We start from the raw sequence: 57,671 nt of genomic DNA on the forward strand, positions 1-57,671 counted from the left end.
ATTACTTTTCCATCGCTCCAAACATTTAATTGAACGTCTTGCTGCTGCTGATAGGCTGTATCAATGGTTTGCTGTAACTCTTCCAGTTCCCATTCTGTCAGCTCTCTCGGTTGCGTTGTATAGACTTCTTTACATTCCCTTAGTAGGTCCAAATGCTCTGGCATCATCATAGACGCCCATTTTATATTACCTCTGTCTTTTATCATCCAATCACTCCTATGCCAAATGGCCGCCAACTAAGCGATCACGTTTGATGGCTGTCCCTGCCCCAGTAAATGAAACCGCTCGTAACAGCGCTGTTGCTCCAAACCTGTTGCGTATAGCATCCATCGTAGGTCCAATGAGCTGCCGTTGGGGCTTTCTTTCATCAAATAAATCCAACTGGATACTATGCTCCCTCTCAAGATTGGATATCCTTACCGTTAGCTGCCTTGCTGGTTCTCCCGCAAAGTACTCATCCAGCAATTCTATGCACGTTTTATACATAACAAGTGTTTCATTTGTTGGTGTATCCATCGTTTTAGATCGATGAAACCCTTTGGTCATCGCATTTCGGCTATATGAAAGACCCAGGCTGATTGTACGCCCAACAAAACCTGCATCTCTCGCTCGCTTCATGACATCTTCACACATTTCTAACAGCACTATCGATATTTCTTTTCGTGTATGATAATCTCTCATTAACATTTGACCCTTTCCAAAGCTTAATGCTCCATTAGTAATTAACGGTTCCCCTAGCTTTGATAAATCGATTCCCCATGCATGGTGATATAGCTGATTGCCCATAACACCAAATCGCTCTTCTAAGTCATTCAAATCTGCATTGGCTAATCCACCAACTGTTTGAATCCCCATCTTATTTAGGTTGGCTTCCATTTGTTTGCCAATTCCCCACATTTCAGATAAGGGTCTTACTGGCCAAAGCTTTTTGGGAATATCATCATATGTCCATTGAGCAAAACCAGTTTTCTTCGCTTCAAGGTCCAATGCCAATTTAGCCATTAACATATTTGGGCCCAGACCAACAGCACTTGGTACATTATATTGATCCAGAATCGCAGCCTGTATTTCTCGAGCTGCCTGTTCAGGTGATCCCCAAAGCTTTTCAGTACCCGTTAAATCAACAAAGCTTTCGTCTACACTATAAACATGTATGGCATCCACAGGAACATAATTAGCAATGAGCTTAGTAATGGTCATGGACATCTGTATAAAAAAGGACATTTTAGGTTCAAATAATTGGATATCTGGATGCTTCGGAATTTCGTACCGTCTACTGCCAGTCTTGATTTTATATTTTTCTTTCATTAATGGTGATGCAGCAAGGACTACACTGCCGGGTTGGTCGAAATTAGCTACTACAGCGACAGGCGTTTCTAAAATATCGATTCCATGTAGCATGGCGATACAGCTAGCATAAAAGCACTTCATATCGATACACATAATAGGTCTATTTGGCATTTCTTCATAGTTCATACAACCTCACGCTCTTTTCGGAAAACAGGAGTAACAGCGAGAATATTTTGGATGATAAAGGAACGCTTTGCTTGCCTCGTAAAACAGAATGCTTGCAATGAATCACCAACAATTTTAATGACTCTTACACGTCTTTTTGTGACGGAGCCATTTTTGGCTATATACATAATGTCCACTAATTGATTGCGTTGCATAGCTTTAATCAGTTGCTCTCTCATCGTAGTTTCCTCCACTATCTCTCAAAATTTTTAAAATTGGCTAATCACTTTAATTTAATGTAACTTTAGTTCCATTCCTACAACTGTGCGTACTGGTAACGGCTTCAGGGAACCTGACTTTATCTCATTTTACGAATAGATTTCTCTGCACTTATCCTATGTAAGAACATCTGTTTGTATACATATTAGAACAAACGTTTTCTTTTTGACAAGATTAAATTTTTGGAAACAAAAAAAAGGAAAAAATAAATAGATTCAAGTTTTCACATATACTTTAACTTGTACGACGGTACAGGATTATTAAGGTGAAAGTATTAATAAAATTGCAGAGAAATGTGGATATATAATAGAAGTTTGTCGTAGTGAGGTTACATTGGAAATAAAAAGGGAATCATATTTACTCAGTCCAAACGTGGAACATGATTTCCCCCATTTCATTAGATAATTCGATTAAGCTGATTTCCGATTAGAAATAAAAAAAGCAGAAATGCTGCTTTATCAACATTTCTACCTACTCCAGATTCATTTAGAACCAATTTTTTATATTACTCGGCGAAGTTGCCCATAGCAATCGAGATTCTATTCCAGCTGTTGATTTGGTTAATGAGAATTACTAAATCGACATATTCCTTCTCTGTATAATAATTACGAACTCGTTTATATACATCATCAGGTACACGCATTTCAGACACTAAAGTAATGTGTTCAGTTAATTCTAAAGCGACCTTTTCTTCTTCTGAATAGAATGTGCACTCTCTCCAAGCACTTATACAGTATAGACGTTGTTCAGTTTCCCCCATTTTTTTGGCATCAGCCGTGTGCATGTTAATACAGAACGCACAACCATTAATTTGTGAAGCACGAATTTTAATGAGCTCACGAAGTTTTCTATCAATACTATTCTTTTTCGTGTATTTCTCCATTTCCATCATTATCTTCATTGCATCAGGTGCAATGTCATAATAATCGATACGTTGTTTCATGTTACACTCCTCCGATTCAATTAAATTCCTTGATTTTGATGATAATTTAGTAAATTTCATGCATATTCAACCATGCCATCCTTGAGCAGGAAGAATTTGAAAACCACTTGTTTCGATTAAATTTACTCACTATACGGTCTCCCCACAAGAAATCAAGGATGACAATAATCGCCGATTAACTTAATCGTTGATTATTATTGTCTTTAATATAAGCCTGTTTTTAATTTTTGTCAAACTGATTTAATTTAGATGAAGTATTTTTAAGATATGATAATATACAAGATACATGTAAGTTTTTCTAAAGGGATTAGAAGTAGGTGATATGAATGAAATATAGCGTCATGGTAGAGTATGCATTACACAGTCTTGTCTATTTAATAGATGTGCCACCAGAGGAAAGTATCGGAATCAAGGATCTATCCGAATTTCAAGGACTATCCGAAACATATTTATCAAAAGTATTAGGTAAGCTATCTAAAGCAGGTATTGTCAGTTCAGTATCTGGTGTTAAAGGAGGATATAGGCTTAGTAAGAGGCCTGAAGATATTTCTTTTTGGGATGTTGTAAAGGCTGTAGAGGGTGAAAGTCCCATATTTCAATGTAAGAACATTAAAGCGAATTTTGCAAACAAAACTGGAAATTGTGATTCCTGTCCGTCAGCTACATCTGATTGCACCATTAATATAGTAATGTTAGAAGCTGAAGAACAGATGCGGAACTATTTACGAGGGAAAACAATTGCATGGTTAGAAGAAGAGCTTAATCGCACCTTGCCTAGTGAACGCATAGCAATGGCAAAGGAATTCTTCCACAAGAAAAATAGGTAACTCCCAAAAGTACAAATACCGAAACAAAGCACAGCCTCTTAGTGACTGTGCTTTGTTTTATTATTCATTATCGATTAAATCTTACAAGACGTTCAATTGGAAGACGTGAAGAACCATAAGCAGGTGCCGCCGCTTCACCAATTGCTAATAATAAAATAGGTATTTCATTTGCAGGTAATTCCATGTATTCCGCAAATTTAGCTTTATCAAATCCGCCCATTGGAACTGTATCATAACCCATTTCTTTCGCCAATAGCATAATTTGCATGGACACTAAGCCAGCGTCAAAGTGGACGATATTTTCTAATGTTTTAGGCGAAGCTGAACTATACATTGTGAATGCGTCCTGTGCCAGTTTTTTGGCAATCTCTTCTGGCATATAACCTAACTCCACATTTTTTGCATAGATTTCCTCAGCATTTACATACATCTCAATATCGCCAATGACAGCAATAATAGAAGAGGCAGTTTCGATTTGCTCTTGATTGAATGAAAAGAAATTAATATTTTTTTGTATTTCCTTATCATCAATAACAATAAATCGCCATGGTTGCATATTGCTTGAAGAAGGAGCTGAAGTAGCGTCTTGTAGTAGCTGCATGATTGTTTCACGAGATATTTTAGTATTCGCATTGTATTTACGAACAGATTTACGTGCCTGCATAACTTGTTTTACTGTTGTAGTTGATAACATATGATTTCCCTCTTTTTCAAAAAATTTAAACTGCTTTAATTGTTACATTGATATTGCCCATTGTCGCTTTTGAATAAGGACATACAGTATGTGTTAGCTCTAATAATTGCTGTGCCTCTTCCAACTCTACCCCTTCAATATGACCTTCGATGTCCACAGCAAGTACATAATCAAAAGTAGCTTGCTCCATTAACTTAACGGTTACTTGAATCGTTGAGGCATGTTTAAGCTTTTTTTGGCGTTTAATTAAATCTAACGCACTATTAAAGCAGGCACTATAACCCGCAGCAAATAATTGTTCTGGATTTGTCACATTGTCTAATTTTGAACCTGGGGGTGCAATTTTTAAAGATAGTGATTGATCCTCTGCATAGGATGTACCACTACGCCCACCCTCATTAATCATAGTCGTTGAGTATAATTCTTTCATCATCAAAACTCCTTTTCTATATCCCATATTTTAAATTGTAAACAATTTAATTTTTACAAATTGAATTGTACACAATTTAATTGTGTTTGACAAGTAGGAATTTTATTTTTAATATAAATGTTAATAGAAGAACATCATAAAGAGGGGATTTTTATGCCTAATCATTTAGATAATCAACTATGCTTTCTTTTGTATGCCACATCAAAGGAAATCATTAGACACTATACATCATTATTAAAGCCATATGATTTAACATATACGGGTTATATTACCATTTTAGCTTTGGAGGAAAACGAACAAATAACAGTGAAAGAATTAGGACAGCGTTTATTTTTAGATTCAGGTACATTAACACCATTACTAAAAAAATTAGAAGCAAAGGGATACATTTGTCGTGAACGTTCCAAAGATGATGAACGACAAATGCAAATCTATTTAACAGAGGAAGGTAATAAGGTTCGTCGAAAGCTACCTGAGGTATCACGTCAGGTCATGAAGCAATCTAATATTTCAGAACAGCAATTTATTCAATTGAAAAATGTTCTACAAGACATCATACACAATGATTGGGCCTTGAAAGACAAAAATTAAGCAAAGATCGTATCACCTAAAAATTTTGATTCATGCTAGTGGTAATAATTTTATACAGTCAACAGATAGAACCGTCATTGGACATTCCTTTCTTCCAACGACGGTTCTTTTCAATGGGCAATTTGTTAAACACATTCACTTATCTCCCCTCCCTTGATCCCGCAGTTCGTATCCTAGGATTTGGTCCAAACAAACTCACCAGCATATGGATGCTCTGATGAAATACTAAATTTTATTGGGTTCATGGACAAAATCAAGTACTATAATGATAATAGGACGTTTTTTAAAGGAAGTTTTAAATGAAGAATAGATTTTCAATTGGAGAAATGGCAAAGCTACATAAAACCACCATAAAAACCCTTAGATATTATGATGAAATTGATTTATTAAAGCCTATGTACACAGATAAAAACAACGGTTATAGATACTATTCAACAGAACAATTTGAGCAATTAAATACTATACATTATTTAAAGGAATTAGGTTTTTCATTAAAGGAAATTAAAGGACATTTGGATCACCGAGATATCGACGACTTTTTGCATCTCTTAGAGGAACAGAAACGATTAACCGAGGAAAAAATCCAAGAACTAGAACGAATTAAACGAAGGTTCCAAGCTCGAATTAAGGATATTAAATTAGCACGAGAGATAAAGGCATTGGGAGTCCCTTTCATCATGGAAAAACAAGAGAGAAGAATCGTACGATTAATGGAAAAAATCAGTTCTGAACCACAATTGGAAGTTTCTCTGAGACAGTTAGAGAATTTGTCCAATATGAATTCTTCTATATTTATTGGAGGCGTTGGCCTAACCGTAAGTAGTTGCCATCTATTGGATAACCAGTTTCATGAATACAACTCTATATTTATTGTAGTCGAGGAAGAGGATCGGCAAAGTCCTTTATTGACCACGCTACCCGCAGGAAAATATGCCTGTATTTATTTTAATGGCAATCATAGTCATTCTCCTGTACATTATAAATCCTTACTGAATTTTATTAAAGATCACGGTTTCCAAGTAATCGGAGATTCTATTGAAAGAACAATAATTGACCATTACATTTCAGGAAGTAAAGAAGATTACTTGACAGAAATACAAATACCAATAAAATGTTGACCCTCCCCTTACAGGAGGGTTTATTTTTTTACGTAAGAACAATTTTTAAAGGAGAATGAAAAATGTTAGGAACGATATTTAATACAATGATGATTATAGTCGGAAGCATCGTTGGAAGTATTTTTAAAAACGGGATAAAGGATGAATACCATCAAATCCTCATGCAGGCCATGGGATTAGCAGCGATGGGAATAGGTATAAATGCACTAGTTCAACATTTACCTGCCAGTAAATATCCGGTACTCTTTATTGTCAGTCTAGCTATAGGCGGATTATTAGGTCAAAAACTTAATTTAGAATCAAAATTTAATACGTTAGTAAATAAATACTCTAAGGGGAATTTAGCTGACGGATTATCGACGGCGATTTTATTATTTTGTATTGGATCATTATCTATATTAGGTCCAATAGAGGCTGCATTAAAGAAAGATTATACCTATCTGCTTACGAACGGTATATTGGATGGAATTACTTCGATTGTTTTGGCCACTACATTCGGTATTGGGATAGCTATTTCAGGTATTGTATTATTTCTATGGCAAGGCTCCATTTACTTAATAGCTAGTTTAATGGAGAATTCCATCAATACTGACCTTCTAAATGAATTGACGATTATAGGAGGTATATTGATATTAGCGTCTGGTTTAAGTATTTTAGGTATAAAAAAATGTAATACCTTAAATCTTTTGCCATCATTAATAATCCCTATTATTGTGTTTTTGTTTATACATTAAAAAGCCATCAAAAAACCTTATGTCTAATTTGCTCAGGCACAAAACAATTGCGTGCTTGGGCTTTTCCGCTTTTCTTAAGAAATCTTCATAAATATTCTCTCTAATTATTAATAATTTCCATTTACACTATAAAAGTCGACATTACTAAGAATTCTCTCACCTGAGATGTAGCATTTGAAAAATATTATTTGATAAAGGAGTATCACACCTTGGGAATTGCAGAAATCATGAGCAATATTAAAATTTTGATGTTGCCAGTCATCCTAATTATTGGCTTTGAGTTTTTACTAATTGCACTTTATTACTTTTATTATCAAAGGCGACGAACAGATCGCCATAAACAAATCCCTGTAAAGAAGCTTCTTCTTGGCGCAATGTTTATCGGATATATTGTGTTTGTTTTAGAGCTAACAGTTATTGGTCGTGGCACTTCACATTACATGCAGATGAACCTACAACCATTCAGCGGTTATATAGACGCGTGGAAAAAATACTCTTTACGTGATCTCCAAAATTGTCTATTTAATATATTAATGTTTGTGCCATTAGGAATGTTCTTGCCTTTACTTATGGCTAAATGTAAAGAGTTTAAGTGGCTACTTCTAGTAGTTGTGGGGGCAACAGCCTCTATTGAAACATATCAAACACTTTCAGGAGCAGGGATTTTTGAGCTTGATGATTTAATCAATAACTCACTTGGGGGTATTATTGGCTATCAATTATACAAACTTGCAGTTTCTATTTCCAATCACAAAAAGGTCAAGGTGAAAAGTCTGATTGGAAACCTTGCTATCCCCCTATTGATGGGCTTAATTTTTATCGTTATGAGCATTGTCTACGCCCAACAAGAGTTTGGTCATTTAGCAATAAACGCTTATACAAAATCAAAAATGTCAGATGTTCATGTATCCACTTCATTGGAATTAAGCGCAGCATCAATTGTTGCTCCTGTCTTTAAGAAAAACGTTAAAAATGATGACGTAAAAGACCTGTTACAACAGAAATTAGGATTATTAGAGGTGAATACATCTAATAACCAGGACAATGACGAGACTTTATTGGAAGATAAAAATGAGGTCCCCTATACATTGATTACAAATGATTCCGAGGGCCAATGGTGGTTAACCGAAAATAATTATACCCCAGAGCAAACTTCAGCTGTAGGGCAAGAAGATAAGGCGAAATCATTGATGGATGAACTTTCTTTACTACCTCAAGATGCAGAATTTGCTGTACAGGAGAATGGTGAATTTGAATGGACATTACCAGACCGCACCGATGTACATAAAGATTACTGGACTGGGGATATTAGTCTTGGTCTTAAACCGGATGGTCACGTGTATTCATTAACCTACAGCCTTCATGAAAATCAATTTATACGAGAGGTAAACATACTATCTCCTACAGAGGTATATGAACGGATCAAGGAAGGCGATTTTCCTCAAATAAAGTATAATGCGCTCGTTCAGGAGGAAGACCTTATTATAAAAAACGGAGACCATATAGAGATTGATTCAATTGAGCTTTCGTATATGTATGATACAAAAGGTTTCTATCAGCCCATATACAATGTTGCAGGAAAGTTCAACGGCAACGATTGGTTTACTTTAATTCAGGCAAGAAAGTAATAGCTCATTCCGAATATTTGGGTCCAATTAACGGACAACCGGGCTTTCCATTGTAATGAGCTCCGTATTTGAATGAATTATCCCCTAAAAAATAGACAGCTTCCTAAGAGTGGAGCATGTTAGGTTTGGTAGTATATTACTCAAATATTAAAAATGACAAAAGTCATCGAGAGTGAACTTCTCGATGACTTTTGTCTACAGTCTGAAAGAAAAGTTTAGGCCTTCTTTTCTTTCGGGTACCCAATGAGAATAGCTATCATACCACAAATACCAATAAGAATAGGATAGAACGCGTATGGTAAGATACTCACTGGCGATATTTTGGCAACGCTTGCGGCTACTAGGAATTGAGCTCCGTATGGGAGAAGACCTTGAACCGTACAGGAGAAAATATCTAAAATACTTGCGGACTTTTTCGGCTCAATCTCATACTGATCAGCAATATTTTTGGCAAGCGGCCCAGCAATTAAAATAGCAATTGTATTATTGGCTGTAGATAAATTAGTTAGGCCCACAAGACCAGCTATACCTAATTCAGCGCCCTTCTGCGATTTAATCCTGCGTGTTACAAGGCGGAGCAAAAAGTCAATTCCTCCATTAAATTTAATAACCTCCACCATTCCAGCTATTAATATAGCTAGAAAGGCGATTTCAAACATACCTTCCATTCCTTCGCCAATTTTTTGTATAAGGCTCATTAGGTGATAGCTGCCATCTGCTAAGCCAACTGCACCGGCGAGGACAATCCCTAATGCAAGAACGAGGAAAACATTCATTCCCGATAACGCTAAAATAATCACTAAAACATAGGGAACAATTTTTACCCAATTATAGCTTAAATGCTCTACTTGAGCTGTTCCACCGGATGTCATAAACCCTAAAATAATGCTCGTAACCATAGCTGCCGGCAATACAATCCAAAAATTGACCTTAAATTTGTCCTTCATTTGCGCTCCTTGTGAACGAACGGCAGTAATAGTAGTATCTGAAATAAAAGATAAATTATCACCAAACATTGAACCGCCTATAACCGCTGCTATCACTAAAGCAATAGATAGCTCAGTCTGATCGCTTATCCCAACTCCTATGGGCGCCAGTGCAACAATTGTCCCCACTGACGTACCCATGGATAGAGAGATAAAACAGGCAATGATGAATAAACCTACAACAAGCAAGTTTTGCGGAATAATTGATAATGCAAAGTTAACAGTGGAATCTACGGCCCCCATCCCCTTGGCTACCTCTGAAAATGCCCCTGCTAATAGAAAAATAATAACCATCAGCATGACATTTAAATTTCCAGCACCTTGGCAAAAAATATCAACCTTCCGTGAAAACGATTCTTTTCGATTCATCGCTAGAGCCACAGCTCCCGAAATGCTAATAGCTACAATAACAGGGAAGGCATAAAAATCACCCGTCATAACCCCTGAACCAATAAATAAAATTATAAAAACAACAAATGGGATTAGCGCCCATGGATTCTCTCTCCTCATTGTTTACCTCCCAAAAATTAAAAATCAGCCCTATTTTTGTTTGTTCACCATAAAAAAGGCCTCATCTTGAAATAACAAGAAGAGGCCTTATAGTTAAAACGCTCCTCTTATCTATCAAGGACATTGCTTGCTGGATTTGGCACAGTAACTTAATAGTTCCGCTGCCGAGATTTCATCGGGCCAGTCCCTCCATCTCTCTTGATAAGAAGAAAAATATTATATTATATTTTTGACACAATATTAAAATACTAAAATAAAACATCCATAATTGCAACATGTTTTTAATTAGAAAAAATTTCTTGGCACTATCTTTAAGGTCCAGAATTCAACTTTTTAGATTAATATGAAGCTTTGTATAGACACATATACCGAAAATATAAATGCGCCAACTAGAAAACAACCATATAATTTTCTCTCTCTCCCAAACTCTTTAATTCCTAATGTTAACATAAATAAACCTAGGAAAAGGATCATTAAGAAATTTAGGCGGTATTCATATGTAATAAGTCCATAAACGGAAAGCGTGATGCCTATCGTTGATAAAATAATTTGTACTGTTTTTAACAAAACGATTCCTCCCTTTTTGCTTAAACAAATACTGTCAGTTATCTAACTTTTTTTGAATAAATAAATTCTATGATAGGTGATATGACCAATGTAAACCCAACGACTAAGAACAAAGGATAATTTTTCATGTCATTTAAATTGGAGACACCCTCTGAAGCAAAAAAAATTAGACAAGCTAAAATCATTAAAACATACTATCCAATTTTAGCATTGTGTGCTTCAATATGCTTATCCAGTTCATCTTTATCTTCTTTAATACCGCTATGGTTACCCGAAGAAGAATAAGGAAATAAAGCTAATTATAATAGAACCTCCATCAATTATTCCGAAACGAATCCATCTGTAGAGGGTAAAACTAACAATGTACAAACATATACAATGACTAAAAGACCGATTAATTTTTTCGATTGATGCATCCTTTGTCTAACCTCTATAGTGACAACTATTACCATTTAAAAATTGATTTATAATTTTAAAAAATCCAACAATACCCATTTAAATAATCATTTGTAAAATTCGGTTCGTTCAAAAAATCTATCCCTTTATGGCAAAACGGGCCATGGGAATTTCAGCTCTCGCCTCTTTTTCACAACTAATGACATTCGGTTAACAAAAAATAACTTGTTGGAAGTATGGCTACGTTTGTAAGATAAGGCTAGCTTGCCTCATAAATTAATGTTCTTGAAATCTCAGATAAAAACAAAAAACCAGATGCTCCTCATAGAAGAGCGCCTGGTTTTATTGTGAAAGTGAATCTTACTAATTTACTTAGTTTTGATTCGTATTAATACTACGCTAAGTTAAGGCGTTGAACAAGTTAAAATATTTTCCAATCTAATTTTTGGGGGAATTCTTGTTTTTTCGAGCATAGGATTTACTCATTGCTATGTAATTTTCTAAAGTTCATGATTTTCATAAAAGTAGAAAGCCAACAAAAAAGACTAGATGCCTACATAATTATGTAAGTTCTAGCCTTTTAAGTGAAAGTGAATCTTACTAATAATATTGCTTAGCTTTAGATTCAATTATGAATACGAAAAAACAGCTAAAAAGTTTCACTATTTGTCCTATTTTTTCGTATAAAATAGGATTGTCTGCACAAAAAGACCAGGAAATCACGGAATAAGTGAATCCTGGCCTTTTTGTGAAAAGTGAATGTTACTAGCTTGCTTTAGTTTTTGTATTCTACTAGTAAGGTAGACGGTTGACGTTGCGATAAGTTACATAAAATTTAAAAATATTTTAAGCTTTTACTTGAATAGCAAAATCCCGCTGCCCCACCTAGTAATAACGGAAAGTTATACCTCCCTTTTGACATTGTATAGCTGCCTTTTTCAGTGTCTTTGAATGGAGATGGTTGCTGTAAAAAGAGGTATGAAATTTCCCATTTGCAGTTGTAGCACATATATCATTCACCAGAAGTCTACGGTGCATTTCCACTTCCTCGGGATTGCTCCTTGCTGAGAATCTTTTCTTTTACATGAATCAACTTCATCCGACGACTTTGCAGAATGAAGTGGGTGCCAATTAAGACTCACAATTACGAGAAAAGTGACTCTTTTGAAACAAGGCTTTCAGTATAAAAAAACATTTTTTAGTCACTTAGGTGTCTCCTATTACTTAAAGAAAGAACAACTGGCTAGCTTAATAGACCATCTTTTTGCCCTAGTTCTAGTAGGCAGTTCACTTGTCTTGGACTATGGTGATGAATCGTTATTTAGGAAAAAGGTATCTCTAACAGAGTAGAGAATATGGTGAAGATGGCGGCAGCTGGTGGTGAACCAATGAACTCATGCTATGAGGAAATGAAGAAGACACTAGATCAATCAGGGCTACTCATCTATCTCTATCTGCAATTCAACAGCTTTATTTTCAACATCAAACTGATTATCTATCCGCTTTTGAAACAATCCATTATCTTCACATTGTTAAAAAGTAAAGTATAATCAAATCATTTTTAAAACAATTCTTAATTTTCTATCTATTTCCCAGGCAATTAACTATTTCGATATAATATTTATGTATATGATAGTAGTGTAAAGCTAATTAGCCTTACACCTCCTAGATTTGTTACTAGGGTCACTGTTATAAACAGTGACCCGCTTATGATTGGCAACCCCCTAAAGGATTTCCATCTAGATCATAGAAGGTGAAAAATTTTATTTGTCCTTCTCCTCCGATAGGATTTACTTCCACTTGTTGCTCTACTAGTGATTGGTAGGTATCTTCAATAGTTGAAGATAGGAAATTGAAGTATTTCCCTACCCCAAAATGATTATCTGGAAAATGTAATGGTTGATGATTCTCCGTTTTGACTAAACATACGACCGTAACAGATTGTTCCCCTATTTTCATGACCGCTGCGTCTTCTTCTATATTTAAAAGCTTAAACCCAAGCTTTTCCTCATACCATTTAACTGATAATTGAGGGTCCTTTATCGGGATAAAAATGGCCTCTACTCCATTTAATAATGATCGCATCCCTTTTTTCCTCCTATTTAAAATGATGTATATACTTTTTTCTATTAATAGACGCTTTTGTCCTCTAAAAAAATTTCCCCCGTACTCCTCTTCTTGTTTATTTTCCCTATTATTTGCTTATCCTAATTAGTATCGGAAATGTCTTAGCCCTTTTCCTAGAGGAGGTGCCAATCATTAAACACACGGTGTCATTCTTTCTCCTACTTCTAACCGTTTTGTTGTTAACTGGATGTTGGAATAAGCGAGAGTTAAATGAATTAGCTATTGTCACTGCTGTTGGGGTCGATAAAACAGACGAATATATAGAGCTATCCATTCAAATCGTTAACCCAAGTCAAATAGCGACGAAGAATTCAACAAGCTTTCAAGTCCCTGTTGTTACCTATCACGCAAAAGGGAAAACCTTATTCGAAGCTATTCGGAAATTAACAACGCAGACGCCAAGGAAACCCTATTATGCACATACTCAAGTTATTATTATTGGTGAAGAAATGGCTGAATATGGTATGAATAGTATTTTAGATTTATTTCAAAGGGACCCTGAGGGAAGAAGTGATTTTAATATTATTGTTGCCCATGAATCAACAGCGCAAGATATTTTAAGTATATTAACACCGTTAGAAGATATTCCTGCCAGTAAATTGTTAAAATCCTTAAAGGACTCTGAAGATGCATTGGGAACAACTGAATCAGTGATTTTAGACGATTTAATCAATTCTTTAGGGAGTATTGATCATAGTGCTGTTCTGCCCTCCATTCAAATACATGGAGATGCAGATGCAGGAAAGAGTAGCTCCAACATCGAAAAAATGGATAGTCCTGCTAATTTACAATACGGTGGACTTGCTGTTTTTAAAAACTATAAGCTTATAGGCTTCTTATCAGAGGAAGAAAGCAGAGGCTATAATTTCTTACACAACCATATAAAAGGTACCGTTCAAAAAGTCCCTTGTTCGGAAAAGGGGAAAATATCAGCGGAAGTTTTAAATTCTTCTACAAAAGTTACTGGCAGCTTTAAAAATGATAAACCCTCCATCCATGTACAGGTTGAACTTGAACAAAATATAGCGGAAATAAGTTGTCCATTGGATCTAACAAAGCCAGAAACTATTGATACTCTTAATAAAGAAACAAGCAAGTTAGTTCAAGCGAATTTAGAACAAACATTTCACACTATTCAAAAAACCTATCAGGTTGATATTTTAAAGTTTAGTGAGGTACTACATCGCGAAGACCATCAGGCATGGAAACGTATTAAAAAAGATTGGGCCACGCTTTACCCCAATCTCCCCGTGCATATTGAGGTAAAGGTGAAAACAAAAGGCATTGGTACAGCTAGAAAGCTAAAAGTAGGGTAGAGAATAAAAAATGACCAGCCTCTCCTTGAGAGTGCTGGTCATTACTAATTAGCGTATAGCTTCAAATGTATAGACACGCCCTGAGCCGCCCCCCCGCCTCAAGAACCTTACCTGTTAGTCCCTGTAAACGTTCCATATCCCCACCGATAGAGAATCCTACTGGCTTTGTTAAATCATAAAGTTCCGTACATAACGGTCCATAATTACTGTACATATTGTCTCCTCCGATTATTTGCGGAAGAATAACTTTTTTTAATTCTTCCACACCTTCATATTATTAAATGGAAAAGTAGAGCTGGCTATCATTATGGATCACTCGCTTTCATGATAATTTAAATAAATAATACCTATATTTGTCATTCATTTCGATATTTCTGTTGATTTCGTTTTAGGTCCACTATAATGTAAAAATTAGCACAAATTATCAAGAAATATTTCCCTTTAAATAGTACGATGAGAATGAGAAAGGATGATCGTATGGATTATTTTGAAAGAATTCAAAACGCTATAGAATATATAGAGGATAACCTACAAGAAAAAATGTCGATCACAAATATTTCTTCGCAATCGTATTTTTCAGCCTTCCATTTTCAGCGACTGTTTCAGGCGATAACTGGATTTTCTGTACAGCAATATATTCGCAATAGAAGGCTTTCAGAAGCGGCCGTTCTATTAATAACAACCTCCCAATCTATACTTGAAATAGCGATTAGCTTTGAATACGGTTCTCAAGAAGCATTTACACGAGCATTTGTTCAGTACTTTGGGATAACACCGACTAAGTACAGAAAGAATACCTATTCTATTCCATTGCAAAATAAAATAAACTTTTTAGATTATAAAATAGATGGTGAACTTCCAATGCAAAAACCTACAATCGTACATTTAGGAAAAAAGTTAATCACCGGCTATGTCTATCCAACATCCTTACAAGATGAGAGGTATTATGAAGAAATCCCAGGCTTTTATCATGATTTTGGTCGTCAACAATATTATGACTGTATTGCACAAAAAGTGGCCCCTAATGTGGCATATGGAATCTCTACAAGCTTTCACGAGGATGGTCAGTTTTCCTTTATTGTTGGTGAGGAAGTCCAAGCATTTGAGGAGCGTGTTCAGCAAGGATTTACCCATTTAGAATTACCCGCTGGTCAATATGCAGAATTTATCTTGAATAGTAGTGCAGAAGGTATTCAGAATACAAGACGTTACATTTACGGGGTATGGTTGCCGAATTCCAATTATGATAGAGATATGGGTCCTGATTTTGAAATAACAGATGTCATGCAATCTATCTATCCATATAATCTGAAAATGAAAATTTACATTCCAATTAAAGGCTAAGAAAGGAGCCAAAAAAATGATGATTGAAAAGGTTTTTACTCAATTCCCTTTGCTACATACGACTAGTCTAACATTAAAGAAAATAGAAGCGTCTCATGTGGAAGATTTGTTTGCCATCTATGATAATAATAAGGTTTTCGAGTTTTGTGGTATTATTCCAAAACACAACCTTCAAACCGTTCAAAAAATGATTGGGCATTTCGAAAGAGACTTTAAGAAGAAAAGTAGAATAAAATGGGGTATTTTTGAAGCGTCCCATAGTAATAAATTAGTGGGTATTATTGAAGCTATGGACTTTAATCAGAAAGTAAATATGGTGACAATTGGATATTACTTAGCAGAAGATTTTTGGGGAAAAGGCATTGCTACGAAGGCAGTTGAAATGGTCGTGAATTATCTTATAGAGGAGGTTCAGGTAAATCGAATTCAAGCTGAAGTCATGCCATTAAATGAACCTTCGAAAAAAGTACTACTAAAGAATGGCTTTATCAATGAAGGTTTATTACGACAAGCAACATTATGGTCTGGCAAAGGCGTTGTTGATCTAGAAATATATGGACTACTGAAAGAAGATTATGTAAGTCATTCAAAAAACTAGACTCTATTTAGGAGTCTAGTTTTTTCTTTTAAATGACAGTTAGATGGACATATTACCAGCTCAAGATAACTCTTTTACATAGATTAGAAATAGAAGATTGGCGCAGGAATTAACATTCAAACCATAAAGGAGCGTTTCAAGAATGGATGAAAATCGATATTTAACAAGATTGGATAGAGATTTAGATAATTATCATAAATTTTCTAAATGCTATTGTGAATCGAAGAACTATTGCACAGGTCACTATTACGGCATAGATGATATGGCTGAAGATGATTCTTATCGCATCAAGTATTATAATAGTTCTCAAGACAGAAAAAAACAGTTGGAAAACCACATAAGAAGCAAAGATAAAAAACATTGTGAAGGCTGTGTTTGTAGTCAATTAGAACGTTTCGACCCAGGGACATTAGTAGATATCTATCTTTCTGATGGCCATTGTTTTTGTGGTATTTACTTTCTCTATCTCGATCCACATAGCTGCTGTGCGTATTTCCTTCAAATCGATGACACCGCTAAACCGGTAATTATTGACTGCCAGCAAGTGAATGCCCTAAGCAAAACTAATACAGGTAGCTAATGCATGGGCTCTTCCCTTTTGGAAGCAGCCTTTTTGTCTGATGATTCGTCATGAGTTTTCCCTACTTGTATTCGATAGTCATCCCGGGCGAGAGTACGTCTACAACGAATAGTCAAAATCACCTACCTAACCAGAGGGAATAGGCGACGAAAAATCAAACAAGATTTTTGAAAGATTTTCATCGTTAATGGCTCCCTCTTTCTACATAAGAAAGAGCAGTACGATAACATATAAATGTTACCCACTGCTCTAAGTTTTAAAAAATTACCCTTCGTTTATCCAATTAATGAGCTGTTTATCAAAAAACTCGGGCTCTTCAAACATAGGGTTATGACCACTTTTTTCAAATATAACTTTCTTTACTTGAGAAGTATCATCTATCGCGTCCCATAGTGAAACAGGGGCAACTAAAAAATCATACATCCCTAGTCCGACAAAAACGGGTTTGCTAAATGATCGAGTTAGGTGTAAAAGATCCTGCTCAGCAAAGGCTTTTCCCCAAAGATAATCGATCACTTCCATATTCGTATAAACGCCTTCCCACATGGCAGTAGCATTGTACGAATAATCATAGAAACTATGTGCACCCATACGAATACACATATGAACAAAACGTCGTTCCGGTTCCTTCTTTAGATCTTGCGCTAAGAAAGCAATCTCCCGTTCAAATTGTTTTTTTCGCGCAATACTGGCAGTGGCTTCAAAATAGGACAGACTTTGCTGTTGTCTTTCTTGGCTATTCGTTGTAGCTGTATTTAATAAAATCACCTTCCGAACATGTTGAGGGTATGTGTTGGCATACGCCATCGCCATAAATGCATGACCTGAGTGCCCTAAAATAATGAAATGCTCTAACTTTAACAATTGTCGGGCTTGTTCAATATCGTCGACTATTTTCTCCAAGGTATAATCTTCTTGTTTTAAACGACGAGGAGGCTTCACAAATCCACGATGATCTAAAAAAATAAGCTGAAAATGCTGGGAAAGGTTTTCTGAGAACAGTCGTGGATAATATACACTGCTCCCTACGACTAAAATAGGCTCACCCTGCCCTTTTATATAATAATGTAATTCAAATCCATCACAAATAATCTTTTGTTCACTTTTCATTTTTTTTCCTCTTTTCTTATTAATCTATCACTCCCTTTCCTCTTTGCATTCCCGTGTCTTTTCCATCGAACGCTCCAGCATTCTATTCACCTCATGTATTTTTCTTTCACACAAACAATACCATTACTACTGGTTTCTAGCAAATTATTGATTATATAATGAAGGAAGCATCTACTAAAGGGTGGGAGGAAATGAAAGAAAGTCTATTAGAACGTTTGAAGGTATTTCTACTCAATATGGAACACCACACATTATTAGGCGAACCAGCTAGTGAAGAGGAAACTATCTGTGCTCAACAGATGCTCAGTGTACAATTCCATAAGGATTACGTGCAGTTCATTAAAATGTTTGGGGGAGCCTATGCAGGATTAGCAATTCATGCTTTTTCTAATGGTTCCAGTATAGGAAATGAAACAGTCATCGATTTAACGCTGGCATTTCGTCAACAATTCAGTGATGTCCTTTCTCCAAATAGCCTGGACACTAGCTATGTCATTTCAATGGATGGTGGAGGGAATCCCATTTTTATGGACTCATCTGGAAAGTTTTTCTTTTGTGATCATGGTACAATCCTATTATTAGCTGATTCTTTCGAGCAGCTGATCGAAGAAAATTTTTTTTGAATGATAACCTATTTAATGCAATACATTACAAACAAGGGGATTAATAATGGATAAACAATTAGAGCAAGTACTAACATTGAGAGAGAATGGCCAGCTGAAGGAAGCCAACCAATTAATGGTGAAGTTGGTCAATGAAAAACCTGAAAATGCTTATTACCAATTTCAATGTGCCTGGACCTACGATTCTTTAGGACAAGAAAAAGAAGCTGTTCCCCACTATGAAAAAGCCATTCAATTAGGATTAGAACCGGATATTCTATTGGATGCCTATCTAGGTTTAGGTAGCACGTATCGGACATTGGGGCTGTACGAACAAGCAAAACGGACATTGGAACAAGCGATCCACGAATTTCCTGAAGCAGAGCATGTCAAGGTTTTTTATGCTATGACACTTTATAATCTTGGTGAACATGCAAAATCTATGGAAACATTATTAAATACTTTAGTCATCACAACCAACCATCAAGGTATTATAGATTACAAAAAAGCTATTCATTATTACAGCAACAAGCTCGATCAAACATGGTCTTAACAAAAAAACAGGCTTCTATGAAAAGCCTGTTTTTAGCGTTATTTTGCGACATTTTGTGTTTTTAATGTTGAAAAAAAGATCAGTGTTAGTATGCCACTAAAGAAAAATAAATAGCTCAACGGGATTAAAAAGAAGTTCTTCTCCACAATTACTCCGTTTGCCAGTACCTCATCGCCAATAATTCCTTTTATCAATAAGCATAAAACACCTACCATCACAGGAATGGTAGCTAAAAAATATTTCTTCATCATGTCTTCCTCCAAATAATTTAATTATTGTATGTGATTGTTATCAAACATATTTTTTGATTTGCTATAGTTATAATACTTATCATCACATCTTAAGTCAATATTTTTTTATCGAAAAACAATAAATTGTTATTGTTTTTATCCCCTACTCATTCTTTCGCAAAAAGATAGAATATATGATAAAATAAGAACATACATTCCACCTCTCTTAAATTATTTTTACCTGTGTACGTTTTGTTAGTTGAGTAATTTTTGTGCGAGCGATACTTACTAACAATATTCTAATGTCGGATAATCTGTTACAAGGTTTTTAAAAAAACAGCTACTCCTATAAAAAAAGTAACTGTTTTTCCAACGATTAAATAGAAGCCGAAGCTTGTTGTATTAAGGCAGCGACCATTTTATCCATTTGAGCGAAGCGATCATCCTGTGTTTGCCCTTTGGCATAGCGATAATAGATTTGCTGACAAATGACGGCTAATTTGAAATAAGCGAATGTACAATAATACTGAATGTCTGAAATATCTCTCCCACTTTTTTCAGCATAACGTTCCATAAATTGCTGACGAGAATAAAATCCTGGCAAAACCGTAACGGGTGGGTCGCCTAGTGCATGTAATAGCATTTTTGGATCATCCGCTTGCATCCAATAACTCATCGCGACACCTACATCAGCTAGTGGATCCCCTACTGTGGTCATTTCCCAATCAAATAAACCAATCATGTCGGAATAGTCCTCAGAGAACATAGCATTATTCAATTTATAGTCATAATGAATAATGGTTGCCTCCTTATTAAGAGGAATATGTTTTTTTAACCAGTCTGTCAAAGCTTTTACTTCAGCATACTCTGCTGTTTTAGCTTTTTCATAGCGCTCGATCCAACCATGTACCTGTCGTTCCATAAATCCGTCAGGCTTCACCATATCTTTTAGCGGCGTGTCTTCATATGGAATTGCATGAAGTGCTACTAATGAGTCAACCATCTTTTCAGACAGCTGACGGGCTAGTTCCTCAGTCGGTTTTATTCCTTTTGGAAAATAGGTGTCGAGGACGATACCTTTTTTGCGCTCCATTAAAAAAAAATCGCTACCAATGATGTCTCGGTCCTCAATATAAACATAAGGTTTTGGAACCGCAGGTAAAAATGGATGCAATGCCGATAAAATTGTAAATTCCCGCTGCATATCGTGGGCCTTCTTAGCAACCGGACCAAGTGGCGGTCTACGAAGAACCACTTCAAAATCAGCTATTTTCAAGCAATATGTTAAATTGGAATGACCAGCACTAAATTGTGAAATTTCCAATTGACCCTGTGGTAGTTCAGAAAAATGGCTTTCTAAAAAAGCGTGCAATTTGACTGCATCTAGTCGTTCACTTGACCTTACTTGCATTGTATCCATCTTATCCCTCCCTTAAATAATGGCACTCATGCCCCCATCAACAACAACGACGTCCCCTGTCACATAATCTGATGCCGCTGATGCTAGAAATAACGCCACACCCTTTAAATCATTTTCGGAGCCAAGTCTTTTTAAAGGTGTAGCACCCATCAAATAATCTTGACCTCGTTCAATTAATACATTGGACATTTTGGTTGGAAAAAAACCCGGTGCAATGGCATTGACATGTACACCATAAGGTCCCCATTTGACAGCTAAATCCTTCGTTAATGTTATAACAGCACCTTTGCTTGCATTATAGGCAACGGTATCCATAAACGCAGGTAGAGTACCACCAAGCCCTGCGATGGAAGCAATATTAATAATTTTCCCGGTTTTCTGCTCTACCATCCTTTTGCCTACTGCTTGGCTCATTAGAAATGTTCCATTCACATTGACATCAAATACTTTTTGCCAGGCTTCATAAGGCATATCGATAGCAGGAGTTCCCCATGAGGCACCACTGTTATTGACTAAAATATCAATTTTACCGAACGTAGTCATCGTTTGCGCCACAACATTTGCAATATCCTCTGGTTTTGTCACATCACAGGCTAACGCTAATGTTTGAACCCCTAACTTTTCAAGAGCTGTCGCAACCTCCTCACAGGCTTCCACTTTTCGCGAGCATAAGACAACATTGGCTCCAGCCTCTGCAAAGCCTTGGGCAATTTGCGCACCGAGTCCTCGTCCCCCTCCTGTCACAATGGCTGTTTTCCCCTGTAAGCTAAATAATTCCAATACAGTCATTTCACCAGCTCCTTATGTTTATTCGCATGCTTTTTTAACTCTAGTTTGGCAACTGTATTACGATGTACTTCATCTGGTCCATCTGCTAATCGTAATGTTCGAGAGTTTGCCCACTGTGCAGCAAGTGTTGTATCAGGCCCTACACCAGCAGCTCCAAATGCTTGAATCGCTCTGTCTATAACTCTCAATGCCATATTCGGTGCAACAACCTTAATCATGGCAATTTCTGCTTTTGCCTCTTTATTGCCCACCGTGTCCATCATATAAGCAGCCTTTAAAGTCAAAAGTCTTGCTTGCTCAATATCAATACGGGACTCAGCAATTCGTTCACGCATCACTCCTTGATCTGCTAGAGGTCTGTGAAATGCATGACGCTCCTGTACACGAACACACATTTCCTCTAATGCCCGTTCCGCTGCGCCAATAAGACGCATGCAATGATGAATTCTTCCTGGGCCTAAGCGACCTTGAGCAATGGCAAAGCCTTTTCCCTCTCCCCATAAAATATGGTCTATGGGTACGCGTACATTCGTAAAGGTAACCTCTCCATGTCCCTCTGGTGCATGATCATAGCCAAAAGCCGTTAACATGCGCTCCACTTTTACTCCTGGCGTATCCATTGGTACTAGAATCATAGATTGTTGCTCATGAATAGGGGCTGTTGAATCTTTATGTTTACCCATAAAAATAGCTACTTTACAGCGTGGGTCACCAGCACCTGTTGTCCACCATTTATGACCATTTAAAATATATTCATCACCATCTCGTTCAATACTTGCCTCAATATTCGTGGCATCACTCGATGCAACTGCAGGTTCAGTCATCGCAAAGCAGGATCGGATTTCCCCATGTAATAACGGTTCAAGCCACTGCTTTTTTTGTTGTGTGGAACCATAGCGAACTAGTACCTCCATATTACCTGTATCTGGTGCATTACAATTAAACACTTCTGGCGCCAATAGTGAACGTCCCATAATTTCACATAATGGAGCGTATTCTAGATTGGTTAAACCCGCTCCATATTCACTATCTGGTAAAAATAAATTCCATAAACCAGCCTCCTGCGCTTTCTGCTTTAGCTCATCCATAATGGGTGGAATCGCTCCCCAACGATCCTCCATCGCCTCGATTTGTGCAGCATAAACGGCCTCATTCGGATAGATGTATTGCTCCATAAAATTCGTCAGCTTGTCCTGTAACTTCACAACTTTTTCACTATAGGAAAAATTCATTGGAAGAAACCCCCTTTGCTTGAACTCCGAAAAAATGAATGATTGTTCATTTTATTCTTACATTAAATGTTACCGCTATTTTTCTAGTAAATCAATTCCATTTCATGAATTTTCTAATTAAAAGGAAAATTTCATGTATATAGCAATTGGATTAGTTTACATTGTTTTCGTTTCAAAAAATTGCAGTACATCTTTCAGTAATTGACGGATAGCAAATGGTAAATGGCGATTTTTTAAGTACACCAAATAAACATTCCGACATAGATTCGCTCCTTCAATTTCCTTTTTAACAATGGTTTTAGCTGTCGGGCCTTGTAAATAGTTTTCTGGTAAGATGGTTATCCCTAAATTTTCTCTGACAAGAGATACAGCCGTTTCAAAGCGTTCAATTTCAAATTGAATATCAATGCTCTTCCCTGCTTGTTCAAAAGTATTCAAAATATCACGTCTTGTTTGAAATCCTTCTGTACTTATAATAAAAGGCTCTGCACTAATATCTGAAATCGATAAAGTCTCTTTCTTCGCTAATGGATGATGTAGGGGTAAAACAGCTACTAAACGCTCCTCATATAAGGTCTTAACTTCAAGCTCAGGATCATCCATCAGCTGATTGGTAATAATTAAATGCGTTTTATAGCTTTTCAAGGATTTTTTCACACGCTTACTGCCTAAAATATCCACTAAATGGATCATCATTTGCGGATAGTCTTTTTTATAGTTGGCAATTACTTTAGGAAGCCAATGCTTGATTGATTCCATCACACCAATCGTAATTTCACTCGTGCCATGTACAACGACTTCATCCATTTCTTTTTTTAGCACTTCCATATTTTTCACAATAACTTTTGCACGTTCAAATAGCACCTCACCAGCTTCCGTCAACTGCAGATTTCTAGTATTTCTGTCTAATAAGGGGGAGCCAATCTCATGTTCTAATTTTTTGATGGCATTACTTAAGGAAGGCTGCGAAATATGCAGTCTTTCTGCGGCTTTCGAGAAATTCATATGCTCTGAAACAGCGATAAAATATTGTAGTTGTTTAATATCCAATACGGTGATCCTCCCTCATTTATAGTTTAAAGCTATAGATTGATATTAATTATATATTAGTAATTATAATTATGTGAATATATAATGAATTACAACAATATTTTTTCTACAATAATATTTGCAATGGGGATGATAAGATTATGTACACAATGACAGATCAAAAACAATGGAAAGGCCGTATAGATTCTACAACAAATAGAAGCAGTTTCCGTTTACATCAACAAGTCAAACGAATCGCGATGAATGATGTAAGCGCTTCAGATAAGAAAGGTGCTGCAATAATTGGCTTTATTTGCGATGAGGGTGTACGTCGAAATCAAGGTCGAGTAGGAGCAGCAAATGGACCAAACGCACTACGTGAAGGACTATCTAGTTTACCGTGGACGTTTGAGGAGGAGCAACAAATCATTGATGTAGGGAACATCATTTGTCTCAATCACGCACTAGAGGAGGCACAGCGAGAGCTTGGTGATGTTGTTAGCACTCTCCTACAAAAGAAATTACAATGTGTTGTGCTCGGTGGTGGTCACGAAACACTGTACGGTCATTATTTAGGTGTTCGTGCGGCATTACCAAAGGACGCAAAAATCGGCATTATCAATATCGATGCTCATTTTGATTTACGACCATATGACGAGCAGCCTTCTTCTGGTACAATGTTCCGTCAAATTTTAGAGCAAGATCCACATGTCGATTATTTTGTTGTTGGCATACAACGCTATGGCAATACAAAAGAGCTATTCGAAAAAGCAGATGAGCTACAAGTGAAGTATGTAATAGAAGATGACATGACATCAGCGGCCAATATTCAGCCGTTAATGGATGATTTACAGCATTATATGGATCAACACGATTATGTGCTTTTAACATTATGTATGGATGTTTTAAACGCAGCAGCAGCACCAGGCGTAAGTGCACCTTCACCGTTTGGACTTGAACCGACAACTGTGCGTACGATTCTTCAAAAAGTGACTTCGCATCCACATACACACTCTTTTGATATTTGCGAGGTTAATCCATCATTAGATGAAAACGGACGAACGGTTAAATTAGGTGCCTATTTTGTCTATGAAGCACTGAACAACTTACTTGGGGGGCAAGGTTTATGATCGAAATTAATCAAATTACAACGGTGTTTCTAGCCGTAGCACTCTTTGCATTAGGCGGCTTTCTCATTAATAAAATTGGTTTTTTAAAACGATTTTGTATTCCAGCACCAGTGGTCGGTGGCTTACTGTTTGCTGCACTAGCGACCATTTTAAAGACTACTGGAACTTTAGAAATTTCACTGGATACATCATTACAAAGCTTGTTTATGATCACGTTTTTCACAACCATCGGCTTAGGAGCAAGCTTTAAGCTTGTTAAGCTTGGCGGAAAATTACTTATTATATACTGGCTAGCGTGTGGCTTCCTTGCCCTCATGCAAAATGTAATTGGTGTTTCTCTGGCATCATTAATGGGGATTCATCCTCTGATTGGTATGATGGCTGGTGCCGTGTCTATGGAAGGCGGTCATGGTGCCGCAGCTGCATTTGGACAAACATTAGAAGATTTAGGCATTTCCTCAGCGATGACAATTGGTGCCGCAGCTGCAACTTGTGGTTTAGTGGCTGGTGGTTTAATTGGTGGTCCAATCGTTAAATATTTAGTTGGAAAATACAATTTAACACCCGATGAACAAGAAGCTGAAGAAATCGAATATGAAAATAAACATGAACAAATTACATCTGATTCATTCTTTACTCAAGTTTTATTAATTACGTTCTGTATGGCTGTCGGTACTTATGTTGGAACATTATTCTCAGAAGCGACAGGCTTCGTTCTGCCAGGCTATGTAGGGGCTATGTTTGTAGCTGTCTTAGTCCGCAATATTATGGACAAATTTAAACCTGAAGCAATCAATATGAAGAGTATCTCATTAATTGGCGATGTGACATTAGGTGTTTTCCTTTCAATGGCACTGATGAGTATTAAATTATGGGAAATTGCTGATTTAGCGCTTCCATTATTTATCATCGTCTTTGCGCAAGTATTCTTTATTGTTGTATTCAGTACCTTCGTCTTGTTTAAATTACTCGGCAAAAACTACGATGCGGCCGTGATGGTTGCCGGTTTCGCAGGGCATGGACTAGGCGCAACGCCGAATGCCATGGCCAATATGTCAGCCGTTGTCTCACGCTTCGGTCCTTCTAAAAAAGCATTTCTCGTTGTACCAATTGTAGGCGCCTTTTTAATCGACGTGTTTGGTATTCCTATTATTATTACAACTATTAATTTATTTAAATAAATAAAAGCCGTGCTTTGTCTCTAAAAGACTAGTACGGCTTTTTCCATTATGGTAAGGTCACTACTCCAGTTCCACTCAAAATTCATTGAAAGAATTCACCCAACAAAAAAATCTAAATCCTGAAAAATGATCGGATTTAGATTTTAGATCGTATATTATTGTAAAATTTCACTAACAGTAACAAACTCATAGCCTTGCTTTTGTAAATAAAGAAGGACATTATCTAAACCATTGGCAGTCGTTTGATGGATATCATGCATTAAAATAATACTGCCATCTTTTACAGATGCTTTCACATACGCTAAAATTTTATCTGGATTATGATGCTTCCAATCAAGCGTATCAATGGACCACAAGATTGAAGGAATTGTCATTACCGAACGAACTTGTTCATTTGTCGCCCCATATGGTGGACGGAAAACAGTTGGATACTGACCAATCGCTGCATAGATGGCATTGCTTGTGCCATTTACTTCTTGTCTGACACCCGAGATAGATAAAGCAGTTAATTTTTTATGGTTTGATGTATGATTGCCAATTTCATGCCCAGCGTCATAGATTTGCTTGACGATTGTAGCGTTTTTTGGAACATTTCTCCCAACCATAAAAAATGTTGCCTTTGCATCGTATTTTTGTAAAGTAGCTAATATTTGCGGTGTTACTTTGGCGTCTGGCCCATCATCAAAGGTTAAAGCTACACGTTTTTTTGAACCCTTTGGTGCTGGCACACCTTTATTATAAACTTTATTATTAGTAAGCTGGATATTGGCTAATTCAGAAGCTTTGACATACCCTTTTTGGTCGCCCGCTTCTACATAAGCCCAGCCCGCAAGCGTTATGTAATGCTGTACAGTCAACTTATTTGACAACGTTCCTAAAACTTCTCCACTTGGACTAGCCGTCAAGCGTAAAACAGCACCATTTGGAGCATAGATTTGCTTCTTTGTTGGTACAGGTTTCTTGAGAGCATTTGTTGCTACATAGCCTATATCTTCACCGTATTGGGCGAAAGACCAGCCTCCCGGTGCTGTGCCATATACATATACCATACGTCCTTCGTATAGTTGACCAACATGCCGAGCATTTTGACTTGGCTCCGTAAATAAAGAAGTGCCACCCTTCTGAATGACTAAATATCCCTCCGATTTTACCTTAACTAAAACGTCGGTTGTCACATAGCCGGCCTGTTCGGGCGTTTGAATATGTGTCCACCCTTTACTTGCTTGGGTTACTTGGATGAAGCTGCCCTTCACCACTTCTCCGATTGGCGTGCTATTTATGGATGGCTCCTCGAAAATAACCGCATCTTTATTAACCTTTTGAATCTTTACTGATCCTTCAGCACTTGCTGTCAGCTGCCCCATCATTAAGCCTAGTAAAAACGTCAAACAAAAAGCATAAGCATAAGGTAAAAATTTTTTCATTATTTACACCGCCCTTGATGTCTTTCCATGTCTGTAAAATTGCTAAGATTTAACTTTCATTATAGAGTAATCGTCTATACCAGAAAATAGTTATAATCAACTAGATTCCAAATTCAAGTTTTTTAGAAAGTCATGGATACAGTACTCCTACCCTATTTTCTATAAAACTATGCATCCATCATGTTGATTTCTGCACCAACATTTCTTGCTTCAAGTGATTCCCAATATTAGAAGCGTTTTAACAATACGAACAACGTATGCCATGCTGTAAGCATAAAATTTATGGTGCTACTAATTCAACCTTTATTCTATCAGGGTCCTCAAAATATACAGCGTAATGCTCTTCTCCCCCTCCAAAAGGATGCTTATTGGCATAAAGAATAGTAACACCCCTTTCTCTTAGTTTCTTTGTCATATCATCCACCTGTTGACGGGAACTTGCATGAAACGCTAAATGATTTAAACCTACACGACTTCGATGATAAGCGATATCCATAAACCTTTCTTTCGTTTGGACAAAAACAATATAGGTGTCGTCTATTTTCCAGCTCCGACCACTTTCCCATTCCTGAAAAGGTTGATAACCTAATTCCTCTAAAAACCATCCCCAAAAATGAATAGTGTTGTGCAAATTAGAAACATTTATTTCTATATGGTGAATAAGTCCTTGTGACAAATGGATAAGCTCCTTTTCAACAAATTTTTTACCTATTCATTTATTTATCCATTCATATTGAATATCCGGTAAATTCTCTTCATTTTTATACCCTCTTCCAATAATAGTAAATCCATTCTTTTCATAAAACCGTTGTGCGTTTTTATTTACTTCAAACGTAAATAGTGTTAATCTCCCATTCGACTGTTTTTTTACTTTGTCTAGTAATGTTTGGCCTACCCCTAATCCTTGATAATCAATATGAATATATAGCTGACTAATTTCACTTTCATTATAAGCAATTATTCCAATGACTTGATTATCCATTAGCGCTATATCTATTTGAAATTCTTCAAGTAATATATGGTTTAAAAAATAAATATGGCTTTCCATGCTATGCCTTTCTTCCTGGCCAATAGCCTGCTTCTTGCTGTCTCGCCACATCATCACGGTTTGTTCCGCATATGTGGGGTTATACGGGATAATTTTAAATGGGTGTTGGTTCACTATTCCTCTACCTCCATGGTATTTGGCAACTGTTATTTATTTATTTCTTTCATTCCCTCACAAACATTTATAGTTTAACATAAATAACCAACCATTATAGAGCATCGTAGGCTGTCAAAGCATCTTCGATATGCGGGGGTGGTGTCCAAGCATAGCCTGGAGCATTTGTCGTAATAAACAGAAATTTTCGCCCATCTTTTTCCATTAAAGATGCTAGACATAACCCTGCCTCTGGCGTATATCCCGTTTTTCCGCCCAAGATTGTTCCATCCATGCCAGGCATTCTCGTAAATAATGAATTAGATATTAGCAATGCTGTAGGAACATGTGTCGTGTATGTTTTCGAAGTAAATATTCGATAAAAAGTAGGGTTTTCTAATGCATAACGGAGAAGCTTACTAATATCCTGTAGGCTTGATACATGTGCCTCATCATGTAGGCCACTTGTATTGACAAAATGCGTAGTGTCCATGCCAAGTTCCTGCGCTTTATTATTCATGTAAGTGACGAATTCATCCTCACTGCCAGCGATGGCTTCAGCAAGAGTACCCGATGCATCTGCTCCTGATGCAAGCAATGTGCCATATAATAAATCTTCAATCGTGACAAAATCACCTGCATGAAAGCCAGCCATAGAGGCATTTTGAGCTGTATATTTGGCAATTGTTTGTGGTTTGACAATTGTTTGCATTTGTAAATCATCCGTCATTTCAATCGCAACAATAGCAGTCATAATCTTAGTTAATGAAGCAGGATAAATAATGGCATCCGCATTTTTTTCAAATAATACCTCGCCCTGTTCATTCAGTAGCAAAGCATTTTTACTATGTAAGGATGGTAGCTCCAGCTGTGCAAACTCTTGTGTTTTGTTTGTATAATAGAAAACGAAAATCACGATAATTATACAGCAAAATAAGACCGATTTTTTCATAAAAAACGCCTCCTACACATTATAATAGGCGGCAATTTTGAATATTCCTTAAGTTTAGAAGAAAAAAGCTCCAATACGCTTTTATCCGTTAATAATCATCTTCGAAATTAGAACAAATTCTTGTCACTTCTTGATTAGCTAATTTAAAAAACACATCTTGAGAAACCTCTAATTTAAGTGCATCTTCTTTATGAAGTCCTGCATAAATCCCTCGTAAAATACGTCCCGTTAGACCGTGTGAGACAACAATCACTTTTGGATGATGCTGCTGAATCTCTTTAAGCCAAGAGGACAATCTGTTTACTACCTGTTCATAGCTTTCCCCATCTGGCGCATGGAAATACCAATTAAAGGCATCTGTGTTCAACAATAAATTAGGCCAAGTTTGCTGAATCTCTGACATTTTTAATCCAGCCCATTGCCCAACTGCCACTTCTGTTAATCGTTGATCAAACTCCACATTATTCTTATCGTAATCAATCGTTTCACAAAGTATTTCTGTGCTCTCCACGGCTCTTCCGAGTGGGCTTGATATAATTTTCCAATCATGAGCATGACCGATGAAGGCTTTCAGCATCCGAGCATTTTGTTGCACTTGCTCTCGACCAAGCTCCGTAAGAGGTGAATCTAGTTGTCCTTGATATCTTCCCTCCGAATTATATTCAGTCTCCCCATGACGAAGTAAGTAAATCAATTGCTGCATTAATTGGTTCCCCCTATCAATAGCTTACTCTCATCATGTTAGAGGATTCATACTTTTAAAGCAATAACATGATATAAACGAAGCCCAAAAACAAACATAAGGGACTGTATAACTTCGTATCATGTTTAGCAAATTGAGAATGCTTGATGGTTTTAAAAAAACCAACATATTTGAAATCACCAATTGCTCGTATACTAAAAACAATAGCACAGATGATACATCCCACTTTTGAATAGGTGGAGGCAGGGATGGCAGTTATATACCCCCCTTGGACAAGAATGAGAACACTCGCTGTTAGAACGAGCATCGCCACACTGAGAGTTCCCCATCTTCTAGGACTGAAAACTGCTTGTTGACTGCCTTCTTTCATGGGAATAACAGCTCCAGCCCCCCAGCCCCCGCCGAATGCCCAATATACATGAATAATACTTATCAACGATAATAGACACACTGAAACTAGTGATAAAATAAACATAGTCGTTCCTCCCTTTCTAGTAACAACATATGCCATCGTATGTTTAGAGGATAAATATAGTCCCTAGAAATTCGTTATTTACCTTCTTAGGGACTCATCAATTGCTATAACAGCAGCTTCACCATTTTCTCTAAATCAAAATGAGGGTTGGCTTCATATCGAGTCATCCAGCCAACATAGGTTAAATAAGCAAGCCTTGCTCGATCGATTGATTGTTCTCCATCCATACCCTTTTTTTGATAAAGCTTGGCAACACAGTCAATTCGTTGTTCCTCAATTTGAACAATGCGAGTAGCGACATGGGCATCATATTTAGACCAAGCATAGATGCCCATTTCTATTTTCTTATCTTTATGAAAACTTATACGCAAGAGCTCTTCTAATGTAGCTCCTTCCTGCTTCATACTTTCAATAATGGCCTTTGTTGCATGTGTTTCCCAATAATCGAGCATGGCCTCTAATAGTTGCTGATGATCACGAAAATAATGATAAAAGCTGCCTTTACTAATGTTTAAGGATCGAGCTAGTGCCTCGATACGTACTTTATGTATACCGTCTTCTGCTAATTGTTGTAGGCCAGCTTTTATCCAATCATCTCTCGTTACTTGCATGATCATCCTCCTGTAAAATACGATAGCGTATGTTTTGTCTTATATTACCACTTTAGTTATGACTCTTCAACTTTTCTCGCCTTTATGATGAACATTGATATGGTTATTCACTGTAAAATTGATGGTGAGCACACGTGGTAAAATAGCACAAACTAGAATAAAGGCTATGAGCTTTTTCATTCGCTTCCCCCTTTTCTTTCGGCATTGTCATTGCTCTGGTATAAAATATAGGAACATCCGAGTTGGACGTTCCTATGCTCTACAGAATCCTTTTTAACAGTCGCGTTGCCCTGGCCAGCCCCCTAGCATTTTACTTAGACAGACGATTTGTCCAATATGATAGGCGTCATGCATGGCAATACTCTTCAGTTCAAGTACTAATGTTCGTTCTCCACGGACCTCCCTCTCCAATTCCTCTTGTGTTGATTTTGCTAATATGTTTTCAAGTTCACGATGTACATACAAATATTCCTCTTTTGTATCCTTCCAATTTTGCAACGTCAAAGTTGGTAAACGGAAAGTAGCGTCATTATTTTCTGCCTGCGGTTCATTCTCTGTTTCACCAAAATATCGCATGAGGAGTCGCTTTTTATAGAAAAGTAAATGACAAACGATTTCCCAAATGGAATTCGTTGTCCCCTCAATCGGTTTCCAGATTGCCTGTTCAAGCGTAATATCCTCTAGCACTTTTTCAAGCGGTGGAAACCAGTCTTCCTGATCTAAGCAGCTAGTCCATTGTTGTAATAAAAGTGTCTTTACATCCATTTTCTTTTCCCTCCCATTTGGTGAATACCCTTCCTATGTTGAGAACTATTAGACTAGTTGTTTTCTTTTGCTTATTTCGCTCTTTATTCCAGCTAAGGCTTTTAATTTAATTATCGACTAGCCGACTCACACTAGAGCAGACCCACAACCATATTATTTTTAAAAAGTATTATCAAATAAATTTTCCGCCATGCCCAATAAGATGTCATGCTCCTCAAATGTCATCAGCTGTTCCTTTGTAATCGTTGCCTGTTGGATTAGCCGGTTTGACTGAATGGTTACTAGTTTTTCAAATAAGTTTCGAATATAACGACCGTTCGAGAAATTAGAGATGTTTTCTATTGGTATTTGATTCAGCTGCCTTTTCATATGATGGGCAAAGGATTCACCATAATGATAGTCATTCGTTTGACAAAGCATAGCAAAAATCTCATAGAGTTCCTGCGTACTAAAGTTATCAAACTGTACAAAATGATTAAAACGTGATTTAAAGCCTGGATTTGATTGTAAAAATTCATCCATAAGCTCTGTATAACCGGCTACGATGATCACTAAGTCATCTCGTAAATCCTCCATCGCTTTTAATAAACTATCAATGGCTTCCTTGCCAAACGCATCTTGTTTATCATTGATCAAGGAATAAGCTTCATCAATGAAAAGAACACCTCCTTTTGCTTTATGGACCACTTCTTGAACCTTTAATGCTGTCTGTCCCACATATCCTGCTACAAGTCCTGCACGATCAGTTTCCACAAAATGACCGCTAGATAGTACACCTAGATACTTATAAATTTGACCGATAATACGTGCCACTGTTGTTTTTCCTGTGCCCGGATTGCCAGAAAACACAAGATGATAGGTAATAGGAAAACTTGTTAAGCCATGGTCCACCCGCAAACTTTGAATTTTTATAAAGTTAATTAAATTATGTAGTTCCTTTTTGGCATTTGGCAGACCTACAAGACTATCCAGCTGCATTTGTAGTTTCTCTATCTCTTGCTCGATTTCAGGCGTAATCCGCAACCGTTCATCATCGATAAATTCGCCACTGTAAATAAGCTTTCCTTCTTCATTATAAAAGTCACCACGTCCATGCTTTTTGCCCTGCACTAGCTCCCCTATATAAGAGGCCTGTCCATTTGCATAATAAAGTACTCCTTGTCCTGTCATCGCATCCTCTTTAAACTGGCCTTCAGCTTGTAGGACCCCTTGTCGAGAATAGATTTTTCCTTTACCATGCTTCATATCTTCAAAGAAGTAGCCTTCATATTGGAGCGTTGTCACACCAAGAGAAAGCTCCTCAGCTGTCGGTGATTCCGTAGAATAATAGAGCTTCCCCGCCCCCTGCATATGATGCCAAATAAAATCACCTTCGTACTGTAAAAAACCATTTGGATAGTATTGTTTGCCTTTACCCTTTTTCATGCCATGAACAAAATCACCCTCATACTGTGGCTGATTTAAATGAGGATATTGTTCTCGCAAAGAATGATAAGGGGCAATGAGATCTTCTTTATAATATAAAACGCCATAACCATCCATTAAATCGTTCCGAAAATGCCCTTCATAATGAATGAAACCATCCTTATATAAAATGCCATGACCTTGTTTTTTATTTTGAATAAATTCGCCCTGATAAATAAGTTGCCCTTTTAAATACATCCTGCCATTTCCTTGTTTCATATGATTGACGAATTCACCCTCGAATAATCGTTCACCATCTTGGTCAAATAATATGCCTTTGCCGTCATAAATATCGTGACCAAAATCATTCTTTTTGACACCACCTTGATACATGATCGTTCCATCTGGATAAAAAAGTTCTTTTTCTACATGATTATGTGTCATTTTATTGCCTTCCTTTATCATTTCAGTATATGCTCAATTATAGCGTGGATAAGAATACATATGTGCGAATTTTTAGAATTTAAGGAGAAGAGCATGAAAAAAAGATATAAAATAGTTCTAGGCATTTTACTACCACTACTTATTCTGTATATCTCTACAATGCTGTTAACACGTGACACGGATTTTTCAACGGAGGTTACGGAACGACTTGATGTAGAGGAAATTAAGTCGATTGAAATTATTCGTGCCTCAGATGAAAAGACAATAACGATAACAGATGCAACAGAAATGAATCAAATCATGCAGCAACTGAACGAGCAACCATTAAAAAAAGTATGGTTTACTAAATCTAATTTTACAGAGGCTTATTGGATAACATTGGAAATTAACAGCGACCGTGAAGTTGGCTTACGTTTAGATGATGCCGAACATTTATTTGTTTATTTATATGAAGAAAACTATATGAAGGATTACAAACTTACAAGTGATTTCGATATGTCATTCATAGAAAAGCTTTTTCAGTAAAAAAACATAGACACACTCCATGCTAATGGATATTCCTATCCGTGATATAAGTTCCCATACCTTTTGAAGGGGGTAAAGATGAGGATTAAACTTTTTATTAGTTCCCTTTGTATGTTGTTCTTATTTGGTTGTATACCAAAGGCTTTGACTTTTTCAGGTGAAAATGAGAACTGGGAAGTACAGTTTGAGGTAACCTATGACAAAATGAAACAAGAACATTGTGGTGCTACAAGTGGTACTATTCGGTATATAGGCGATAAACCTCTTCCTAAGCAAATTGACTATACTCTCCAGCATGAAACAGAAACTTCTGGTTCAGATTCATTGGATAAAAATGGTGTTTTCATAATGGCTAACGGATGCTCCAATGCAGTTGAAAGTACAGAGGTTGAAATCACCATAAACTGGGATAACCAAACAGAAACGATACCTTTAACTGTTAGATAAAATAGAATGGTTTGTCCATAACAAGAAAAAGAGAAATCGAAGTCCGATTCCTCTTTTTTATCTGCTAATGATCATTTTGTTGCATAGACTGAAACAAAATTTTATATTCAAAAATGGAGACTCGAAAAAAGGACATTCATTCATTTGATTAAATAAAGTAAAGCCGTTGATTTCCACTATGGGCGGACGCTTTCCGCGGGCGGGGTCGAGCTGCTTCCCTCGCTTCGCTCAGTCCAGGATCTCGACTTTCCCGCTTTTCCCACTGGAGTCACCGCCCTTCGTTCCCATCAACTTCTACATAAAGTACCCCATCTACATAGGTAAATTTTTGAGAAACATCGAAACTTTTGAATGGTGCGAAGTGTCCAAGCCTTTCCCAATGTATAGAAAGTAAGAATCACAAAAAGCTCATTCAACGCCATATTGGAGAACTGTATGTGGAGGAAGCTGAACATTTACGCCATTCCTATGACATCAAACAAATTTATGCAAGCGTAAAGAAACGATTGAGCATGTCTTTGCCGATGCAAAGGAAAAGCATGGTATGCGATGGACAACCTAGAGGTCTGAAAAAATTGTCCATGTAGGCGATGCTTACTCTCTTGCTACCATGAATTTAAAGAAACTAGCTACTTGGACGTGGCTGGCGGCTTCAAAGAGTTGTTATACTTGAAGAGTCTGTTTTATGGGATATCAAATTACCATTTTTAAACATAATGAAAGAAAAAAAGTGACAAAAGGAATCGAGTGTGAACTTCTCAATTCCTTTTGTCGACAGTCTGAAAGGACTTTAATTCATTTACTATATTATTTTAATCTGACAGCTGTGCCATATACTAATACTTCTGATGTACCATCCATCACGGAAGACGTTGCATAACGAACGCCAACAACAGCATCTGCGCCTAATTGTTTGGCCTCTTCCTCCATTGCCTGTGTGGCTATTTCACGGGAGCGCACTAACATTTCAGCATACTCTTTCATCTCTCCGCCCACAATATTTCGAAGTCCAGCCATCATATCACGCCCAATGTTTCTTGACTGCACAGAATTCCCCTTCACTAAACCTAATGTTTCAATCACTTCTTTTCCAGCTACAACATCTGACGTTGCTAATAGCATCATTATTCCTCCTCGTGTTACAATTTTTGTATAGCTTCCACAGCCTCTTCAATAGAAGATGTAATAACCCCGTTACGTTTAATTAAACCAATTACAAATAAATTACGGTAGACAAACTGATTCTCAAGCCCATCTCGTACCAATGCCTCTATTTTTTGCATATTATCTCGTCCTTGTTGGCGAACATCTGTCAGTACACCAATAATAGGACGATTCAGCATGGAGAACGCCCCAATTTCCGCAGCCACACCAGAATCAATCTCAACCCCATCTAATACGGCAATTAATACATCACTATTTTGTAGCATCTCTAAGTCTGCCTGAGCAATTGCTAAACTATCCGCGTAAGCCGATTTATCATTGATGGCATCATTCTCCTGCGGAACATATAAGGCAATGTCTGGTACTGCTTCACGAATTGCTGCTGCTAGTTGTTCATTTACTAAACGATCTCCTAAAGAAAATAATCCATTTGCTAAATATGCTTTCATGTTGAACTCCTCAATCTATTGTTTTTTCGAAAATGATTTTATGTCTTCCCTTTTTATCCACAAATGTTGAAGTAATATCAAAACCATGCTTAAGATTGGCAATGAGCATAGCTTTGCGAGTATTCCTGCCATATGTACGAACCTTGTTAAAGCCTAATGCTTTAATATGTTCATGCTGTTTTTTCATTAATTTTCCAGCAATCCCCTGACCTCTCTTTGTGAAATGAACACCACCCAACCAGCTATAAAATACACCATCGGGATGTGGATATCCTAGTTTAAAGCCGATTACATGTGCATCCTCTACCGCCAGGAGGCAAAGAAGGCCATTTTTCATCGCTAGCTTTTCAGCAGTTAGTATAGCACCATCAAAGACATGGGCATGTAGTTCTTGCAAGGACTCGAGCCAATCATAGGGTAGACCTTCTATCGCTACAATATACATGTTCATCACCTCTATCTGTTTGATAGTATAACAGAAATATTTTATCTTCGTGATGCTTGAACAAATAGTGTGAGAGCAAGAATGGTTTGATCTCTATGTATTTAACGCAAATCGATACTATTCGATTCCTTATTTGAAGGTCTATGTTATTGCTCTTGCTGGAAGTTAGTTGATTTCAGCTAATAATTCCTTATAATAGAAAGATATCATCCATCCACAACATCACTAGAGGTGTATTTTTATGTATTTTGGCATTATTCCACTAATTCTATTTTTCATTTTTCTCTTTTCTTATTGGAAAGATCCGAGAAAGATGATCAACGGACTACTATTTAATATGTTTGTCTGTTCATTTCTGTTATTCTGCTTTATTGTTTCCTTTTCATCTGATTTTTACTTTTTAAGAATGGCTGTCGTTATTCCACTAATTGCCCTATTTCTTCTCATCCCCTTTGCAATTATTGCTTTAATGTTCGGTCTGTTTTTAAATGCTAGAGTATTAATGAAACGGGAAGGTAGACGCTTGGCTAATTCTTTAACCTTGCTAGTGGCTCTTGGTATTTTATTATTTATCCTGCTACCGATTATCTATCCTGCTAGCTTGTTTTCAAGCCATCTCCAACCGATATTTGCTGGAGTATCCCTTATTACGTTTTATTTCTTTATCCATTTATCTAATTTCTTATCAGCTTATTTTCTATACCAATTTAATCGCCCCAAGTATAATCAAGATTTTATCATTGTGCTGGGGAGTGGCTTAATTAATGACAAGGTGCCGCCCCTGTTAGCTAGCCGCATTCAAAAAGCAATCGATTTCTATCATAAACAAGCAACAGTGAGCACCCCTCCTACCATCATCTTTTCTGGTGGTCAAGGATCTGATGAAAATTTACCAGAGGCAGAGGCCATGCAAAGGTATGCAATTGAAAAAGGCATTCCTATTGAGCATACGCTACAAGAAAATCGTTCTGTTAATACGTATCAAAACATGTTATTTTCGAAACAAATCATGGACGATATCAAACAAGGCGAAGCATATAACAGTATCTTTACAACAAATAATTTTCACTTGTTCCGTGCAGGAATTTATGCCAGACTTGCTGGCTTAAACAGTCAGGGCATTGGATCGAAAACAGCCTTTTACTATTGGCCAAATGCCATGATTCGTGAATATGTGGCAATTGTTGTTTTAGAACGGAAACGACATATGAAATTGATCGCCCCAATTATTATTATTTCCATCTTATTTGCCCTATTCAGCTTTTTCTTTGTCTAATCTGTTGAAAGGATTCCATACACTATCGTGTTCGAATCCTTTCATGGTGTTTTCATACTAAGCACCTCTGCACGTTGTGAAAAAACAATGTATATGTGTAGGACAGAGCCTAAAAAGTAGAGTCATCATTGTCCTCCAAAGCCTATATCTTAATAGAAATTACAAGTAAAAGGCATTTACTATCATTCCTTTTGTTGCAAACGGCTAATATCGAGCTCGATTCTCTGTATGAGATAGGCAAGATTAGATGACCATTCAAGCCAATTCTCAGACTCACGCCATAGTTCTATAATTTCTCTCTCTCCGTATTGATCTGGCATCTCATCCCGAATGTCTTTTAAATAGTTTAAAATAAATGCCAAGGAGTCTTCGTCTGCCATCAGTTGTTTTTGTGAATGGATGCTTTTATGACCACAAAATTCCCCATTATCAAGATAATCTATATACAACTCGGCTAACGCCATTGCACTAACATCATAGAAAAAGTCAACATCCTCTATGGTCTCCCCAAAAAATCCTTTACTTTTCATTTTCTGTACAATGTTCGATAATGGAATATACGTTAATTCTTGATGATGTTCTATATAATCCCGTACCATGCCAACTACATCTAATCCTTCATCACTTTCCAATGCTTTATAGCCCCATGCGCCCATCCTGTCGCACCTCGCCCTTCATATAGGATTTTAGTGCTTGTTAAGCTAATGAAGCCGTCATGAAAAAGAGCCACGGCAAACAATCAACTTCTGAGCACTCTATAATCATTGCAAAAAAAGCTTCTTTTTATAGATAAGAGCCAAAATAAAATTTCACTTTTTCCTCTGAATAACCGTCCTGTCCTCTCCAAGTTGCCATAGCCAAAAAATCTGTTCCCCGTCCGCGTTCCTTGCGATAATCATCTGTCGATACTAATAGGCCAGCATACCCCCATATTTCCATAACTGCATCTCTTTCATATTGGTTGGACTTAAAAACATCCTTCCAACGCTTTTCTAATTGTCTGGCAGCATCCGTATCTTTACAGGACTTTATAGCCTCTAGCATCTGTTTGACAATCTCTATATCTGCCGCACAAACTATCAATGACTCTTGTTCTTTGATTAAACATTCTAGATCGAGCAAACAATACACTAGCCAATTTAAGCGAACACCTCCCCACTTCACTCGTTCAAAATTAAGGACATTGACATCTTCGTTAATATAATCTTCATTCGACATTAATTTATGTTCGTTACAAAAGCCACAGGCACTATAGGATACCAGCTCTTCCGGCCGCTCATGATACGTATGGATCGGTAGTTGTGCAGTTAGAGCCCAGCTTGATAACGCACTCCGTAAATATACTTTACGTGTTGAGAGACTGTGCAAAAATGCCCTCACTACAAGATCCTTAGTTATCACTTCATCATGAAGCTTTCGGAGTCTTTGTATACACTCATCATGGGAAATCGTTAAGCGATCAAACATTAGCCCCATCCTTTTCGCATACTGAAAATCTTCCTCTGTATACGTGTATTCCCCGTCTCTCCATCTACCAGATTGCCAATATGTTTGCATTAAAATTTTCTTTGCCTTTTGATCCATTAAAAACCTCCTCCTACTAAAGACCTAACTTGACCTTTAGTTTTTCCGCCATCTCTCTCCACGGCTGCTTCCAAGGTGAACCCTCAAGTTCATCTTCTGTTTGCGCCAGCCAATAATCACCCTCCATTAGCTCAAATATTTCCATAAAGGTGATCACCGTACATACTGGATTGTTGAATGCTGCTATCATCGGCTCTGGCCCATCATCCCAGTTGTAACGATTGACTATGGCATGCAAAATAATAGACGATGAAACTTCGCTAATGTGTTGACAAATCTTATTGAGATTTTCTTCATATAGGATGGTATCTACTTGTCGTTGCTCTTCCGAATTCAAGGTCAATCTGATGGCACCAGGTGTATCCAACAGTAAATCGGCTATTTCGCTATGCGCTCTTGCAGCATACCAGGCAGTCGCTGTCATTCCTTCTGGATCCTGTAAAGAAACCCCTCTGGTAAGCAGTAATGAAATAACTTCTTTTTGCTTAAATTTCACAGCTTTTTTGAGTGCTGTATCACCCAGCCTATCTTGTACCTCCAAGTCAATATTTTGCGCTAGCAGGAGCTCAATCCCTTCCGTTGTCATTCGGTTTGTGATAAATAGCATTAACGGTGTTCTTCCTCGCGCGTCGCGTTCATTTACATCAAGCTTGTTCACAGCATCTCGCACCATCTCCAGATTGTTGGATTTGCTAACCTCCGCCCATCCCATTTGGTTTTCCCTCCTAAGTGATCCATTTTTGTAATTTCTCAAGCTCCTCCTTCCTATCAGAGGTTTCTTGTTTAATATGCTGAGCAAGCTTCTTAGCACCGCCAAATAATTGGTACAAAACAAATTCACGCTCATAGCTTTCTTTATTTTCTAATTCCTGAACGAGCGCCTTTAGCAGGTCTACTTTCATCATTTCAATCCCTTTTAGCGGTTTTGCTGATTCATTGGCACCAAGAAGAATGGACACGAGCACAGGAATAAACTCAACCGATAAGCCATGAGCTTCAATAAAAGCCTCCCCATAGGAATCCTGCACGGACTGATGTTCAGAATCGACGAGGGTCATGTAGCTTTGCACAAGCTGAAAATAATCCTTACTGTATAGCCCTAATCCCAAAATCGCATAGGTTCCAGGCATGGCTGATTTTTCACTTGGCTCTACATCCTGGTACCATGCATATTCCTCCATCGCCACTTGTGCATAGTCTGCTAATAAAGGAAAAAGGCTAGGATAGGATAGGCAATTAGCAAAAAACTGATGGAGCTTTGATTTGGCTAGCTTTTTTAGTGGAAGAAAATTTTTCACTTTTGTTTTTAACATCATTTTATAGCTCTTTGGAAAGCCTTCCTGTAAAAGATGAATGATATAATGAAGTGCTTCACGATAAGCCGCTTCTTCTTCCTTTTTTATTCGTATATCTATAGTTTGCAAAATATCATTTGCTGCGCCCTCAAAAAAATCACTTTTGCGCTTACTTTCAAAACGTCCGCTTCCTTTTTGTAAATACTCCGTTGCCTGCTGTGAGCCAAGCTGTTTAGCAAGGTGGAGGTATTCTAAACGAGTAGCTGGTTCTTTATAACCGATTTTGACCGCCACATAAAGAAAGAAATCTAGCTTTTTCTTCTCCATATAAGGTTCTATTTCTTCATTTTTAAGTATCCACTCATTGCTATAATCACTTGTTTGCTGAAAATAGCCCTTTAAAAAATGGTCTTCTGCCCATTGTTTAAAAGCATTTGTAAAATAATAGTTCCACTTTTCTAAACGCTCTTTATTCGCCAGATGTTTTTCCTGTAGCTGACGAATAATTGGTTCGATTTCCTCTGCTGTTTGTTGAAAAAAATGGGGATTGACTAAATGCTGTGCTAAGAAAAACTCATCATTGTCACTTGGACGCACAGGAAGCGCTGCCATCACCTTCTTTTCAAGAAAAGATGCTAACTCTTGTTTCATTAACGCTAGTTTCTGATGATTAAGAAGCTCCTTTTGAAACCGCCACTTAGTCTCACCAAACTCACTTTCAAGCATCACTTGAAAGTGGTAATCAAAAAATCGGGGTCCATATGGCTGTGACTGAAACATTTGCTCCATTTTTGTACATAAAGCCGAAAAAAGATCCTCAGCATAGTTATGTTCTATAATTTCCTGTATGTATGTCCCTGCATTTACCTTATAAGCACTATCACTCCAGCTAAATGGTTCATAGATATCTATACAAATAGTCCCATATTGACTGTTTCCTTTTTTCCATGTGACTTTTAAATAATTAAAGATACCTGCTTGTAATCGGCTTTGATGTTGAATACCTTCAAGACGCTGACTTTCTTGCTGATAAACGGTGGTAAGTTGATCCCACACATCCGCTAAAAAATATTCTATAGATGGCTGCATATGCTTCACCCTTTCTTAGAGAAAAATCTCTCGCCAAAAATTATTTAGCGAGAGATTACCTTATCCGATTGTTTTCACAACCGCTCCTTCTTGATCTTTTATATATGTTTTCATAATTTCAAAACTGACATCTTTTAAAGAAGATATGGCAAATTGTTTTTCTAGCGGTACTAACTTTTGACTTAACTCCTCAACCGCCTCTTTATTCAAGGTAATGGTAATTTCCTGTTCATTTTGCTGATAGTCTACTAGATTATCTGGTTTAAATACGATAGTTAACTCTTGACCGACTAAGCTAAGATTCCTGTCCTTTAAAATCCGTCCACGTAATAATTTGCCAATGACATCCGCCTGTTTCGCTCCTAATTGAACAACATTGGATTGTTTGTTAAACCAGCCCTTTTTCCCTGCTTGCCAAGCCAGTTGATCAACAAATAAAAAACCTGTACTTGATCCATCTTCCATCATTCCTTGCTCAACCGCCTCTACAATTTCAGGGTTACCTAAAAGTGAGGAGCGTGTTAAGTCAGTAACATAGCTTGGAATGTGGTTGATGCCCGCCTGTAGCACACCGAGTGTTTTCCATGTCTGCATCGCTTCTAGTTCATCCTCTGTAATACCGACCATTTGGATAAACTCCACCCTGCCATTCGGCGTATCCATTTCAGCAAGTTGAGGATCATGCGTAAAGGCTAGCGCTGTTAATTGTGTATCAGCATCCAGACAGATGGGACCATTAGCATCCAAATAATCACCTGCTCTAAAAACATTCCCACTATTAAAAACATATCTCCCCATATTCTGTAATAAATTCAACGCCCACGCTGGGGGCTCCTCTTCATCTTCACTGCGCACTAAGCGAAACGTCAATTCAAATCCATAGCCACTATAGTCTTTATTCTCAAGCTCTTTTTCATATAACTCCGAGAATCCATATGTGACAAAGTGCCAATGTGGAACCGGTGTTTCACTTTTATAGGCACTTATACCATCCAAAGGATCTTGTCCACCTAAAGAATAAGGAATCATAGTGCCGTAATGCTTTGGCCCCTGTTCCCCATACACCTGTGATACTGCTTCATCAATCGCATCCCAGCCTACCGTAACCTCTTCACTCATCTACGTATCCTCCTTGCAGCTGCCACTATCAGCTCTACTAACCTAATTATTATGATACCAATTTTATGGTAGCCAATTAACAGCAATAGGACTCATTTTTACCTTCCGTGCAACTAGGTTTATTTTCATTCCGTACGAGGAAAATATTACTAACGCAAAAAATCAGGCCATCTTCTCGATACCCAAAAAGATTGCCTGAATAACCTACTATTCTGACATTTTAATATATACGTTTTATCAATCGAAAGATGTTAGCCATACATCATAACTGGCTCACGTACAACATGTAAATAGTCTGCCAGTTTCCCAGCAAATACTTGCTCTAAGTATGGTAATTGAGCTAGGCAGTGAGGTGTCATTAATGCTGGATTTTGGTAAATCTTTAAACCTCCAACTTTTAATAGCGTGGCTACAAACTGGGAACAAAAATAGGCGCGTTCTCTTCTTACTTCCTTCTGCATCATCACACCAAAAAGCCCGATAAAGTTGTATTTATAACGATCTCGATTCCAATACATATAACGCACGATTTTAGCCATTTCTAAATATTGATAATGAGAAATTCTACAACGATAAATGACACAATCCGCTGACTCAAATAGCCCTCTTTCAGCATCCTCTCGCAAAAAACCACCACTTAAAGGATTGTTTAATTGCCTACGTCCAAAGCTAAACATTTCGTATAGCCCCTCATCAAATGCAATTGATGCATGATTCATCTCTCTACCAGTATACATACCTATCGCTTTCGATAATAATGTCCCTGTTTTAGTTAATACTATGTAAATCGTATGTGCCATTCCTTCACCTACTCCAATATTCTTTCTACAACTACCAATACGTTTTAAAACTTCAAATGGTTTCGTGAATTTCCTTTTTTTATAAGTATATACTATTAATCTTAAATATTTCCTTAGCAGAACCTGAAGAATTTCTTAAGATTTAGGTTTGTTTGCTAGTAAGTTGAGGAACTATGATGATATCAACGTTCTAAGAAATCAACTTTTGGACTACCTTTATATATATGCCTTTAATTGTATTCATATGTGGGGTACAAATGGGGTACAGAAGATTTTTTGCTGGGGTTACTTGGAGTACTGAAAAATAGACGGACAGGTAACTAAGAACAATAAAAACATAATATCTAATTTTTTTATGTACTTATTACCAACTAACAGCTTAGAAGCTGCCGTACCTATTTTATCCATTAATTTAAGCTTATATAAGGCTATTAAAATAACAGTTTTGATTACTTCAGTATTTAAATTTGTTTGTGTTATCTACTTATCTAGTTTTATATCAACTTGGGCAAATAGTAATGTCTTGCTGACAACACCTATCAGTATTGATACAATTTTATTGTATTGCCACCATGTAATGGAAAAGAGGAAAGCAGTCTCACACTTCAGTGTGCCCCAAAATGATTCGGTTGGTCCGTTATCAATACATCGACCAAAACGGGACATACTTTGTGCCATATTGGCTGTTTCCACAATTCGCTTAAATTCCTTCGATGTATATTGAAAACCTCGATCACTATGTATTAATGGCTGATTGTAATGATTGAATAGCTGATTTTATTGTTTTGAAAACAAGGGAATTATTATTCGAATGACCTAACACAAAACTCACAATTAAACGTGAATGCTCGATTTAATACGTTCTCAGCCACATGATGTACAGGGGATTTATGATAAGGCTTGCGCTTTCTACGAATAACAGACTTCAATACTCATTCCTTTACCTGAATCTTTCAAATGACTAGTATACTTTTTTACCCAGCTTTTTAAAACGGAGGTACTGCTAATCTCGTATTTCGCCAACACCTCCATCTGTGAATAATTTCGTTGAATGTAGTCCTCCACAGCTGCTAATTTTAACTCTTTTGAATAGAACTTACATGAAGTAGCTTCTTGTAATCCTTCACGTCCACCTCCTCAAATTTCATTTTCCATCTATGAAAAGTTTGATGATTTAATGAAAATTTTTCACACAATTCGTTGATAGAATAGTGACCTTCTTCAAACAATTGAAGGTTATGTAGTTTTAACTCGAATGGATGTTTGCTTCGCCCCATAAAAAATACTCCCCTTAGATAAACAGATTTTATTTTTTCATCTGTCTACCTAATAGGGAGCATATACAATTGAGCGCCTGGTCTTTATTTTGGTGACTTATTAATAATTCTGTAGCTACTTAATGAAAACAATAGAAATGGAGCTCACCTATACAACAGGTGCAGATATCAACTCATAACATTTGCTTGGTTTAACTGTTTTATATCTTGTTTACGATCCCACTCGAAGGTAATTAGCTCTTTGCCATTCAAATCTTCATTCATTAAAGAAACAGCTGAGATTCGGCTATTATCATAAAGCTTGAAGTAATAGTTTTTACTTTGTGCACACATAGTAGCCGTGTAAATCGTATAGTCTGTTTTCCCTTCTTTTGTCATGACAACTCCTTTCGGGATATTAACAGAAGATAGAATGTGGAACAAGTTTGTCACACCTTCTGTTTCATTTTTCGCTTGTTGCGTATATTTCTTCCAATAAGCCACGCGAAGAAAGCGTGCAGATGGTGTGAAATCACCTGGTAATCCCAATCCACCTGCCCCTTGTCCAAACGGTGTTAATTCAAACTCTCCCATTGTAATGTCTTCTGGTGGATTAGGAGTGACACCGATGTAAGCTCTTAAGTTTGTCTGATGCCATTCATAACCAGGGCTATTTGTCATGACCCCAATCGTTGGTCGATGAATGGTAATTCCTGTTTTATCTGGTTCAATCACAATCGATTCACCAGTAGAGTCTGTAAATGTATAATGAAGGGGTGGTGCAAAGCCAAGTATTTCGTTTGGTTCATTTAATAATGTAAATGAGGCTAATTTCTCTACGACATCATTGATTGTTGCGCAGCTTCCTAATACTTGTGAAACGACGTAAACCGGATTAATGCCTCTTGAGCCTTCTTTCGGTTCGTCCGCATAGGTCGCAAAAGTTGCATAGTATAGCATAGCACCCATCAATCCTTTTTCGTTCACCCCATCATAGAGAACTGGTGATGAGATGTCAGTACTTCCCATTCCGACAAATGCATATGGATTTTTGATTACCTTATTATCTTTCTCTAACAATCGAATTCCATAATTACGTGGCACAATAATCACTTTACTATCTGGTTCCATTGTAAAATCCATTGTACGAGCGAATAAACTTTTCTCATCAGTTGTGTGAATTGATAAACTACTGCAGCCTAACATAAAAACACTCCTTTGAAAAAAATAATTTAATCTAACGGAATTATTTTTAGATTAACTAGTAAATCTTCATCTAAACAATTAGCATCGCTAGAAGTTACAAAGTACATTTTTACTATAGTATTTGGAACATATTCAACTTTTGTTGCTATTCCGTTTCTAGATCAATTACATCCTATCATTACCAACAATGGTATATCAAGGTAAAATTAACGCCGGTTTTTTGGCGTTCTTCCCGTCATTTTTTGGCGTGTTTTTACAACACCTTTACAATCACCGCCACATAATGCCGTTTGTTACGCCATATTTTGGCGGTTCTTATATAAGAAAGCGATACTAAAGTTACATTATCAACGTTTATTAAACATATTGTTTGACCTTCATTACATTGTAGTAACTGTTCATTTTGTAATCATAAATTTACAATTTGTACTTAAATATCTATTGACATTATATTGACTTTCAGAAAATTAGAAAAAGGCGATTTATACCGAGCCATGAGGTTAAGATACCTTATGTAACTATCAACAAAAATTGGGAAATGACTGCTGAAGAAACTTCTTTCTGAAGTGTAGGCATTCTTTCAAAAGACACTTTTAAAGATTTTATTAAAAGAAATGCTGCTAGGGGTCTTAGTGGTTAAGCTATGAAACAAAACGAGGAGAATTAACTATAAAATTAGAAAATAAAGACTTTTAACCAAGATACTTCTACATTAAAAGGCGACATTTCCTACATATTAAACATGTATAAGGACCACCATTCATCCCCTGTCGATAGAAAAACAGAAAGAAACAACCAGACACAAAAAAACATAACAGCATTTATAACACAAAGGATTATTTCTATTATATCTTTCATGTTGCTCTCCTTATTTTTGCAACTTTACTTTGAAATTTAACATCCTTCTTCAATTAACTTGCTTCGTTTGTTTAAGTAGAAAAGGCTCTACTCCATGCATGAAGTAAGGCCTCGATTAGTTCAATTATTTTTTATACAGAAATTTAGAAATATTTTTTGTAAGCTCTTCATATGAAGAATTCTTTCCCCGCTGGTTATACCACTTTCGAATCGTTTCTACTAACCAAAACGGCACAGAATTTCCATCTATTAAATGATAGTATTGCTCATATCCTTTTTTTAAATGCTCCCATCGAAAATCATTACCTTTTAGTGTGTATTCAGAAACATCAATTATTTTTGCTCTTCCATTTTGTAGTAAAATATTTTTCAAATGGATATCACGAGGGTTAAGGCCCTTATTCCGAACATATTCTCTTGCATCCTCCACTTCATTTACAACCTGTTCTGGAATGTGAATACCTAGTAATATGCAGTCAAAGAGAGTTTTTCCTTCTTCGTAACTTAAAACAAGGAACTCGTCATATGAAGCAAAACACGTTGGAAAGAAAGGTGAATTTTGTAATATTCGGTAAACATCAGCTTCAACTTTTACTTTGTGTACTTTGTCCTTGGCATATATTTTAAATGCATAAGCTGGGGAGGAAAGTGACTGAAAAACAGCCGCATCTGTTCCGACACCTATACACTTCAAATCATTAGCTTCACCACTTATAGTTACTGGCTCGTTATTTGGATTTGAAAAAACTTTAATTTTAGAAAGAGAATCTATAGCTTTGTCCCAGTCGTTTTCCATATAATCTCCCCTTCATTAACATTGAAGAAAATTACAATACCCAATTACTTTAATAGTGGCTAAATGCTCAAGGGATATCATTTTCATCATTATTTTGAATACATATTCTTAGACTTTATTAGATTACTGACCATCAAACTTTGCTAATTCCTTTAAAGTGTAACATCCATTTGTTCTTTTACTAATTCGTTAGTTAAAGTACATTTCTTCACAATATTCAAATTAATTTCAAATAAACATTCAACAATAAAATCAGCTCTAAGAAAAACTAATGAGGTGATTTATATCAAACTTTATTATAAACGTTTATCTTTTTTTACAAAACTACATATGATTCAAATGTTACATATAGTATTTTCATTATATTCCGTCCTTTCTTAGGCTTACTAAATACGATGTAGTCCAATTCAGTGTCTCCTACAACTTTCTTATTTAAATTTTGAACAGCAGCATTAAGAGCATCACCAAGTCTTGAAGTATCTACGCTTTTAAACCTAGGAGCATTGGAATGATATCCCTTTTCTAATGACCGTTAAAAAAACTTAGTTGCTGCCTCAGTAATCTCACACAACGCTAGGTCTGTTTGTTGTGGGCTTTTAGCACAAAAACTTATCTCTACATTGACTGTAGAAAATCCGTGGTATTGAACCTTAGATTCGTTGGCTGTTAAACCTAACCATTCTACATGCTTCCAATCTGTTCTGCCTCGTCTATACTCTGGTAGCTTGCCATTCACCCTATAAATCGTATGGCAACGACCCTGAATATCCATTGATGCAATGCCCCAAAGCCTCGGTGCTTTTGATTTCCAAGTTCCGTAATGATAGTAGCCATCTTGAATCATCTTCATCCATTCCCATTCCTCGATTATCGCGAAACGCATGTTATTGAACATTTTAAAATGACTTTATGGAGAAAAATAGCGAAGGTAAGCTAAATGACTTTGTATTTGACTACTTCCAAAACATGAAATATACATAACGTGGTGTCGATACAGTAAAATTGTAAAATAAGTTGAAGAACAAATGAAGAACGCTCTTTTAAAGAAATAAATGATTAGCCACTAAACGAGTGGCCTTTTTAATAGAAACAACTATATAATTACTTGACTATATAGTTACTATACAGTCTAAAATTCTTGAGAAATCTATTTTTTAGGAGAGAAAAAGAATGCTAGATAGTATAAAATTAAGACCTTTAGAACGAGAAGATTTAAAATATGTTCATAAATTAAACAATGATTCTAAGATAATGTCATATTGGTTTGAAGAGCCCTATGAATCTTTTGTAGAGCTGCAAGATTTATTTGATAAACATATTCATAAACAAAGTGAAAGACGCTTTATTGTGGAAGATGAAAAGAAAATTATCGGGCTAGTTGAGCTAGTAGAGATTGACCTAATCCATCGTAACGCGGAATTCCAGATTATTATTGATCCTAACTTTCAAGGAAAAGGGTATGCTTTCACTGTTACTACACTCGCTATGAAATATGCTTTTAATAATTTAAATCTACACAAAGTTTATTTATTAGTCGATAAACAAAACGAAAAAGCTATTCATATTTATAAAAAAGCTGGATTTAGTATAGAGGGAGAACTTAGAGAGGAGTTTTTTACTGGTGGTTCTTATAGAGATGCTCTTCGTATGTGCATTTTTCAAAACGAGTTTCATAATAAAAAATCGTATGCTTAACTTATACATGTAAGATACTTTTATTATTTTAAATTTTAAAAAAGCCTTAGCTATTCTGAACTGAACACGATAAAGTAGACAGTTGAATAAGAGACCATTCTCTTCATTAAACAGCGATTAAATGACTACGGTTGCTGCGGGGGCACTGAAAAACTTACATTCCTATGACGGCTTAACTTTTTTAGATAAAAGTAAGGTACATTTTGGTTCAATCAAATAGATGTACCTTGTTTTTTGTCTATTCCTTCTTTTTCACATAGAAGTTTCAATATTCGTTTCAGATTGACGGCGAATATTGTTGCTCCTTGTATTTCTATGCCAAATAAGCCCGCTGTTTTAGCCGTAGCCCTGTAAATTTTTAAATTCATTATTTTTCGCTTCAATTATATCGTTCTTTCGCAAGTATTTTAAATTCATCCATTTCTTAAAAAATAATTGGTCTTTATGTTCCATAAATTTAATTCTGATAGAGTATGTTTTACTTTTGGCTTCTTCTTTATAGCACCTTCCACTTACATTTTTCTATGTCAAAGGAGTATGTTTCTGCTCTGCTTGATTAGCACCCTGATTTCATATCATCTTTCTATTTTAGACACAGGAAAAATCACTCATTATTTTGAGTAACTTTCATTTTTCACTTAATATTGTTTAGGTTCTTCTTTTGAAATAATTTTTATTCCTTCAGAATAATTTTTATTTCCCCCCCATCTATTGCACTGATACAAATGTTTATAGAAGATATTAGCCCCTACGATCTATGCCCACCTTTTATCCATCATTCTAAATACTCTTGAGCTAGTTTCTGGTTTTTATAGATTGCCATACCTGTTTTTAATTTTTTAAAACCCAATTTTTCATAAAAAGAATCATTTCCTGTTGTTGCGATTAATTGAATGCAAGAAACATCTTCTAACTGTTTAATGATGTCATTTAATAGAATTCGTGCAATGCCTCTTCCCTGGTAATCTTTATGAACAACAACATCGTAAATAGCAGCATTAAATACACCGTCAGAAAGGGCTCTACAAACACCAACAATTTTGTTGTCTTTTAATCCAATTACCATATGAGTACTGGCGTTGAAAACTTTTTTTATTATACCTTCGTCATGCTTCATCCATCCAACCGATTGATAAATATCTTTTAACATTGGTAGATCACTTTCTTCTAATTCATATTTAAGTTTAAGCAAAACCATTTTGATTCCCACATCCTCTTTGTATCTATTATTTTCATACCATTTAACATATAATACCATAATATAGAATGATATTTTTTAATGGTTGCATTCAGCAACTCTTTCATGCCACGTCCTTTTTACGATATTTTCCTTACCGCGCTTAATAGTTGATGCTGATAAAGCGATGTGTGAGGCTATCCAATGCTGTTTTTTCCATCTAATCACCCAGTTTAGAATTTGAACCTCTCTATCACCAGCAACCCTTTCTGAATCCTAAAGCATCTGCTGTATTCATTAGTATGCTTTCTTTTACGATAGGTTTAACATCCTAAATTAGGAAATGCTAATGACAAAGTCATTATCCAAAGGGCAAAACCCATTTCGAGCAGTAGCATTTGTACAACGGCGGCTATAATTAATAAGACTTTCCAAAATGAATTATAATGGAATATCTACTATATGGCCCTTTATCTTTTTTCTAAGTACCACACCCCTTTACTTTAGATAGCCAATAAAAATAATTTCCCGTATAAATATTAAATTAAAAGCCACTATAAAGTTGCGTAGTGCGCCACTACTTAAAGGAGCTACAGAGTTATTCATCCTCTGTGGCTTTTTTGTTTTATAATGTTAATCGCTAAACAGAAAGTGGTCCTGTAAATTTTTCATTTTTTCAAATTCTCCTTAAGCCATTTCCTCCTTTGGAAATGGCTCATTTTTTAAAGTTCCACCTATAAATCAGACCGTATCTTCATGCTATTCACCAGAATCATCTACCTAAAATGATATGGATTATAGCGAGTTATTTTTCTTCATCCTCCAGCGACTAATAATGAGGTCATTTCTCATGTTTCGAAACTTTATGCTCTAACTAAATGAACAGCTAGGAAAAATGTATTAAAGGTCTGCTTGTCTCTTGTTATCTTTCAGGCTAATATACAATGAGCCATTTGTTTGAATCTGGGCAAAATAAACATCCTCAATATTATGAACTTTTTGTTTTTTCAGCTTCTTCATAAGCCACTCTTCTGTTAATTCAAGTTCAACTATATTCTCATAAATAAGCTGGCCATCTGAAATAACCTCTGTTGGCAAGTATGTTGGAGGTGCAATGTTTGCATGTACATCTTGCTTAGTAGCTGCTTGTGCTGAAGTCTTTTGTAAAACGCTCAACTTACCATCAGTCTCCAGTATTGCAAATTGTATATCCTGGACAGAGAAAATTGCTTGCTCCCTTAACATCATTGTAAGTTCGTCCATATGCAACCGATTTTTCTTTAAAGCGAATTCTAGAATTCGGCCATTTTGAATGACAATCGTTGGTTTGTCATCAAATAGTACACGTGCTTTTTTAGATTTCAAAGAAATGATGGTTACTACAAATGTTAAAAAAGCCCACCAAATTAACGATATCATTCCATTCAAAAAAGGTGTTTCAGCTACTGCAGCAACCTGAGATGCTATTGAACCAATCGAAATACCGGTTATATAGTGGAAAAAAGTAAGTTGCCCAAGTTGTTTTTTTCCAAGGATTCGCGCCAAAATAAGTAGTGCAAAAAAAGAAAACAATGTTCTAACAGTCATTTCACCAAAATTAAGTGCAAAAAAGTGGTCCATACAATACTTAGCTCCTTAAAACGTTGTTGAATAATAGCATGTACAAGAAACTCCTTCTAATGCTAAATTTCCGACAATTTGTTTAATTCGAACTGTAGCGTGTGTGAGATGCTGCGGCTTTTAAATGTATAGGTAACTTTAATGTGTACAGATTAATATAAAGTAATAACAATCCTCAGCTGTCCACAATTTACAAAAAGTTACACCTTAATGTACATAAAAAGACATTCCTTCAAGGAATGTCTAAGCATTTATCTATAGATATCTAATAAATTTAATAGGTACATTTCAGTTTCATTGATCGAAAGCATTATTTCTTTATGCAGTTGATCCTCCATATTTTCCTCAGAAATAAACTGTAAGTATTTATTTACTTCCAAAAAGAATTTTTCAAACTCTTGTAAGAACTCATCAATTTTTTGATCGCCAGGTGTGACTGATAAATAAATAGTTTTGAATAAATTAAAGTCACTATATGCATTACTTAAAAAATAGATGGCCAATATTTTATCGCTCGTGACATATGATTTTACAAAGGTCAGATTTTGTTTTAATTTTTTCAATGAAGTTATAAGATTTGTAGTTTGTTTTAGCATATTAGCAGTATTACTATACATCTAATAAACACCTCCATTTTAATAATAAGCAAAAAATCACCAAATTGGAATAATATTCTGCATTTTTCATCTTTTAAATTACAAGATCTGCCATTCGATGATGGCATCTGTCCAAACACCAATGATCAGTAATACAAATACCCAGCCTACAAACTGAATGTAGACTTTTAATACTGGGCTATCTGCAAATCCTCTTGAAAAGGGGCTCACCTTTAAAACATCATGAGGATATTTCAACAATATATATGAAAAACTGCCAAAAATGAACGTTACCCATATAGCGGTCATGAACATGTCCAAGTTTCACTCCTAAACATCAAGATTCAACTATCACATACTTATTATATTTATCCCCCTACTCTCTTGTGCCATCGTTGCTAATGCCTGCATCCTCATTTAAAACAAAATAAAATGAGCTCGATCAAAACTTGAGCTCATAGATTCTTTTATCCTAATGGATAATAAGGTTCATAAATTGGATGCCAATAATATGGGGGTCTAACACCAATACTCGGTGTAAACCAGCTGTCATTTACATAATGAATGTTTAATGGATTTACGTTATTTTCTAGTAACCGTGTCACTTCTGGGAAAAATTCAATCTCCATGCTAACAATCCCCCTGCGATTATAGTCGTTTCCTTGCTTTAACATACGAAGGTAATCAATCATAGTATATGTTGAAAAGGAGGGATTGGTTATTAACAATCCAAGTGGCGGGCAAGCTAAAGATAACCAAGATTTAATGGAACAAATTCGTTTTTATCAAAAATGGTTTGAGAACAATAAAAAAGAAGATCCATACCCTCAATATCCTGTCTATGGAAAAATTACGCAATATAAAGAAGTACCCCTTACCCAACCCGAACAAAGGCAGCTTCGTCAACCTGGTCTCGAAAGCTTAATGGTGCCGAAGCCTATCATTGAAAACCCTCATTATAAAGGTAGTGGAAAATTAAAAGGGAAAGTTGCCCTTATTACTGGAAGTGATATTGGTATGGGTGCAGCTGCTGCGATTGCCTTTGCGAAAGAGGGGGCTGATGTAGCAATTGCTTATTTAGATGAGCATGAGGACGCTACTCGAACTAAAAATAGAATTGAGGAACTAGGAAAAAAATGTTTACTCCTTCCATGGGATTCTCCGTGAAAAAAAACAATGCGAAGATATTGTTTTTGAAACCATTCATACGCTTGGACGCTTAGATATATTATGTAACCATGTTGGCATTCAGTTTCAACAAAATGACCTGACTGACATTACAGATGAACAATTCGATGAAACGTTTAAACTTAATATTTATTCACACTTTTATACGACAAGAGCAGCCCTCCCTTATTTACAAGCTGGTAGCTCCATTATTGGTACCGCTTCAGTTGTAGCTTATGCTGGGGAGCCTTTATTAATCGATTACTCTGCAACAAAAGCAGCTATCGTCGGCTGGACTCGTTCTTTAGCAAAAAGCATTGCTAAAAAGCAGATTCGCGTCAATGCAATTGCCCCCGGTCGAATTTGGACACCACTGATCCCCTCCAGTTTTTCCTCTGACGAAAACGCATTACATGGAGGAAATCTTTTTAACCGAATGGCACAGCCCTTTGAGGTGGCCCCTACATTCGTTTATTTAGCATCGGATGATTCTAGACATGTAACGGGGCAAGTTTTACATGTGGATGGTGGAGAATCCACCCATTCGTAGCTCGGAAAGAAAACTCAGGCAACAATTAATCGTATGCTGAGTTTTTTTAATTTCTCTCTTCAAAGGTTTAAAAAAATATTTTAACAACTTTTCCTCTTTATTTCATTTACTTTTCAATTTATTGACAGTGGTTATGTTCATAACTACGACAACATACATTAATTGCGGGATAGCAACTTTAACATCGCCCCCAAGATGTTTTTGTACAACGCTATCCCAGCTTTACAGCGTAGTTTTTGGCGATCATACTACTCTTCTATCAGCTTTCTCTACGTTGTTATCCCTTCCGTAGTAAAGAATAGCTCAACATATCTCTACATTCGCCAGTCACACTTGGACATACATATTGTCTTAAATAGCTCTCTTCTTTAAAATTGAATTTGGTTAGTAACTGCTATATTTTCTTCAGCAACAATGGCTTGTATCCTCACCAGCCCTAACGCTATGCAAACATCATATATTCCCTCACTACTATCACCTCTCCGTTAACCAATAAATCAATTATTCCCATATCATATACACCCATAGATACAGGCGTAATTGATAGTCCGCTCTTAAAGTCATCCCTACCTAGGCATTACCCTATGCACCATCGACCATTACATTCATATAATTGTACTGAAGGGAGTGGCAATAGTGCCTTGGCAACATAAAATTTACTATTTAATTGGGCAACCGGTCGGTGTTTCGTTGACGAATGGGCAAGGGACATCTGGTGTTCTTTGTGGCGTTTCAGGTGGGAAGCTTCTTGTTCTCGAATATTTGTATCAAAGCCAATTTGCTTTAAAGCAATATGATTTTCATATGATTCAAGATGTTAATGGTTTTCCGCCTTGTCAAATGCGGCAGCCGTTATATTAAAAGTATGTTTCAGACTGTCGACAAAAGGAATTGAGAAGTTCACACTCGATTCCTTTTGTCATTTTTTTCTCTTTCATTATGTTTAAAAATGGTAATTTGATATCCAATAAAACAGACCCTTCAAGTATAACAACTCTTTGAAGCCGCCTGCCACGTCCAAGTAGCTAGTTTCTTTAAATTCATGGTAGCAAGAGAGTAAGTATCTCCTGCATGGATAATTTTTTCAGACCTCTAGGTTGTCCATCGCATACCATGCTTTTCCTTTGCATCGGCAAAGACATGCTCAATCGTTTCTTTACGCTTGCATAAATTTGTTTGATGTCATAGGAATGGCATAAATGTTCAGCTTCCTCCACATACAGTTCCCCAATATGGCGTTGAATGAGCTTTTTGTGATTCTTACTTTCTGTACATTGGGAAAGGCTTGGACACTTCGCACCATTCAAAGGTTTCGATGTTTCTCAAAAATTTACCTATGTAGATGGGGTACTTTATGTAGAAGTTGATGGGAACGAAGGGCGGTGACTCCAGCGGGAAAGCGGGAAAGACGAAATCTTGGACTGAGCGAAGCGAGGGAAGCAGCTCGACCCCGCCCGTAGTGGAAATCAACGGCTTTACTTTATTTCATTGAGTTTGTCTACAGTCTGAAACATTCGTGTAGGATGTTTGTTTGATGGCACCATTTTAATACTAGTTACTTGGATGATGATCGCTCCTCCATTTGAATCTTATACATACAATAGATAGGGAGAGAGGGGGTGTCCTTTGTGGGATACTGTGGAAATATAGGTAATTTTAATAACTATTGTGGCGGAAATGACGGCAATGGTAACAGTTCAACTTTCGTGCTAATCGTTGTACTATTTATTCTACTTATTATTGTTGGCGCAAGTTTCATTTGCTAATGGTCATCATCTTAAGGCTTTAGCTTCTGGTCATTTCTAATGATGAAGAAGCTCAAAGCCTTTTTTATTTCCCTCCCTCTCATGATATACCTATCATGAGATAAGCAAATTATATTTCTTATGCCATTGAAGATAGATAACTATATCCAATTGATAACTTAACATAATAATAGTATTGTAAAGTTCTTTCTACTTTACATGACACTCCTTTATTGGTTCTAGGGGTCACTTACATCCAAGTGGCCTCTTTTTGCATCCTTTACTCTATTATAGATTTTATAGAAATATCGTTTTAGTAGAGAGGAGGAAACAAATGGGAATTAATTTAAATTTCTGGTCCTTTATTTTATCTTTAGGTTGCATCTTATTATTTTTTCTGTCCGGTTCCTTAAAAGACTTTTTTGTTACCTATGTCCATCTTCACCCATTGACACTGACATTGTTATTGTCAATCGTATGTTTCTACCTAAGTG

At 36.5% G+C, this 57,671-nt stretch carries 61 protein-coding genes, 7 pseudogenes and 1 riboswitch (1 of these 69 only partly in view); of the genes and pseudogenes, 22 read left to right on the plus strand and 46 right to left on the minus strand.

Features of this window, described 5'->3' with window-relative positions:
• The 4 genes from AC3CH7_RS09090 to AC3CH7_RS09105 all read right to left on the minus strand — a co-directional run.
• On the minus strand, positions 1-206 hold the 5' portion of the coding sequence (locus tag AC3CH7_RS09090) for a YolD-like family protein (RefSeq protein WP_197150204.1). 133 nt of this gene lie to the left of the window's left edge; only the first 206 of its 339 coding nucleotides appear in the window; its start codon is at positions 204-206; the stop codon falls past the left edge of the window.
• Positions 207-216: 10 nt separating this feature from the next.
• Complete coding sequence (locus AC3CH7_RS09095; RefSeq protein ID WP_012294777.1) at positions 217-1,476, minus strand: Y-family DNA polymerase; 1,260 nt, start codon at positions 1,474-1,476, stop codon at positions 217-219.
• Positions 1,473-1,694: a transcriptional regulator gene (locus AC3CH7_RS09100; RefSeq protein ID WP_031417871.1), complete on the minus strand. Its 222-nt coding sequence runs from the start codon at positions 1,692-1,694 to the stop codon at positions 1,473-1,475. Before AC3CH7_RS09100 ends, AC3CH7_RS09095 begins: the two co-directional genes overlap by 4 nt.
• A gap of 545 nt (positions 1,695-2,239) precedes the next feature.
• Positions 2,240-2,677: a carboxymuconolactone decarboxylase family protein gene (locus AC3CH7_RS09105; protein WP_012294779.1), complete on the minus strand. Its 438-nt coding sequence runs from the start codon at positions 2,675-2,677 to the stop codon at positions 2,240-2,242.
• Between the two features lie 326 nt (positions 2,678-3,003).
• Between AC3CH7_RS09105 and AC3CH7_RS09110 the strand changes: the two genes are divergently transcribed.
• Positions 3,004-3,504, plus strand: coding sequence for an Rrf2 family transcriptional regulator (locus AC3CH7_RS09110; RefSeq protein WP_031417873.1), 501 nt, complete (start codon positions 3,004-3,006; stop codon positions 3,502-3,504).
• A 67-nt stretch (positions 3,505-3,571) separates the two neighbouring features.
• Here the strand turns inward: AC3CH7_RS09110 and AC3CH7_RS09115 are convergent, their stop codons facing one another.
• Both AC3CH7_RS09115 and AC3CH7_RS09120 read right to left on the minus strand, forming a co-directional pair.
• Positions 3,572-4,198 (minus strand): nitroreductase family protein, encoded by a 627-nt coding sequence (locus AC3CH7_RS09115; RefSeq protein WP_031417874.1) that lies wholly within the window; start codon positions 4,196-4,198, stop codon positions 3,572-3,574.
• 25 nt (positions 4,199-4,223) lie between these two features.
• Positions 4,224-4,628, minus strand: a complete 405-nt coding sequence (locus AC3CH7_RS09120) for an Ohr family peroxiredoxin (protein ID WP_031417875.1) — start codon at positions 4,626-4,628, stop codon at positions 4,224-4,226.
• A 153-nt stretch (positions 4,629-4,781) separates the two neighbouring features.
• On the opposite strand from AC3CH7_RS09120, the gene AC3CH7_RS09125 reads away from it, so the two are divergent.
• The 4 genes from AC3CH7_RS09125 (at position 4,782) to AC3CH7_RS09140 (ending at position 8,699) form a co-directional block, all read left to right on the plus strand.
• Entirely contained in the window at positions 4,782-5,219 is a 438-nt protein-coding gene (locus AC3CH7_RS09125) for a MarR family winged helix-turn-helix transcriptional regulator (RefSeq protein WP_036161909.1), read from the plus strand.
• Positions 5,220-5,518: 299 nt separating this feature from the next.
• Positions 5,519-6,337, plus strand: coding sequence for a MerR family transcriptional regulator (locus AC3CH7_RS09130; RefSeq protein ID WP_289448894.1), 819 nt, complete (start codon positions 5,519-5,521; stop codon positions 6,335-6,337).
• Between the two features lie 62 nt (positions 6,338-6,399).
• A complete protein-coding gene (locus AC3CH7_RS09135; RefSeq protein WP_488381700.1) occupies positions 6,400-7,071 on the plus strand; it encodes a DUF554 domain-containing protein in 672 nt (223 codons plus the stop codon).
• A 209-nt stretch (positions 7,072-7,280) separates the two neighbouring features.
• Positions 7,281-8,699 carry a VanZ family protein gene (locus AC3CH7_RS09140; protein ID WP_289448892.1) on the plus strand — a complete coding sequence of 473 codons (1,419 nt, stop codon included), beginning with the start codon at positions 7,281-7,283 and terminating at the stop codon, positions 8,697-8,699.
• Positions 8,700-8,914: 215 nt separating this feature from the next.
• Here AC3CH7_RS09140 and AC3CH7_RS09145 read toward each other — a convergent pair whose 3' ends face one another.
• On the minus strand, positions 8,915-10,195 hold the full coding sequence (locus AC3CH7_RS09145) for a Na+/H+ antiporter NhaC family protein (protein WP_325881550.1): 1,281 nt from the start codon (positions 10,193-10,195) through the stop codon (positions 8,915-8,917).
• Positions 10,196-10,299: 104 nt separating this feature from the next.
• Positions 10,300-10,403, minus strand: a riboswitch (SAM riboswitch).
• Between the two features lie 125 nt (positions 10,404-10,528).
• Entirely contained in the window at positions 10,529-10,762 is a 234-nt protein-coding gene (locus AC3CH7_RS09150) for a DUF3953 domain-containing protein (protein ID WP_481276497.1), read from the minus strand.
• 1,557 nt (positions 10,763-12,319) lie between these two features.
• Here AC3CH7_RS09150 and AC3CH7_RS09155 point away from each other — a divergent pair.
• Positions 12,320-12,701: pseudogene (locus tag AC3CH7_RS09155) on the plus strand (class I SAM-dependent methyltransferase); the annotation flags it as partial.
• A gap of 164 nt (positions 12,702-12,865) precedes the next feature.
• On the opposite strand, the gene AC3CH7_RS09160 reads toward AC3CH7_RS09155, so the two are convergent.
• Positions 12,866-13,243, minus strand: coding sequence for a VOC family protein (locus AC3CH7_RS09160; protein WP_036216645.1), 378 nt, complete (start codon positions 13,241-13,243; stop codon positions 12,866-12,868).
• 164 nt (positions 13,244-13,407) lie between these two features.
• Here AC3CH7_RS09160 and AC3CH7_RS09165 point away from each other — a divergent pair, with 164 nt between their 5' ends.
• Positions 13,408-14,601, plus strand: a complete 1,194-nt coding sequence (locus tag AC3CH7_RS09165) for a Ger(x)C family spore germination protein (RefSeq protein WP_488381701.1) — start codon at positions 13,408-13,410, stop codon at positions 14,599-14,601.
• A 94-nt stretch (positions 14,602-14,695) separates the two neighbouring features.
• On the opposite strand, the pseudogene AC3CH7_RS09170 reads toward AC3CH7_RS09165, so the two are convergent.
• Positions 14,696-14,815 (minus strand): annotated as a pseudogene (locus tag AC3CH7_RS09170) (class I SAM-dependent methyltransferase); the annotation flags it as partial.
• A 263-nt stretch (positions 14,816-15,078) separates the two neighbouring features.
• On the opposite strand from AC3CH7_RS09170, the gene AC3CH7_RS09175 reads away from it, so the two are divergent.
• The 3 genes from AC3CH7_RS09175 to AC3CH7_RS09185 all read left to right on the plus strand — a co-directional run bounded on the left by AC3CH7_RS09175 (position 15,079) and on the right by AC3CH7_RS09185 (position 17,123).
• The gene (locus AC3CH7_RS09175) at positions 15,079-15,945 is read left to right on the plus strand and encodes an effector binding domain-containing protein (protein ID WP_198696165.1); all 867 of its coding nucleotides are present in this window, start codon (positions 15,079-15,081) and stop codon (positions 15,943-15,945) included.
• A 16-nt stretch (positions 15,946-15,961) separates the two neighbouring features.
• Positions 15,962-16,543, plus strand: a complete 582-nt coding sequence (locus tag AC3CH7_RS09180; protein ID WP_012294793.1) for a GNAT family N-acetyltransferase — start codon at positions 15,962-15,964, stop codon at positions 16,541-16,543.
• A 142-nt stretch (positions 16,544-16,685) separates the two neighbouring features.
• Positions 16,686-17,123, plus strand: a complete 438-nt coding sequence (locus AC3CH7_RS09185) for a hypothetical protein (protein ID WP_012294794.1) — start codon at positions 16,686-16,688, stop codon at positions 17,121-17,123.
• 264 nt (positions 17,124-17,387) lie between these two features.
• On the opposite strand, the gene AC3CH7_RS09190 is transcribed toward AC3CH7_RS09185, so the two are convergent.
• Positions 17,388-18,233, minus strand: coding sequence for an alpha/beta fold hydrolase (locus tag AC3CH7_RS09190; protein WP_012294795.1), 846 nt, complete (start codon positions 18,231-18,233; stop codon positions 17,388-17,390).
• 191 nt (positions 18,234-18,424) lie between these two features.
• On the opposite strand from AC3CH7_RS09190, the gene AC3CH7_RS09195 reads away from it, so the two are divergent.
• The gene (locus tag AC3CH7_RS09195) at positions 18,425-18,856 is read left to right on the plus strand and encodes an SMI1/KNR4 family protein (protein WP_488381702.1); all 432 of its coding nucleotides are present in this window, start codon (positions 18,425-18,427) and stop codon (positions 18,854-18,856) included.
• Between the two features lie 46 nt (positions 18,857-18,902).
• Positions 18,903-19,388: a tetratricopeptide repeat protein gene (locus tag AC3CH7_RS09200; protein WP_012294797.1), complete on the plus strand. Its 486-nt coding sequence runs from the start codon at positions 18,903-18,905 to the stop codon at positions 19,386-19,388.
• A gap of 38 nt (positions 19,389-19,426) precedes the next feature.
• Here the strand turns inward: AC3CH7_RS09200 and AC3CH7_RS09205 are convergent, their stop codons facing one another.
• The 5 genes from AC3CH7_RS09205 to AC3CH7_RS09225 all read right to left on the minus strand — a co-directional run bounded on the left by AC3CH7_RS09205 (position 19,427) and on the right by AC3CH7_RS09225 (position 24,109).
• A complete protein-coding gene (locus tag AC3CH7_RS09205; RefSeq protein ID WP_375142639.1) occupies positions 19,427-19,636 on the minus strand; it encodes a DUF3955 domain-containing protein in 210 nt (69 codons plus the stop codon).
• 358 nt (positions 19,637-19,994) lie between these two features.
• Complete coding sequence (locus tag AC3CH7_RS09210; RefSeq protein WP_012294799.1) at positions 19,995-21,038, minus strand: phosphotransferase family protein; 1,044 nt, start codon at positions 21,036-21,038, stop codon at positions 19,995-19,997.
• Positions 21,039-21,050: 12 nt separating this feature from the next.
• Entirely contained in the window at positions 21,051-21,827 is a 777-nt protein-coding gene (locus AC3CH7_RS09215) for an SDR family oxidoreductase (protein WP_012294800.1), read from the minus strand.
• Complete coding sequence (locus AC3CH7_RS09220) at positions 21,824-23,059, minus strand: acyl-CoA dehydrogenase family protein (protein WP_012294801.1); 1,236 nt, start codon at positions 23,057-23,059, stop codon at positions 21,824-21,826. The genes AC3CH7_RS09215 and AC3CH7_RS09220 overlap by 4 nt, the downstream gene beginning before the upstream one ends.
• 156 nt (positions 23,060-23,215) lie before the next feature.
• A complete protein-coding gene (locus tag AC3CH7_RS09225; protein ID WP_012294802.1) occupies positions 23,216-24,109 on the minus strand; it encodes a LysR family transcriptional regulator in 894 nt (297 codons plus the stop codon).
• 140 nt (positions 24,110-24,249) lie between these two features.
• Here AC3CH7_RS09225 and hutG point away from each other — a divergent pair, with 140 nt between their 5' ends.
• Together hutG and gltS are read left to right on the plus strand one after the other, a co-directional pair.
• Positions 24,250-25,218, plus strand: coding sequence for a formimidoylglutamase (gene hutG, locus AC3CH7_RS09230; RefSeq protein WP_036161928.1), 969 nt, complete (start codon positions 24,250-24,252; stop codon positions 25,216-25,218).
• Positions 25,215-26,399, plus strand: a complete 1,185-nt coding sequence (gene gltS, locus AC3CH7_RS09235; protein ID WP_012294804.1) for a sodium/glutamate symporter — start codon at positions 25,215-25,217, stop codon at positions 26,397-26,399. The genes hutG and gltS overlap by 4 nt, the downstream gene beginning before the upstream one ends.
• 155 nt (positions 26,400-26,554) lie before the next feature.
• On the opposite strand, the gene AC3CH7_RS09240 is transcribed toward gltS, so the two are convergent.
• The 9 genes from AC3CH7_RS09240 to AC3CH7_RS09280 form a co-directional block, all read right to left on the minus strand.
• Complete coding sequence (locus tag AC3CH7_RS09240) at positions 26,555-27,823, minus strand: polysaccharide deacetylase family protein (protein WP_036161931.1); 1,269 nt, start codon at positions 27,821-27,823, stop codon at positions 26,555-26,557.
• A 280-nt stretch (positions 27,824-28,103) separates the two neighbouring features.
• Positions 28,104-28,499 (minus strand): VOC family protein, encoded by a 396-nt coding sequence (locus AC3CH7_RS09245; RefSeq protein WP_012294806.1) that lies wholly within the window; start codon positions 28,497-28,499, stop codon positions 28,104-28,106.
• A gap of 36 nt (positions 28,500-28,535) precedes the next feature.
• Positions 28,536-28,925 carry a GNAT family N-acetyltransferase gene (locus tag AC3CH7_RS09250; RefSeq protein WP_206700975.1) on the minus strand — a complete coding sequence of 130 codons (390 nt, stop codon included), beginning with the start codon at positions 28,923-28,925 and terminating at the stop codon, positions 28,536-28,538.
• A 154-nt stretch (positions 28,926-29,079) separates the two neighbouring features.
• Entirely contained in the window at positions 29,080-29,916 is an 837-nt protein-coding gene (locus AC3CH7_RS09255) for a D-alanyl-D-alanine carboxypeptidase family protein (protein WP_036163942.1), read from the minus strand.
• 88 nt (positions 29,917-30,004) lie between these two features.
• Positions 30,005-30,619, minus strand: coding sequence for a histidine phosphatase family protein (locus AC3CH7_RS09260; RefSeq protein ID WP_036163945.1), 615 nt, complete (start codon positions 30,617-30,619; stop codon positions 30,005-30,007).
• 55 nt (positions 30,620-30,674) lie between these two features.
• Positions 30,675-31,094 carry a DUF3995 domain-containing protein gene (locus AC3CH7_RS09265; protein WP_031417895.1) on the minus strand — a complete coding sequence of 140 codons (420 nt, stop codon included), beginning with the start codon at positions 31,092-31,094 and terminating at the stop codon, positions 30,675-30,677.
• Positions 31,095-31,198: 104 nt separating this feature from the next.
• The gene (locus AC3CH7_RS09270) at positions 31,199-31,705 is read right to left on the minus strand and encodes a TetR/AcrR family transcriptional regulator (RefSeq protein WP_036161940.1); all 507 of its coding nucleotides are present in this window, start codon (positions 31,703-31,705) and stop codon (positions 31,199-31,201) included.
• A 273-nt stretch (positions 31,706-31,978) separates the two neighbouring features.
• Positions 31,979-32,470: a DinB family protein gene (locus AC3CH7_RS09275; protein ID WP_012294813.1), complete on the minus strand. Its 492-nt coding sequence runs from the start codon at positions 32,468-32,470 to the stop codon at positions 31,979-31,981.
• Between the two features lie 159 nt (positions 32,471-32,629).
• Complete coding sequence (locus AC3CH7_RS09280) at positions 32,630-34,318, minus strand: AAA family ATPase (protein WP_031417901.1); 1,689 nt, start codon at positions 34,316-34,318, stop codon at positions 32,630-32,632.
• 93 nt (positions 34,319-34,411) lie between these two features.
• On the opposite strand from AC3CH7_RS09280, the gene AC3CH7_RS09285 reads away from it, so the two are divergent.
• From AC3CH7_RS09285 to AC3CH7_RS09295, 3 genes and pseudogenes are all read left to right on the plus strand, one after another.
• A complete protein-coding gene (locus AC3CH7_RS09285) occupies positions 34,412-34,843 on the plus strand; it encodes a hypothetical protein (RefSeq protein ID WP_036163946.1) in 432 nt (143 codons plus the stop codon).
• A gap of 78 nt (positions 34,844-34,921) precedes the next feature.
• Complete coding sequence (locus tag AC3CH7_RS09290; protein WP_416277612.1) at positions 34,922-35,290, plus strand: hypothetical protein; 369 nt, start codon at positions 34,922-34,924, stop codon at positions 35,288-35,290.
• 356 nt (positions 35,291-35,646) lie between these two features.
• Positions 35,647-35,963: pseudogene (locus AC3CH7_RS09295) on the plus strand (transposase); the annotation flags it as partial.
• Between the two features lie 134 nt (positions 35,964-36,097).
• Here AC3CH7_RS09295 and AC3CH7_RS09300 read toward each other — a convergent pair.
• From AC3CH7_RS09300 to AC3CH7_RS09310, 3 genes are read right to left on the minus strand one after another with little or no spacing between them, the layout of a single operon-like run.
• Complete coding sequence (locus AC3CH7_RS09300) at positions 36,098-36,412, minus strand: YbjQ family protein (RefSeq protein ID WP_025117383.1); 315 nt, start codon at positions 36,410-36,412, stop codon at positions 36,098-36,100.
• Between the two features lie 17 nt (positions 36,413-36,429).
• Positions 36,430-36,903, minus strand: coding sequence for a nucleoside 2-deoxyribosyltransferase (locus AC3CH7_RS09305; RefSeq protein ID WP_031417905.1), 474 nt, complete (start codon positions 36,901-36,903; stop codon positions 36,430-36,432).
• A 10-nt stretch (positions 36,904-36,913) separates the two neighbouring features.
• The gene (locus AC3CH7_RS09310; RefSeq protein ID WP_416277611.1) at positions 36,914-37,348 is read right to left on the minus strand and encodes a GNAT family N-acetyltransferase; all 435 of its coding nucleotides are present in this window, start codon (positions 37,346-37,348) and stop codon (positions 36,914-36,916) included.
• Between the two features lie 241 nt (positions 37,349-37,589).
• On the opposite strand from AC3CH7_RS09310, the gene AC3CH7_RS09315 reads away from it, so the two are divergent.
• On the plus strand, positions 37,590-38,624 hold the full coding sequence (locus AC3CH7_RS09315) for a YdcF family protein (RefSeq protein ID WP_031417906.1): 1,035 nt from the start codon (positions 37,590-37,592) through the stop codon (positions 38,622-38,624).
• Positions 38,625-38,806: 182 nt separating this feature from the next.
• Here AC3CH7_RS09315 and AC3CH7_RS09320 read toward each other — a convergent pair whose 3' ends face one another.
• From AC3CH7_RS09320 to AC3CH7_RS09370, 11 genes and pseudogenes are all read right to left on the minus strand, one after another.
• Entirely contained in the window at positions 38,807-39,280 is a 474-nt protein-coding gene (locus AC3CH7_RS09320; protein WP_031417907.1) for a DUF4259 domain-containing protein, read from the minus strand.
• Between the two features lie 127 nt (positions 39,281-39,407).
• On the minus strand, positions 39,408-40,208 hold the full coding sequence (locus AC3CH7_RS09325; RefSeq protein ID WP_488381703.1) for a hypothetical protein: 801 nt from the start codon (positions 40,206-40,208) through the stop codon (positions 39,408-39,410).
• Between the two features lie 16 nt (positions 40,209-40,224).
• Complete coding sequence (locus AC3CH7_RS09330) at positions 40,225-40,920, minus strand: DUF4274 domain-containing protein (protein WP_488381704.1); 696 nt, start codon at positions 40,918-40,920, stop codon at positions 40,225-40,227.
• Positions 40,921-40,933: 13 nt separating this feature from the next.
• Positions 40,934-42,592, minus strand: coding sequence for a DUF6138 family protein (locus tag AC3CH7_RS09335; RefSeq protein ID WP_488381705.1), 1,659 nt, complete (start codon positions 42,590-42,592; stop codon positions 40,934-40,936).
• Positions 42,593-42,652: 60 nt separating this feature from the next.
• On the minus strand, positions 42,653-43,711 hold the full coding sequence (locus AC3CH7_RS09340; RefSeq protein ID WP_488381706.1) for a suppressor of fused domain protein: 1,059 nt from the start codon (positions 43,709-43,711) through the stop codon (positions 42,653-42,655).
• Positions 43,712-43,962: 251 nt separating this feature from the next.
• Positions 43,963-44,511 carry a hypothetical protein gene (locus AC3CH7_RS09345; RefSeq protein WP_012294828.1) on the minus strand — a complete coding sequence of 183 codons (549 nt, stop codon included), beginning with the start codon at positions 44,509-44,511 and terminating at the stop codon, positions 43,963-43,965.
• 585 nt (positions 44,512-45,096) lie between these two features.
• A pseudogene (locus AC3CH7_RS09350) lies at positions 45,097-45,440 on the minus strand (DDE-type integrase/transposase/recombinase); the annotation flags it as partial.
• A 147-nt stretch (positions 45,441-45,587) separates the two neighbouring features.
• The gene (locus AC3CH7_RS09355) at positions 45,588-45,788 is read right to left on the minus strand and encodes a transposase (RefSeq protein WP_447402400.1); all 201 of its coding nucleotides are present in this window, start codon (positions 45,786-45,788) and stop codon (positions 45,588-45,590) included.
• 168 nt (positions 45,789-45,956) lie between these two features.
• Complete coding sequence (locus AC3CH7_RS09360; RefSeq protein ID WP_012294830.1) at positions 45,957-46,973, minus strand: choloylglycine hydrolase family protein; 1,017 nt, start codon at positions 46,971-46,973, stop codon at positions 45,957-45,959.
• Positions 46,974-47,955: 982 nt separating this feature from the next.
• Positions 47,956-48,627: a serine/threonine protein kinase gene (locus AC3CH7_RS09365; protein WP_012294831.1), complete on the minus strand. Its 672-nt coding sequence runs from the start codon at positions 48,625-48,627 to the stop codon at positions 47,956-47,958.
• Positions 48,628-49,159: 532 nt separating this feature from the next.
• Entirely contained in the window at positions 49,160-49,477 is a 318-nt protein-coding gene (locus AC3CH7_RS09370) for a hypothetical protein (protein WP_207889207.1), read from the minus strand.
• A 320-nt stretch (positions 49,478-49,797) separates the two neighbouring features.
• Between AC3CH7_RS09370 and speG the strand changes: the two genes are divergently transcribed.
• Positions 49,798-50,322: a spermidine N1-acetyltransferase gene (speG, locus tag AC3CH7_RS09375; RefSeq protein WP_036161962.1), complete on the plus strand. Its 525-nt coding sequence runs from the start codon at positions 49,798-49,800 to the stop codon at positions 50,320-50,322.
• Between the two features lie 212 nt (positions 50,323-50,534).
• Here the strand turns inward: speG and AC3CH7_RS09380 are convergent.
• The 6 genes and pseudogenes from AC3CH7_RS09380 to AC3CH7_RS09405 form a co-directional block, all read right to left on the minus strand.
• A pseudogene (locus AC3CH7_RS09380) lies at positions 50,535-50,875 on the minus strand (hypothetical protein); the annotation flags it as partial.
• 222 nt (positions 50,876-51,097) lie between these two features.
• Positions 51,098-51,520, minus strand: a complete 423-nt coding sequence (locus AC3CH7_RS09385) for a GNAT family N-acetyltransferase (RefSeq protein WP_012294834.1) — start codon at positions 51,518-51,520, stop codon at positions 51,098-51,100.
• An 879-nt stretch (positions 51,521-52,399) separates the two neighbouring features.
• Positions 52,400-53,119: a YetF domain-containing protein gene (locus tag AC3CH7_RS09390; RefSeq protein WP_012294836.1), complete on the minus strand. Its 720-nt coding sequence runs from the start codon at positions 53,117-53,119 to the stop codon at positions 52,400-52,402.
• Between the two features lie 251 nt (positions 53,120-53,370).
• Positions 53,371-53,736: a hypothetical protein gene (locus tag AC3CH7_RS09395; protein ID WP_488381707.1), complete on the minus strand. Its 366-nt coding sequence runs from the start codon at positions 53,734-53,736 to the stop codon at positions 53,371-53,373.
• Between the two features lie 78 nt (positions 53,737-53,814).
• On the minus strand, positions 53,815-54,030 hold the full coding sequence (locus tag AC3CH7_RS09400) for a hypothetical protein (protein WP_036163962.1): 216 nt from the start codon (positions 54,028-54,030) through the stop codon (positions 53,815-53,817).
• A 152-nt stretch (positions 54,031-54,182) separates the two neighbouring features.
• Positions 54,183-54,344, minus strand: a complete 162-nt coding sequence (locus AC3CH7_RS09405; protein WP_012294839.1) for a hypothetical protein — start codon at positions 54,342-54,344, stop codon at positions 54,183-54,185.
• A gap of 136 nt (positions 54,345-54,480) precedes the next feature.
• On the opposite strand from AC3CH7_RS09405, the pseudogene AC3CH7_RS09410 reads away from it, so the two are divergent.
• A pseudogene (locus tag AC3CH7_RS09410) lies at positions 54,481-55,432 on the plus strand (SDR family oxidoreductase).
• 636 nt (positions 55,433-56,068) lie between these two features.
• Positions 56,069-56,293, plus strand: coding sequence for a hypothetical protein (locus tag AC3CH7_RS09415; protein WP_031416148.1), 225 nt, complete (start codon positions 56,069-56,071; stop codon positions 56,291-56,293).
• Positions 56,294-56,413: 120 nt separating this feature from the next.
• Here AC3CH7_RS09415 and AC3CH7_RS09420 read toward each other — a convergent pair.
• Positions 56,414-56,748, minus strand: a pseudogene (locus AC3CH7_RS09420) (transposase); the annotation flags it as partial.
• 312 nt (positions 56,749-57,060) lie between these two features.
• Between AC3CH7_RS09420 and AC3CH7_RS09425 the strand changes: the two are divergent.
• On the plus strand, positions 57,061-57,198 hold the full coding sequence (locus AC3CH7_RS09425) for a YjcZ family sporulation protein (protein WP_080695212.1): 138 nt from the start codon (positions 57,061-57,063) through the stop codon (positions 57,196-57,198).
• Positions 57,199-57,671 lie beyond the last annotated feature (473 nt).

Source organism: Lysinibacillus sp. F12 (assembly GCF_057773605.1).

Coding starts and splice junctions, on each gene's coding strand:
- AC3CH7_RS09095 (WP_012294777.1), bottom strand. CDS start 1,476: ATGAACTATGAAGAAATGCCAAATAGACCTATTATGTGTATCGATATG.
- AC3CH7_RS09100 (WP_031417871.1), bottom strand. CDS start 1,694: ATGAGAGAGCAACTGATTAAAGCTATGCAACGCAATCAATTAGTGGAC.
- AC3CH7_RS09105 (WP_012294779.1), bottom strand. CDS start 2,677: ATGAAACAACGTATCGATTATTATGACATTGCACCTGATGCAATGAAG.
- AC3CH7_RS09110 (WP_031417873.1), top strand. CDS start 3,004: ATGAAATATAGCGTCATGGTAGAGTATGCATTACACAGTCTTGTCTAT.
- AC3CH7_RS09115 (WP_031417874.1), bottom strand. CDS start 4,198: ATGTTATCAACTACAACAGTAAAACAAGTTATGCAGGCACGTAAATCT.
- AC3CH7_RS09120 (WP_031417875.1), bottom strand. CDS start 4,628: ATGAAAGAATTATACTCAACGACTATGATTAATGAGGGTGGGCGTAGT.
- AC3CH7_RS09125 (WP_036161909.1), top strand. CDS start 4,782: ATGCCTAATCATTTAGATAATCAACTATGCTTTCTTTTGTATGCCACA.
- AC3CH7_RS09130 (WP_289448894.1), top strand. CDS start 5,519: ATGAAGAATAGATTTTCAATTGGAGAAATGGCAAAGCTACATAAAACC.
- AC3CH7_RS09135 (WP_488381700.1), top strand. CDS start 6,400: ATGTTAGGAACGATATTTAATACAATGATGATTATAGTCGGAAGCATC.
- AC3CH7_RS09145 (WP_325881550.1), bottom strand. CDS start 10,195: ATGAGGAGAGAGAATCCATGGGCGCTAATCCCATTTGTTGTTTTTATA.
- AC3CH7_RS09160 (WP_036216645.1), bottom strand. CDS start 13,243: ATGCGATCATTATTAAATGGAGTAGAGGCCATTTTTATCCCGATAAAG.
- AC3CH7_RS09175 (WP_198696165.1), top strand. CDS start 15,079: ATGGATTATTTTGAAAGAATTCAAAACGCTATAGAATATATAGAGGAT.
- AC3CH7_RS09180 (WP_012294793.1), top strand. CDS start 15,962: ATGATGATTGAAAAGGTTTTTACTCAATTCCCTTTGCTACATACGACT.
- AC3CH7_RS09185 (WP_012294794.1), top strand. CDS start 16,686: ATGGATGAAAATCGATATTTAACAAGATTGGATAGAGATTTAGATAAT.
- AC3CH7_RS09190 (WP_012294795.1), bottom strand. CDS start 18,233: ATGAAAAGTGAACAAAAGATTATTTGTGATGGATTTGAATTACATTAT.
- AC3CH7_RS09195 (WP_488381702.1), top strand. CDS start 18,425: ATGAAAGAAAGTCTATTAGAACGTTTGAAGGTATTTCTACTCAATATG.
- AC3CH7_RS09200 (WP_012294797.1), top strand. CDS start 18,903: ATGGATAAACAATTAGAGCAAGTACTAACATTGAGAGAGAATGGCCAG.
- AC3CH7_RS09205 (WP_375142639.1), bottom strand. CDS start 19,636: ATGAAGAAATATTTTTTAGCTACCATTCCTGTGATGGTAGGTGTTTTA.
- AC3CH7_RS09210 (WP_012294799.1), bottom strand. CDS start 21,038: ATGGATACAATGCAAGTAAGGTCAAGTGAACGACTAGATGCAGTCAAA.
- AC3CH7_RS09215 (WP_012294800.1), bottom strand. CDS start 21,827: ATGACTGTATTGGAATTATTTAGCTTACAGGGGAAAACAGCCATTGTG.
- AC3CH7_RS09220 (WP_012294801.1), bottom strand. CDS start 23,059: ATGAATTTTTCCTATAGTGAAAAAGTTGTGAAGTTACAGGACAAGCTG.
- hutG (WP_036161928.1), top strand. CDS start 24,250: ATGTACACAATGACAGATCAAAAACAATGGAAAGGCCGTATAGATTCT.
- gltS (WP_012294804.1), top strand. CDS start 25,215: ATGATCGAAATTAATCAAATTACAACGGTGTTTCTAGCCGTAGCACTC.
- AC3CH7_RS09240 (WP_036161931.1), bottom strand. CDS start 27,823: ATGAAAAAATTTTTACCTTATGCTTATGCTTTTTGTTTGACGTTTTTA.
- AC3CH7_RS09250 (WP_206700975.1), bottom strand. CDS start 28,925: ATGATGTGGCGAGACAGCAAGAAGCAGGCTATTGGCCAGGAAGAAAGG.
- AC3CH7_RS09255 (WP_036163942.1), bottom strand. CDS start 29,916: ATGAAAAAATCGGTCTTATTTTGCTGTATAATTATCGTGATTTTCGTT.
- AC3CH7_RS09260 (WP_036163945.1), bottom strand. CDS start 30,619: ATGCAGCAATTGATTTACTTACTTCGTCATGGGGAGACTGAATATAAT.
- AC3CH7_RS09265 (WP_031417895.1), bottom strand. CDS start 31,094: ATGTTTATTTTATCACTAGTTTCAGTGTGTCTATTATCGTTGATAAGT.
- AC3CH7_RS09270 (WP_036161940.1), bottom strand. CDS start 31,705: ATGCAAGTAACGAGAGATGATTGGATAAAAGCTGGCCTACAACAATTA.
- AC3CH7_RS09275 (WP_012294813.1), bottom strand. CDS start 32,470: ATGGATGTAAAGACACTTTTATTACAACAATGGACTAGCTGCTTAGAT.
- AC3CH7_RS09280 (WP_031417901.1), bottom strand. CDS start 34,318: ATGACACATAATCATGTAGAAAAAGAACTTTTTTATCCAGATGGAACG.
- AC3CH7_RS09285 (WP_036163946.1), top strand. CDS start 34,412: ATGAAAAAAAGATATAAAATAGTTCTAGGCATTTTACTACCACTACTT.
- AC3CH7_RS09290 (WP_416277612.1), top strand. CDS start 34,922: ATGAGGATTAAACTTTTTATTAGTTCCCTTTGTATGTTGTTCTTATTT.
- AC3CH7_RS09300 (WP_025117383.1), bottom strand. CDS start 36,412: ATGCTATTAGCAACGTCAGATGTTGTAGCTGGAAAAGAAGTGATTGAA.
- AC3CH7_RS09305 (WP_031417905.1), bottom strand. CDS start 36,903: ATGAAAGCATATTTAGCAAATGGATTATTTTCTTTAGGAGATCGTTTA.
- AC3CH7_RS09310 (WP_416277611.1), bottom strand. CDS start 37,348: ATGTATATTGTAGCGATAGAAGGTCTACCCTATGATTGGCTCGAGTCC.
- AC3CH7_RS09315 (WP_031417906.1), top strand. CDS start 37,590: ATGTATTTTGGCATTATTCCACTAATTCTATTTTTCATTTTTCTCTTT.
- AC3CH7_RS09320 (WP_031417907.1), bottom strand. CDS start 39,280: ATGGGCGCATGGGGCTATAAAGCATTGGAAAGTGATGAAGGATTAGAT.
- AC3CH7_RS09325 (WP_488381703.1), bottom strand. CDS start 40,208: ATGGATCAAAAGGCAAAGAAAATTTTAATGCAAACATATTGGCAATCT.
- AC3CH7_RS09330 (WP_488381704.1), bottom strand. CDS start 40,920: ATGGGATGGGCGGAGGTTAGCAAATCCAACAATCTGGAGATGGTGCGA.
- AC3CH7_RS09335 (WP_488381705.1), bottom strand. CDS start 42,592: ATGCAGCCATCTATAGAATATTTTTTAGCGGATGTGTGGGATCAACTT.
- AC3CH7_RS09340 (WP_488381706.1), bottom strand. CDS start 43,711: ATGAGTGAAGAGGTTACGGTAGGCTGGGATGCGATTGATGAAGCAGTA.
- AC3CH7_RS09345 (WP_012294828.1), bottom strand. CDS start 44,511: ATGGCACATACGATTTACATAGTATTAACTAAAACAGGGACATTATTA.
- AC3CH7_RS09355 (WP_447402400.1), bottom strand. CDS start 45,788: ATGGGGCGAAGCAAACATCCATTCGAGTTAAAACTACATAACCTTCAA.
- AC3CH7_RS09360 (WP_012294830.1), bottom strand. CDS start 46,973: ATGTTAGGCTGCAGTAGTTTATCAATTCACACAACTGATGAGAAAAGT.
- AC3CH7_RS09365 (WP_012294831.1), bottom strand. CDS start 48,627: ATGGAAAACGACTGGGACAAAGCTATAGATTCTCTTTCTAAAATTAAA.
- AC3CH7_RS09370 (WP_207889207.1), bottom strand. CDS start 49,477: ATGAAGATGATTCAAGATGGCTACTATCATTACGGAACTTGGAAATCA.
- speG (WP_036161962.1), top strand. CDS start 49,798: ATGCTAGATAGTATAAAATTAAGACCTTTAGAACGAGAAGATTTAAAA.
- AC3CH7_RS09385 (WP_012294834.1), bottom strand. CDS start 51,520: ATGGTTTTGCTTAAACTTAAATATGAATTAGAAGAAAGTGATCTACCA.
- AC3CH7_RS09390 (WP_012294836.1), bottom strand. CDS start 53,119: ATGGACCACTTTTTTGCACTTAATTTTGGTGAAATGACTGTTAGAACA.
- AC3CH7_RS09395 (WP_488381707.1), bottom strand. CDS start 53,736: ATGTATAGTAATACTGCTAATATGCTAAAACAAACTACAAATCTTATA.
- AC3CH7_RS09400 (WP_036163962.1), bottom strand. CDS start 54,030: ATGTTCATGACCGCTATATGGGTAACGTTCATTTTTGGCAGTTTTTCA.
- AC3CH7_RS09405 (WP_012294839.1), bottom strand. CDS start 54,344: ATGGAGATTGAATTTTTCCCAGAAGTGACACGGTTACTAGAAAATAAC.